We start from the raw sequence: 54,443 nt of genomic DNA, 5'->3' as shown, positions 1-54,443 counted from the left end.
CGTGGCGGCGGCTTTCAAAAGATGCTGGTTGGGCATGGCTGGGGCATTGGCAGGGCCGCGCGCCTGGGCATGGCGCGCCAGGGGGCCGAGGGCGATCGCCTGCGCCGCCAGCCTCGCCAATGCGCTCAAGGCACGGCGGCGTGGGTTGGGCGGCGGCGATTGGCGCACAAGGTGGGACATGCGGGCGATTATGGGCAGGCGCGGGCGCCGTGCGGCGCGGCGGGCTGGCGGGGTGGCTGGCGCTGAGCAGCCGGGATAGACGCTACGCCGGTCGCGACGCCGTGCTCGCCCCCTCCTCCGGTGGCTATTGGCTTGGCCTCGCCCCCGCGCCCTGTGCGGTGCGGGAGCGCTGCCACGCCATAGCCCGCGCCATTCGCGCCCCTTCGGCGCCGTTCGCGCCCCACCAGCGCATTTCGTCGCACCGCGCTGGCGCACAGGCGGCACGCCCGCCACAGTCGCGCCATCGCCCACCTTGCTGCTCACCGAGGCCCACCATGCTGCTGACCACCCTGCTTGCTGAACACCCCTCCGCCATCGTCGACATCGTCCGCCAGACGCCCGCCTGGGTGGCCGCGCTCTTGGGCGGCTTGGTGTACCTGGGCATTTCCGCCTCACGTGACCGCGACGTGCACATCGGCCGCCTGCTGCTGATGCCCGTGGCCATGGGCGCCATGGCGCTGTGGGGCGTGGAATCGGCCTTCAACGGCACGGGCCGCCTGCCCGAGCTGCTGGCCGTCTGGGCCGCTGGCTACGCCGCGCTGCTGGCGCTGGGCCTGCGCCTGCCTGTGCCGGCCGGCGTGCGCTACAGCGCCGCGCTGCGCAGTTTTCACCTGCCCGGCAGCTGGCTGCCGATGGGGCTGATCCTGGCGGTGTTCCTGCTGAAGTACGCCATCGGCGTGCAACTGGCGATGGAGCCCACCATCGCCACCCACCCCGGCTTCGCCTACCCCGTGGCCGCCGTTTACGGCCTGCTGTCGGGCATCTTCGCCGCCCGCACCTTGCGCGTGCTGCGCCTGCTGCGCGGGCCCGCCACCGCAGCCGCCGCCTGATGGCGGGCCGCCCCTCCCCTTCGCTGATGGACCCGGAGCCGACATGAACACCCCCACCCCGCTCACCCCGCAACAAATCGACCGCCTGGCCCGCCGCCGCGCCGGCGCCAAGATGGGCTGGTACGCCCACGCCACGGTGTACGTGCTGGTCAACCTGGGCCTGGCCGCGCTGGCGCTGGCCAACGGGCGCCACTGGTACGCCTACCCCCTGCTCGGCTGGGGCCTGGGCCTGGCCATTCACGGCGCCGCGGTGTGGCTGCTGGCGCCAGGCGCCGGTTGGCGCGAGCGGCTGGTCGAGCGCGAGCGCGAAGCGCTGGTCCGCCAGCCCCGCCGCGGCGCTTGACGACGGCGCCCCGCCGCCCTCTTTCTGCCTGCCCCATGAGCGCCGCATCCCCCGCCCTGGCCGCCGTCACCGCCCTGCTGTACGCCGCCAACCCCCTGCTGCTGGCAGCCATTCAGGCGCGCAATCCGCAGCATGACCCAGTGCGTGACCCCGTCAGCGACTACGGCGTGGGCACCGCGCGCCCGCTGTTCCAGGCTTACGGTACAGCCGGCACGCTGGCAGCCGCCTTGTTGGCGCTGCTGTTCTGGCAGGCGGGCCTGTCCAGCTTTCTGCTGCTGACACTGACGGGTGCCGTGGCCACGCGCGTAGGCGTCGTACTGGTGCCCACCGACCTGGAAGGCGCGCCGCGCACGCGCACCGGGCGCCTGCACATGCTGCTGGCCGTAGCCTCATTCACGCTGTACTACATGGCCATTGATAGCGCCACGCCGCTGCTGGCCGCACAGGCCACCACAGAGCTGGCGGGGGCGCTGCACGCCCTGCGCACCGCCGTGACGGCCGGGCTGGCGGGCCTGGTGGCCTGCCTCGTGCTGCCGCCGCTGCGCTGGGCCTTTGGTTTTGCCGAGCGCGTTTTCCTGATCGCCGTGCCGGTGTGGGGCCTGGGGGCTTGCGTCGTTTTGGCGGCCCCGCGCTAAATTGCGGCCCATCACCTGAATGGATCGACCATGCCACCCACCAGCCCTATCACCGTCCACCACCTCAACAACTCCCGCTCGCAGCGCATCCTGTGGCTGCTGGAAGAGCTGGGCCTGCCCTACGAGGTGGTGCGCTACCAGCGCGACCCGCAAACCATGCTGGCCCCGCCCGAGCTGAAGAAGATTCACCCGCTGGGCAAGTCGCCCGTGGTCACGGTGGACGGGCTGACGCTGGCCGAATCCGGCGCCATCATCGAAACCCTGGTCGAGCGCTATGGCGACGGCCGCCTGGCACCGCCAGCGGGCTCGGCCGAAGCGGTGCGCTACCGCTATTGGCTGCACTACGCCGAAGGCTCGGCCATGCCGCCGCTGCTGCTCAAGCTGGTGTTTGGGCGCATCAAGAAGGCCGACATGCCCTTTTTCGCCAAACCCATCGCCGACGGCATTGCCGACAAGGCCACGGCCAGCTTCATCCAGCCGCAAATCGACCAGCACCTGGCCTTCATGGAGGCTGAGCTGCAACAGCGCGACTGGTTCGCCGGCCCCGAATTCACCGCCGCCGACGTGCAGATGAGCTTCCCGCTGGAGGCCGCGCAATCGCGCGCCGGGCTGACGGCGCAGAGCCACCCCCGCCTGGCCGACTGGCTGGCGCGCATCCACGCCCGCCCGGCGTACCAGCGGGCGGTTGAGCGTGGCGGCGAATACGCGCTGCTTGGCTGATGCGCGACGTGATGCCCGCATCAAGGCCAAAACATGCGCTGGCGCAGGTGCATAGTGCGCTGGCAGCTATGCTTTTTAAAGTAAGCGCTGCTGCCGTGGTTCGCACGGGCTGCCTGCCATCATGAGCCTGCCGCGCCTGCGCTGGCGCCCGCTGCTGCGCCACTGGCTGCAGGTGCAGGCGTTTTGCTGCGTGATCGCCGTGGTCACCACCGCCGTGTGGCCGCGCAACGGGTATGTGAACCAGCTGGTCTACGCCTCGCTGATCGGCCTGGTCACCTGGGCCTTCATCGAAGCCGGGCGCCTGCTGGTGCCAGCCCCTCACTGCCACCCCGACGGCGAAGGCGGCGCCGGCTGGCCCAAGGGCTGGCGCGGCTTTGCGCTGACCGGCGCGGGCATGCTGGTCGGTTTTGTGGTGGGCGATGCGCTGGCGCGCCACCTGCTGGGCCGCCCGCCCGACGGCCAGCGCGACCTGCAAATCAGCGTGATGCTGACGGTGGTGGCCGGCGCGGCCATCACCTACTACTTTCATTCGCGCGGCAAGGCGGCGGCGCTGGCCGCGCAGGTGGCCGCGGCCGAGCGCGACGCCACCGAGGCGCGCCTGCGCCTGCTGCAAAGCCAGCTGGAGCCGCACATGCTCTTCAACACCCTGGCCAACCTGCGCGCGCTGATCGGCCTGGACCCGCCCGCCGCGCAGCAGACGCTGGACCGCCTGAACGCCTACCTGCGCGCCACGCTGAACGCCTCGCGCGCCACGCAGCACCCGCTGTCGGCCGAATTCGCGCGCCTGGCCGACTACCTGGATCTGATGGCCCTGCGCATGGGCCCGCGCCTGCAGGTCACGCTGGACTTGCCCGATGCGCTGGCCGCCGTGCCCGTGCCGCCCCTGCTGCTGCAGCCGCTGGTTGAAAACGCCATCCAGCACGGGCTGGAGCCGCGGGTGCAAGGCGGCGCGCTCACGGTGCGCGCGTGGCGGCAAGGCGAGCAGCTGATGCTGGAAGTGGCCGACACCGGCGTGGGTTTTGACCCCGCCGACGTGCGCCCCGACCGCTTTGGCCTGACGCAGGTGCGCGAGCGCGTGGCCACGGCGTACGGCGGCGCGGGCACGGTCGAATGGCATTCCGCCCCCGGCGCGGGCACGCAGGTGCGGCTGGCGCTGCCGATCGCTCTGAACCTTGCGCAGGGCGGCGCGTTACGCGCGGGCGGGCGCTGCGGGGACGCGCGCGCGCACCTCTCAAGCGATGGATTTCATTGAAGAAAAAAGCCTCTGGCGCTGGTGCATTGTGCGCCGGCAGCTATCACGTTTGCAGCAATGCTTGGTCGCCAATGTGCGCGCTCGCCTGCACGATTCGCCGGTTGACAGCCAGCCGCGCCCCTTCGGTATCCTCCCCGCATGTCTGCACCCTACCCCGACGAACCGCCCCGCAGCGCCGCACCCGACCTGGGGCGTCAGTTGCGCAGCAACACCTTCGCGCTGCTGGCCTTCTGGCTGGTCGTCGGCGGCCTGCTGTGGGCGGGCTTTTCGTGGTGGGAAGCGCGCGGGCGCGAATCGCTGCAACCCTACGAGGCGGGCGGGGGCGAGCTGGTCATCCCCCGCAGCCCGGACGGCCACTTCTACGTGCCCGGTGAAATCAACCACGTGCGCGTCCAATTCCTGGTGGATACCGGCGCCAGCGCTGTCGCCATCAGCGACCAGGTGGCGCGGCAGGCTGGCCTGCCCGAGGGCGCGCCCATCACCGTGCGCACCGCCAACGGCGACCGCGACGCGCGCCGCGTGACGAACGTGCCCGTCAAGGCCGGGCACCTCACGCGCAACGACGTCACCGTGACCACCGGCCTGGCCCTGGGCAGCGCCGACGACGCGCTGCTGGGCCAGTCCTTCCTGCGCCACTTCGACGTGCAGATCGACGGCAGCGGCATGCGACTGCGTCCGCGCTGAAACCCGCTGCACCCCGCTCAACCACGCCGCCCCGCGCCGCCCGCTGAGCGGCCCACCAGGCCCACCACGCAAGCCGAGCACACCATGCCCAACGCCGCTTCCGGCCAACTCACGCCCACCGCCCTGATCGCCGAGGACGAGCCCCTGCTGGCCGCCGCCCTGCGCGCCGAGCTGGCGCAGGCCTGGCCCGAGCTGCGCGTGCTGGCCACCGTGGGCGACGGCCTGAACGCCGTGCGCGAAGCCCTGGCGCTGCGCCCCGACGTGCTGTTTTTCGACATCCGCATGCCCGGCCAAAGCGGGCTGGACGCGGCGGCCGAGCTGGCCGACGCCTGGGACATGGCCGCCCAGCCCTTCCCGGCGCTGGTCTTCGTCACAGCGTACGACCAGTACGCCGTGCAGGCTTTTGAGGCGCAGGCGATGGACTACGTGCTCAAACCCGTGCAGCCCGCGCGGTTGGCAAAAACGGTGCAAAAACTGCGTTCAGCGCTGGTGCAGCCTGCGCCGGCAGCTATGCAATCTGCAGCAAAAGTCAGCCCCCACAGCCCGGCAATTGCCCCCGTCAGCGGCCCCGCCAGTTCGCCCATCGACGCCGCCACCGCCGCCACGCTGGAGCAGCTTCGCCAGCTGCTGGCCGCGCTGCCCGGTGGCGGCGCTGGGCCAGACGCATCGACACCCGCGCCCGAGCCGCTGCGCCAGTTGCCCGTCAGCCAGCCCGGCAGCAACGGCAGCGTGGTGCAGATGGTGCCGGTGCAAGACGTGCTGCTGCTGCAGGCGGCCGACAAGTACGTGCGCGTGGTCACAGCGCAGGGCGAACATCTGGTGCGCACGGCGCTGAAAGAGCTGCTGCCCCAGCTGGACGCCGCGCAGTTCTGGCAGATTCACCGCAGCGCCGCCGTGCGCGCCGACGCCATCGACACCGTGCGCCGCGACGACGCAGGCCGCCTGCACCTCACCCTGCGCGGCACCGACGAAACCCTGAGCGTGAGCCGGCTCTACGCCGGGCGCTTCAAAGGCCTGTGAACGGTGCGCGCCGGCTCAGGCGCCACGGCGCTTGATCACCACCGGCTTACCGGCGCCAAAACGCTTGTGCACCATCCAGTGCGCCAGCGGTGCATCCAGATAGTCGGCGTGGCCCGGAAACCAGCTGGCCAACTCCTGCGCGAAGCGGCGGCAGGTCTGGGTCTCGCCCGCCGCCAGCCGCGCCGGCATGGCCTGGGCGGACGCCAGCACCGCTGCGTGCTCGTTGAGATGGCACTCGGTGGCCGGGTAAGCGGTGCTCTGCATCCAGGCGTTTTCCTGCTCGAAATGCGCCACCAGGTGCTCGGTCACGCGCGCCAGCGCGGCCGGCAGCGCGGCATCGTCCGCGGCCTGCAGCGCGCTCACCACCTCGACGAACTCGCGGTGCATGTCGTCCAGCGGCGCGTGGCCCAGCAGGAAGTCGTCGCGCCAATGCAACTCGTCGGCGATTTCGATGGACGGGGAAGTCATTTCTTTCAACCTTTGGTCAGCAGGATCAGGGCAATCACCACCAGCAGCCCCAGCACTACGCGCCGGAACACCTGTTCATTCAGCCGCTGGCGCACCTGGCGGCCCAGGCGCATGCCCAGGTAAACCGGCAACAGCGCCAGCACCGACAAGCCCAACTCCAGCGGCGCTATCTTGCCAAAACCGACCATCGCGCCATACAGCGGCAGAGAGCCGGCCAGGTACACCAGGCTGATGCTGCTGACGAAGGCGTCGCGCGACAGCCGCAGCGCCATGAAATAGGTGATCAGGATGGGTCCGGTCAGCGACGACACGCCCCCCAGCAGCCCGGAGCCCAGACCGACCGCGATGCCGATCGACTGTTCACGGTTTGGCGGAATCTGCACATTGGGCTGCAGCGCCAGCAGAAACACCGCCAGCAGCACCGCGCCCGCCACCATGGCATTGAGCTGGGCCGGCGACAGGTCCAGGGTCATGCGCACCGTCAGCACCGTCGCCACCAGCTGCGCCAGCACCAGCCAGCGAAAACGCCGCCACGACGCCCGAAGGTGACCGCCCTCCACCGCCTGGATCAGGTTGGACAACACCACCGGCGCCGCCAATAGCCCGATCGCCTGGGCCGGCGGCAACCACAGCGCGAGCAGCGGCACCGCTACCAATGGCAGCCCGACGCCCAGCGCGCCCTTGACCAGCCCGCCGACCACCAGCGCGGCGGCCGACAGCAGCCAGAGGGTGGTGTCACCCATGTCCACCGCGGTGCCGGTTCAAGATGTGATCAATCGGCCTTGAGCTGCGCCACCTTGCCGGCCTTGGCCATGGCTTCGTTCTCGCGCGCGATCACCTTGGCGTACTCGGCAGGACCGGCGCCCACCGGTTCGATCACGGCATCGTGGAAGGTCTTGACCAAATCAGGCTGCTTGACCACCTCGGCAACTTCCTTGCTGATGCGGTCGATAGCCACCTGCGGCGTGCCCTTGGCCGCCAGCACGCCGACCACCACAGCGAAATCGAAGTTCGGGACCGTCTCGGCGATCGCAGGCACATCGGGCGCCTGCTTGGAGCGGTTGAGCGCGTTGCTGGCCAACAGCTTGACTTGACCGGATTTGACAAATCCGCTGATCGAGGGCAGCGCCGCCACCGAGAAGTCCACCTGGCCACCGACCAGCGCCGGCGTGGACTGGCCCGAACCGCGGAACGGAATGTGGCGGATGTCCAGGTTGAGCGCCGCCTTGAGCGCTTCCATCGTCAGGTGGTGTGTGCTGCCGATGCCCGACGAACCATAGGTAAATTCACCGGGCTTGGCCTTGGCCTGAGCGACGAAGTCCTGAAAGCTGTTCACGCCGGTCTTGCTGTGGCCGACGATGAACAGCGGCGAGGTGGCGATCATCGAGACCGGCAGCAATTCCTGGCCGACACGGTAGGTCGCGCTCTTGTTGATCTGCGGCGTGATCGACAGCATGGACCCATCGGAGACGATGAAGGCATGGCCGTCGGACGGCGTGCTGGACAGCAGCGCCTGGTAGGCCACGACACCGTTGCCGCCCGGCTTGTTGTCCACCACCACGCTCTGGCCTATGCGCTCGCCGAGCTTTTGCGACACCCAGCGCGCCACCGTGTCCGGTAGGCCGCCAGGCGCGTAGGGCACGATGAATTTGATCGGCTTGGAGGGATAGGTTTGCGCCGCAGCGCCAAAAGGAACGCAGGCCGCAGCCAGCGCCGCCAGCGCAAAAATGTTTGCTTTCATCGTGGGTCTCCTGGAGTGACGGCCCGTCAGGGTGGTGCGATCCCGGCCCATCCGGCGCATCCACGGCTTGCAAGAAAATACTTAGCCATCTAAGATATGGATTCTCGTGCACTTTTGATAAAAGTCAAGGCGCGAATTCCCTGCCCCACCCACCTACCCGACCGAGGAACCCCACGATGAGCACCCCCGAGACATTCCGGACTCTGCGCGTGGCCAGGGCGGAACGCGCGGCACGCGACGTCCAGTTGTTCGAACTGCGTGACCCCGACGGACAGCTGCTGCCGCCGTTCGCCGCCGGCGCCCATGTCAAGGTCCACACGCCGTCCGGCCACATACGCCAGTACTCGCTCAGCAACGACGCCGAGGAGCGCGACCGTTACGTGATCGCGGTCAAGCGCGAGGCCGACGGCCGTGGCGGCTCGCGCAGCATGGCCGACAATTTGCACGAAGGCGACCTGCTGCCGGTGGGCGAACCGGAGAACCTGTTTCCGCTGGACGCGCGCGCCAAAAGTTTCGTGCTGATTGCCGGCGGCATCGGCATCACCCCCATGCTGGCGATGGCGCGCACCCTGCTGAACGCAGGCGACCGCAAGTTCAAGCTGTACTACCTGACCCGCAGCGCCGAGGACACGCCGTTTCTGGCGGAAATCGCCAACTCGCCGCTCAAGCCGCATGTGGTCATCCACCACGATGAGGGCAACCTGCAGAATTCCTACGACCTGTGGCCGGAGCTGGAAAAGCCGGGAACACCGACGGGGCAGCATGTCTACTGCTGCGGCCCGCGCGGGCTGATGGACGCGGTCAAGGACATGACCGGCCACTGGCCCAGCAGCACCGTGCACTTTGAAAGCTTTGGCGGCGACACCAAGCCTCATGCGGACGACCAGCCATTCACGGTGAAACTCGCGCGCTCCGGTGTGGAGCTGGAAGTCCCCGTCGGCCGCTCCATCCTGGAGGTCGCACGCGACAAGGGCATCGATATGGCCAGCTCCTGCGAAAGCGGGACCTGCGGGACTTGCAAGCAGCGCCTGCTGGGCGGCGAAGCGGACCATCGCGACATGGTGCTGCTGGACGAGGAGAAGGCCGACCACGTCATGATTTGCGTGTCGCGCGCCAAATCCGGTCCGCTGGTGATCGATCTGTGAGCGCAACCGCCGAGCCGATCCGCCTGGGCGTGCTGGGCCTGGGGCGTGCGTTCACGTTGATGTTGCCCACCTTCCTGGGCGACCCGCGTGTGCGGCTGGTCGCCGCCTATGACCCTCACCCTGGCGCGCGTGCCGCGTTCGAAACCACCTTCGGTGGTGTGGCGCTGGGCGACGAGCAGAGCGTGTGCGATCACCCCGACGTGGAATGGGTGTACTTGGCCACGCCGCACCAAATGCACGCACGCCACGTTCAGCTGGCGGCCGAGCGCGGCAAGCACGTGCTGGTTGAAAAGCCCATGGCACTCAGCATGGCCGACGCCGACACGATGGTGGAGGTGTGTGCGCGCGCGGGTACGCGCTTGATCGTCGGCCACAGCCACAGCTTCAACGCGCCCGTTTTATTGGCGCACGAGCTGATCGCCAGCGGACGCTATGGCGCGGTGCGCATGGTGCACGCCCTGCAATACACCGATTTCCTGTACCGCCCCAGGCGGCCCGAAGAGCTGGACACGGCGCGCGGCGGCGGCGTGGTGTTCAGCCAGGCGGCGCACCAAGTCGACATCGTGCGCCTGCTGGCCGGGGGCGAAACGCGGACGGTGCGCGCGCTAATGGGCCGATGGGATGCCAGCCGCCCCACCGAAGGCGCGTACAGCGCGCTGCTGCAGTTCGCCAATGGCGCATTCGCCTCGATCAGCTACAACGGTTACGGCTTCTACGACAGCGACACCCAAATGGACGGTGTGGGCGAAATGGGCACCGCCAAGGCGCGCGACGCGCACCAGGCCACGCGCGCGCGTCTGGCCGCCGCGACCAGTGAAGCGGCCGAAGTCGACTTGAAGGCGGCGCGCAATTTTGGTGGAACCGCCTTCACCATGCCCACCCTGCGCGGGCCGGACGCGGCGCAGCATTTTGGCCCGGTCATCGTCAGCTGCGACCTGGCCGATCTGCGCCTGACGCCGACCGGCGTCGAAGTGGTGTCTCAAGCCGGGATCGAGTTCGTGCCCATCAAGCTGCCGGAAGTACCCCGCGCGGAAGTGATCGACGAGTTGTGGCGGGTGGCGCGGGACGGTGCCCTGCCCGCCCATGGTGGAGAATGGTCGCGTGCGACGCTGGAAGTCTGTCTGGCGATGCTGAAATCTGAAGCCTCAGGCACCGACATTCCTTTGGAAAGGCAGGTTGCCGCCCCCTCATGACGCTATGAACGATCGAATCGGTGCCGAACGCCTTCTTCATCACTGGCGAGAACTTCTTCCCGAAGACCGCCTGGCGCACCTGATCCGCGACGTGGCGCGGATGCAGATGCGCGCCTTGCAGCAACGGCTGTCCGAGCACGATGTGTCGTTTGGCCACTGGACCTTTCTGCGCATCCTGTGGGCAACCGATGGGCTGACGCAGCGCGAGCTGAGCGAATCCGCGGGGGTGATGGAACCCACCACCTTCAGCGCGGTCAAGGCCATGGAAGCCGCCGGTTTGATCGAGCGCCGTCAGTTGGCCGGCAACCGCAAGAATGTCCACATCTTCCTGACCGACAAGGGCCGCGCGCTGGAGCCGCTGCTGGTTCCCCTGGCCGAGGAAGTGAACATGGTCAGCACAAAAGGCATGCCGCCCCGCACCATCGCCACCGTGCGCAAGGCACTGCTGGGCATGATCGAGAACCTCGCCGCCGAAGATCCCTCCCGCCCCGCGCCCGTCAATTGACCGCCTGTCGGCCTGACGCCGACCCGGACCGTGCTCAGATGACGTAGCTTTCGTACGTCGCGGGATGGAAGAGCTCTTCCACCGTGAGGTGGCGCGAGGACAGGCCCTGCGAATGGTGGTGGCGCAGGAAGGTTTCCAGCGTCTGGCGGTTGGGCGCGACGCCGTAGGACCAGTAGTCGTCGCCCATGGCCTCGCGCGCGGCCTTGAGCTGCTCTTCCACAAAAGGCAGGGTGACCTTGGTCGCGGAGGTGTCGGACAAGGCCTCCAACGCCGCTGCCTTGGATTGGGAGAACGCCTTGAACACCGCACCCGGCAGCCACGGATGCTGCTCGGCAAGTGTCTTGCGCACACCCACCACGTGCATGATGGGGAACACGCGGGTGCGCTTGTAATAGTCCTTGGCGGTGGCGGTCGGGTCGTCGAACAGCCAGCCCACATTCGGGTTGGCCAGCACATGGGCGCTGGGGGGTCGCGGCGCCATGAAGCCGTCGATCTCGCCGCGGTCCAGCATGTCGGAAATCGTGGTGTCCTCCGGCGCCGATTCCAGGCGCACGCCGGCCGGCAACTTCAGCGGAATCTTTTCGGGACGTCCGGGCGTCTCGATGCCGCCGCGCACCCAGGTCACGTCTTCGGGGTGCACGCCATAGTCGTCCTGCAGAATGGCGCGCGCCCACACGTTGGCGCTGAGCTGGTATTCCGGCACCCCGATGCGCTTGCCCTTCAGGTCTTCCGGCTTGCGAATGCGGTCCTTGCGTACGTAGATCGAGGTGTGGCGGAAGGCGCGCGACAGGAAGACGGGCACGGCGATGTAGGGACAGTCGCCGTTCGCGGTTTTCACGGTGTAGCTGGAAAACGAGAGCTCGCAGATGTCGAACTCCTGACTGCGCATGGCGCGGAAGAACATCTCCTCCGGGTACAGCGTCATGTAGACCGGGTCCACGCCATCGATCTGGACACGGCCATCCAGCAGAGCGCGCGTGCGATCGTAGTCGCCCATGGCGACGGAAAGTTGCAGCTTGGCCATTGGCTCAGGTTCCCACGGAGTAAGACGGTTCCAGTTCTTCGGCGCGCTCGACTTTGTCGAGCCAGACGTAGTGCACCGCATGCTCGCGCCAATCGGTGGTCTTGGGGATGACCGCCTGGTAGGCGCAGACCTCGGCTGGAATCGCCTTGCTGCCGGTCCCGATCGCCGACTCGCCCTGCTGGACGGCCTTCACGGCTTCGAGCATCTGCTTGCGGAATTCCACGATCGCCAGATCGCTGGCGCCCAGGCGCTCGTCCGCACGGTTGGCGATCGGGCCCATGCTGACCCACATCGCCACGTCCTGGTTGGGGAAGCCGGTGATGCCGGTGAAGTTGCCTGCCTTCATCGCCTCGCGGTTTTGCCAGAAGCGGTTGTCCTCGTTGCGCAGCGGACGGTAGCGGTCGTCCAGATCGATGCCGATTGTCTGGCGCAGGAAGCGCCGCCAGGTCGCCGTTTCAGGCGTCTTGCTGGGATGGCCCCAGGCAATGAAGTAGAACGCCGTGTGGGTGTCGTCCATCGGCACGTTGACGTTGGCCACGTTGTAGAGGTTGTTGGGCGGGATCAGCACCGAGTACGGCGCGACGAACACCGTGGAGCGCACATAGTCGTGCGTCGCCGCATCCTTGATCGGGCGGCGGATCGCGGCGTAGCGAAAACCGTATTCCCCGCGCTGGGCTTGCAGGCGTGGCGATTTGTCGGTGGAGGGGCGCAGCCAGCTGTTTTCGGTTGCCTGGGCACCGTCCACGCGCGCCGGCACCATGTCGGACGAATGCAAGCTGGACGAGTGCGCCGAATCGATCGCCCCTTCCAGAATCTGCGCCCAGTTGCAGGGCAGCAGCACCTTGGCGACCGAGACGCGTGTGTCCTGCGTCGGTGCCCAGGCGGGCGGCGTGAACGGGGGCACCTTGTCGGCCGCACCGAACCAGGCCCAGACGAAACCGCCCCACTCTTGCACTGGAAAAGCCTTGTGCTTGACCTTTTCGACGAAGCCGCTGGCAGCCGGCTCCGACACCATCTCCAGCACGTTGCCCTGCGTGTCCATCTTCCAGCCGTGGTAGAGGCAGCGCAGGCCGCCCTCTTCGTTGCGGCCGTACACCAGGGATACGCGCCGGTGCGGGCATTTTTCGTCCAGCACGCCAACGGTGCCGTCGGAATCACGGAACACCACCAGGTCTTCGCCATAGACGCGCGCCTTGACCGGCGCACCGTCCGGTTCGGCCACTTCTTCGATCAGGCAAACCGGCGTCCAGTGTTGTCGCATCAGCTGCCCCATGGGCGCATCGCCCTCGACGCGGCAAAGCAGATCGTTTTCAGCGGCGGTCATCATGCTGTGTTGTCCTTCATGTCTGTGCGCAGGTCGCGATTATTATTCGATACCTAAGTATTTGCAAGCCCTGTCGCTTGACCGGATCAAACTTTTTTTGGCGCTGCCGGCGGGCCAGGCGCGGCGGTTCAGCCGCGGCCTGCGCCCCGCCCCCCGGCGCTCAGTACACCGGCACTTCCAGCAATTCGATCGGATCGCCATAACGGCTGGCCAGCTCGACCACCGACGGATCGCGCAGCGCACACAGAAACCCCTTGTCGATCAGCAGGTTGTCGCCTGCGTGCACAGTGCCATCCAGCGTGATCAGGTCCATGTGGACCGGTGGCTCCTCCCAATCCGGCATGACGCGCCGGATGTAGTCGCTGGGCTTGGCCAGGTCGATGCCGAAGTGCAGCGCACCCGGCGCGTTGGAGCCCGCAGGGTACACCGTGTGCCTCGGCGCCTTGGGGTTGAAGCCGCAGCCGCCGCCTTCGATCATGCGGCCGCCGACGAGCATCTCGCGCAGCACCTTGGCGTCTTCCGATTCGCCCTCTACGCGCGACACGTATTCGCCCTCGAAATGCACGCCAATGCGTTCGGCAAACGGGCGCTCGAAGCCGATCGCCCACTGCGGGTACAACACGCCCGACATCCCGGTCTTGACCGACATGTCGTTGTTCACCGAGTTGTGGTCCCACAGGTTCGGCCCGTGGGTGGGCAGGTAATGCACATAGGCACCGTTTTCCGCCGCCGTCATCTGGCCGCGCCAGCGGTTGGTGCCCAGCTGGCGCTCGCGCATTTCTGGGGTGAAGTGGATGCGGAAATCGCTGCCGCGCTCGTCGGTGAAACGCAGATCGAACGCCTGCCCGGTCGGATAGCGCGCAGCGGTGGCGCGCGTCAACTCGCCGATCACCTCGAGCGGAAAGCGCGCCTGCGGCGTCTTGAGCAGGTCCAGATTGCGGAAGTAGGTGATCTTCACCCAGCGCTGGCCCTGGCGGCGCAACTGGATGCACAGCGGGTCGATGATCGAGCAGAACCAGGTGGACACGACGAAGGTCGCGTCTTCCAGCAGCGCGCGGATGCCCTCGGGCACCTCGGTCACGCGTGTGCTCGGCTCCATGTAAATGCGCGCGGTGGCGCCACGCGCGCGCGCCAGGCCCAGCACGGCCTGAATGACGCGTGGGTCCAGCAGCGGGTCGGCCAGGAACAGCACGCGGTCGCCGGGGCGGATGGCGAACACCTGGGTGAAGTTGTCCATGGCCTGGAACTGGTCGCGGAGGCCCACGATCTGCGGGTCCTCCGTGGGCGGAAGGCCGACGTAATTGGCGGGTGTGTTCATCGTGCCGCTCCTTTAGTCGATGGTCGCGCCGGACTGTTTGACCGCCTTGCCCCAGCGGTCCACCTCGGTGGCGACAAAGCTGCGCAGCTCGGCCGGTGTGCTGGGCGAAGCAACGGCACCGCGCGAGGCCAGCTGGTTTTGCATCTCCGGGTCCGCCAGCACCTTGCGGATGGCGGCGTTGACCTTGTCCACCACCTCGGCCGGCGTGCCCTTGGGCGCGAAGATCGCGTCCCAGGCGCCCACATCGAAGCCGGCGACGCCGGATTCGGCGATGGTCGGCACGTTGTCGAAGCCCGGCACGCGCTTGGCGGTGGACACCGCCAGGCCCAGCAGCTTGCCGCCGCGCACCTGGGGCGCGGTGTTGGGCATGACGTCGATCATGTAGTCCACCTGGCCACCAATCACATCGGTAATGGCCGGCGCGCCGCCGCGGTACGGCACGTGCACCACGAAGGCGCCCAGCGCCGTCTTCAGCATCTCGCCCGCCATGTGCGAGGTGGTGCCGTTGCCGGCCGAGGCGAAGGTGTATTTGCCCGGGTTGGCCTTGAGCAGCTTGGTCAGCTCGCCCATCGTCTTCACGCCCAAGCCGGGCCGCACGACCACCATGGCAGCGATGGTGGTGAGCCGGCCGACCGGCACAAAGTCGTTGGTGGCCGAAAAGCCCGGCTTGCGGTACAGCGTCTGGTTGATGCCGAAAGTGCCGTTGGTGCCGTACAGCAGCGTGTAGCCATCGGCCGGCGCCTTCACAGCCGCGATGCTGCCCACGTTGCCGCCGGCGCCGGACAGGTTTTCCACCACCAGCGGCTGGCCCAACTCCTGCGCCACGCGGTTCATCACCAGGCGGGCCATGTTGTCGCCGCCGCCACCGGGTGGGAACGGCACGATCAGTTTGATGGGCTTTTCCGGCCAGTTGCCGCTGGCGAAAGCAGCGGCAGGCAGGCAGGCGATCAGAAAGGCGGCCGCAGCCGCTCGGCGGGTCACTGTCATCGGGGTCTCCAAGCTCTTTGTGGCGTGCCACACCGCGTGGCGCGCGTGACCGAATTTTGCATGCATTTTTAGCAATCTAATGATTTTCATCAATTCTTTTTTGCTTGAATGCATGCATTGGCCCGAGCCGGCCCGAACGACAATCGCCGCATGGGTACCCCACAGATCCACTACGTGCTGGACGCGCTGCGCCAGCGCATCCTGTCCCGCGCCGTGCAGCCGGGCCAGCGCCTGGTTGAGCTCGACGTCGCCGCGCAGCTCAACGTTTCCCGCACGCCGGTGCGCCTGGCGTTCGAGCAACTCGTGCGCGAGGGCTATCTGGAGCAGCTGCCCCGCCGCGGCTTTCGCGTGCGCACGCTCACGCCGCGCGACTTTTCCGAAGCGATCGACGTGCGTGGCGTGCTGGAAGGCATGGCCGCGCGCCTGGTGGCCGAACGGGGCGCCAGCCCCGCCTTGCTGACCGCCTTGCACGCCTGCGTGGCCGAAGGCGCCGAGTTGCTGGCGGGTGCCGAGCGCCATTTGGGCGACGCCGCGTTTTCACTCGCGCCCTGGGTGCCCTTGAATGCGCGCTTTCATGGCGAACTGGTGGCCGCAGCCGACAACGCCGCCCTCGCCTCTGCGCTGGAGCACGTGGCACGCGCCCCGATGGCCAGCGCCACCGCCCTGGCGATCGGCCAGCAGCCCACCGCGCTGGAGCTGGCCTTCCTGCAACGCGCCCAGCAAGACCACGAGGACATCGTGCAAGCGCTGTCGGCGCGCGAAGCCGGCCGCGCCGAATCGCTGCTGCGCGAACACGCCTACCGCAGCCGGATCAATAAGCAGCGCTTGTTTGCGACGACCTGAAAAGCCAGCGCGCTCGCCCACTGGCGCGGGCCGCCGTGACTCCAAGCAAAATCGGCCTCTAACGCTACAACCATGCGCGCCAACAGCTATCAAAACAATAGTATTTTGGCAGCGACATGGCACACACCCGCCGCCATTGGGCGCATCGCGAACCAAGGCAGCGCCCGTTGCCGCCAACGTCGCCCAAAGAAAAGCCCGCCGAACTGGGCGGGCTAGAAGGGTGGTCACCTTGGAGTGGCTGGCTTCAAGACACTGACGGCCCTTACCAGAGAGGGAACCCAGGCCGCAGGCGCGGGGCGGCGCAGCCTTGGGCAACCATACTACATGTCTGCCAGCGCGCCGCCCATGGGTTGCAACCCTGCCCTGGGTTTAACGCCAGTCGCGGTAACGGTCATAGCGGTGATGCCGGTAGTAGCCGCCAGGCGGGCCGTAGTAATAACCAGGCGCCGGGCGGTACACCACGCGCGGCGGGCGGTAGTAGCCGGGGGGCGGGCCGTAGTAGGCGGGCGGCGGCGGGGCCACGTACACGGGCCGTGGCTCCACATACACCGGCGGCGGGCTGACGTAGACGGGCTGCGGCGCGTAGTAAGGCGCGGCATTGCCCACGCCCACCGACACGCCCGGCGCGCCCACGCCCACCGACCAATACACATCCCGGGCCTGCGCCAACCCCGCGGCACCCAGCAGGCCGGCAGCGGCGATCAGGCCGCCGGTGACCATGCGTTGAATGAATTTCATAGCGTTCTCCTGTTTGGGCCAGGTACGGGCGGGAAGAAACCCGCTGCATCCCGGACGCCTGTTCAACGAACGAACCGCGCCGCCGGACCACAACCCGATCGTGAAGTGCGTGTCCGTTCGTAACGGCTGCGTTCCAAATCAAGCACTTAGCGCGGCGCACCCGGCATAGTTCACACCCGCGGCCGATTGGCCAGGCCGCCAAGGGCGCCCCGCCCACCTTCATCAAGCACGCCACCGACGCCCACCTAGCCAAGAACCGGGCCGCCGCCAGCCCGCTCCCGCCTGCCGCCGCAGCCCGGCACCGCCGCGCCAGCACGCACCGTGGCGCGCCCGCACTGCCTGCCCCTGCCCGCTTTGCCCGCCCGCCAGCCACCAAGCCTGCGGCGCCTTTCGCCCTGGCGCGCACCTAGAATTCAGCCCATGTCATCGCCCAAGCCCACCAACGCGGCCGCACTCGCCGCCGAAGCCGCCAAACCAAACAATTTCCTGCGTCAGATCATCGAGCAAGACCTGGCCCAAGGCACCTACGCCCAGCGCCACTGGGGCGGCGCGCCCGGCGATGGCGCCAGCCAGCAAACGGGCCCGCTGGACCCAGCCAGGATCCGCACCCGCTTCCCGCCTGAGCCCAACGGCTACCTGCACATCGGCCACGCCAAAAGCATCTGGCTGAACTTCAGCCTGGCCAAGGACTTTGGCGGCGTGTGCCACCTGCGCTTTGACGACACCAACCCCGAAAAAGAAGAGCAGGAATACGTCGACAGCATCCGCGACACCGTGCGCTGGCTGGGCTGGGACCACCACTTCGCCGACGACCCCGCCCGCCCCGGCGTGGCGCAGCCGCACGAATACTTCGCCAGCGACTATTTCGACTTCATGTACCGCGCGGCGGAATACCTGATCGAATCCGGCCACGCCTACGTCGACGAGCAAACGCCCGAGCAAATGCGCGCCACCCGCGGCGACTTTGGCACCCCCGGCACCAACAGCCCCTTCCGCAGCCGCACCCCGGCCGACAACCTGGCGCGGTTCAGGCAAATGCGCGACGGCCAGCTGCCCGACGGCGCCGCCGTGCTGCGCGCCAAGATCGACATGGCGTCGCCCAACATCAACCTGCGCGACCCCACGCTGTACCGCATCCGCCGCGCCACCCACCACAACACCGGCGACAAGTGGTGCATCTACCCCATGTACACCTTCGCGCACCCCATCGAGGACGCGCTGGAGCAAGTCACCCACAGCATCTGCACGCTGGAGTTTGAAGACCAGCGCCCCTTCTACGACTGGCTGATGGCCCGCCTGTGCGAAGGCGGCCTGCTGGTCGCGCCGCCGCCGCACCAGTACGAATTTGCGCGCCTGAACGTCACCCACGTCATCACCAGCAAACGCAAACTGCGCCAGCTGGTGGAAGAAGCCCACGTCACCGGCTGGGACGACCCCCGCATGCCCACCCTGGCCGGCCTGCGCCGCCGCGGCTACACGCCCGACGCCCTGCGCCTGTTCGCCGAACGAAGCGGCGTCACCAAAACCGGCGGCGCCTGGACAGACTACGCCGCCCTGGACGCCGCCCTGCGCGACACCCTAGACCCCGTCGCCCCCCGCGCCATGGCCGTGCTGGAGCCGCTGAAATTGGTCATCACCAACTGGGCCGAAGTGTTTGGCTCAGACGACCACCTGGAACCCTGCACCGCCCCAGTACACCCGCACCACCCCGAAATGGGCCAGCGCCAGTTCAGCATGGGCAAAGAGGTGTGGATCGAGCGGACTGATTACGAAGAAGTGCCGCCCAAGGGCTTCTTCCGCCTGTTCCCCGGCAACAACGTGCGGCTGAAATACGGCTACGTCATCCAATGCACCGGCGCTACAAAAGATGAAGCTGGCCGCGCAAGCCAGGTAAGCGCTGTACTCATAAAAGACACCAAATCCGGCACCCCCGGCGCCGACAGCGTGAAAGTGAAAGGCGTCATCACCTGGGTCGGCGCCGCCGACGGATTGAGCGCCACCGTCCACCTGTACGACCGCCTGTTCACCGAAGAACAACCCGATGCGGGCGGCCGCGACTTTCTGACCGTGCTTAACCCCAATAGCCTGAACACCGTGCAGGCCATCGTCGAGCCGTCACTGGCCGCCGCACAGCCCGAGGACCGCTTTCAGTTCGAGCGGCATGGCTACTTCGTCGCGGATCGGCGGGAGCATCAGGCGGGGGACAAGCTGGTGTTCAACCGCATCGCGGGGTTGAAGGATTCGTGGGGCAAGTGAAGAAGACCCACTTGGACGACGCCCCGCGCGTCGTCGTCTTCGCCGGCCCCAACGGCGCCGGCAAATCCACCCATGCCGACGACATCCTCAAGGCCATGGGCATTCCCACCTTCGTCAACGCCGACTACATCGCTCGCGGCTTGGCCGGAACCAACACCGAGGCTGTGAACATGGCGGCCGGCCGCATCATGCTGCGACGCCTGAGCGAACTCGCCGCAGCGCGGGCAGACTTCGCCTTTGAGTCCACCCTCTCCAGCCGCAGCTTCGCTCCCTTCCTGCAGCGTCTGAAAGCCGCCGGCTACCGCATCGCCATCTATTACTTCTCGCTCGACAGCGCCCAACTGGCCGTGCGCCGCGTCAAGCTGCGCGTCAGCCTGGGCGGCCACGATGTGCCGGCCGACGTCGTGCGCCGCCGTTTTGCCCGCAGCCAGACCAACTTCTTTGCGCTTTATGCCCCGCTGGCCGATGATTGGGCGCTGTTCGACAACTCACAAGCCGGCGACGCCCGCCTGATTGCCGAGCTCAGAAATCAACACCTTCAGATCGAGGATGTGCCGTCATGGACCCGACTCCAGCCCAAAAACAGGCCCCCAACCTGATCCCGCCCAAGCGCCAGCTCAAGGCCGCCTTGCACAAATCAGCAGAGCGTGCGCAGCGCCTGGCCGACGCGTTCGGGCAGCCGGTGCCCACGGCCGCGAGCGCCCCACGCAAGGCCGTCGCCAAAGTGCCCACGAAGCGCTGACGGGGACTTCGCTCCAGTCGCTGAAGATCGATTCACTATGAATACAAGAGCTGCTTGCGCAGCGTTGGCGGGCGCCAGAGGCCAAAATGGTTTGAGGACGGGGACGCCGACAGGAATTTTTACTCTGACCCTAATTAATACTCCACGGCTACTTTGTGGCCGACCGGGCGGACCATGGCGTGGGCGGAAAGGTGGTGTTCAACCGGGTGACTGGGTTGAAGGATTCTTGGGGAAAATGAGGTCATGTTTGTTGACAACAAAGCCATGAAAACTCAAGCATGAAAACAGCCGTCTCGCTTTTTTCCGGTTGCGGTGGTTCTGACGCTGGCGTTTTGGCAGCAGGATTCAACGTTCTATTGGCCAACGACATTCTTCCATTTGCAAAAGATGTCTACGAAGCCAACCATCCAAGCACCGATTACATCCTAGGAAGCGTGGAAAAGATAGTTAACTTCCCAAAAGCAAATCTTTTGGTTGGATGCTATCCATGCCAAGGATTTAGCCAAGGCGGTGTTAGAGACCCCTCCCGGAAAATAAACACACTCTACCTTGAATTTGCTCGGGCATTAAAAGCAATAAATCCCAGAGCATTTATTGTAGAGAATGTTTCAGGAATGGTACGAGCCAACTTCTCACACTTACTAACCGATCAATTAAAAGTCTTCACGGAGGCTGGATACAAAGTCAAGTACCAAGTATTAAATGCTGCCGATTATGGTGTTGCTCAAGAGAGAAAGAGAATCTTTCTTGTCGGAATAAGAAATGATTTTTCAGAAGAGTATCAGTTCCCATATCCGACGCATGGGGAAAACAAATTACTCCCAAGGGTCACCATTAAAGAAGCACTTAAGCACATGCGTCATTGGCCCGACGGAGAATTTTACGAGAGAGAGTTTCACTGGTATTACCTCTCAAGAAATCGGCGTCGCGATTGGCACGAAGTATCCAAAACAATCGTAGCCAACCCTCGGCACATGCCTTTGCACCCGATAAGCCCGAAACTGTACAAGGTTGAGCACAATGTCTGGAAATTCGAATCAGATGGCCCTGCTCGGAGATTTAGCTACCGTGAAGCCGCTGTCTTACAGGGTTTCCCAAAAGACCTTAAGTTCCCGGACACAGCGGCAGGGAGTTTGGACATGCGCTACAAGGTGGCGGGAAATGCAGTGCCACCGCCTTTGTTTGAAGCAGTGACCAAAGCCATTCCCCAATCAATCTGGGAATAAGGTGACCACCCAAACAAAGGGGGTCTACGCCCTGAAGGATCGATATGAGCACCAGAAGAAAAGAAAATAAAGAAATCGAATGGATTGACAGCAATCAAATAGATTTCGACCCTAAAAATCCCCGTTTCTCTCGTCTTAGGGGCGATGTTGGGGACGACAGGGTAATTTCCGAAATGCTCGACGACGAAGGAGTTCAGGATTTAATGAGCTCAATCGGTCAGCAGGGCTACTTCGCGGGAGAACCTCTCCTTGTTGCCCCCACCGATGATGGCCGATACATTGTGGTTGAGGGAAATCGAAGATTAGCAGCAGTCAAACTGCTAAACGGAGAACTTCAGCCGCCTCGTCGAAAATCCCGTTCAGTCGCGATGATAGTTGGAGAGGCAAAGCACAAACCAACCAAACTCCCCTGCATAATTTACGAAAATCGCGAGCTTGTCTTACGATATTTGGGATATCGACACATAACAGGAATCAAGGAATGGGATGCACTATCAAAAGCTCGATACCTTGCTGATTTAAGGGACACCTTTTACTCTGACTTACCGGAGGAGGAGCAGCTCCGCACTATCGCAAGGGAAATAGGTAGTCGTTCGGATGCAGTCGGGAAGTTGCTAAATGGGCTCGCTTTGTTTGACATTGCCGAAGACATAAAATTTTTTCGCTCGCACAACCTTAGCCCAGAAGTTGTTGATTTTTCTTACATCACCACAGCACTTGGATATAAGAACATTGCAGGATGGCTAGGACTAAAAGAGGGGGCTGCAGGCACCACAGATAATCTTGACCATGACAACCTCCAGAAACTCCTTTACTGGATGTACGTTCCTCAAACAACTGGGCGAACTGTTGTTGGCGAAACGCGTAAGCTCAAGGAGTTAGCCGCTGTTGTTAATAGCGAGGATGGACTGCGTGTTCTACTCGATACGGGAAGTCTCACCGACGCGTTTATGTTCACTGACGGCCCACAACAAGCGTTGAGCCAAGCTCTCAAAGCAGCTGATTCAAAGTTACGGCTCGTCTGGGATATGTTACTAAAGAGCACTCCTACTGAAGAACATAAGTACGCAGCGGATGATATAGCGAAGCGTGCCAGGAGAATATACGAACAGATCTGCTCTTCGATGGACACTGCGGAATAAAATGTTTGCCAATATCGAAACACCCCCAGACACTTCCGACGAGTACACTTGGGCTGACTATCTTGAGTTGAGAGCATTAATTCACCCAGATAAATGCTATTCTCGAGGAGAACTAGCAAGCCTTTTCACTAGGATCAGAAGTACTGGTGGCCACACCAAAGATTTCAATGAAGTATGGTCTGATTCTAAAGGCTTCATACGATCCAGAGCCATTGAGTTCGGAGACGCGTATCCTTTTTCACTCAGCGCAGACGAAGATACGGTAGAGCTTGAGGACGGAGGTCTGTCGATCGAGAAAAACTTTTATCTAACGCTCCTCATATGTTCAAGCATGGCGTATTTGCCATCGAAAAATGCTATTGCACGAGTATTTGAGGAGTGCAGCCTAAAAGTTTTTGAGAACCTTATGCCGGCCGGGTCAGAAGTTCATCCTGCTTGGGCTTCAGGAGGTGCTCTTTCGAGATATCAAGGTAACCTGCCAGAGAAATATCGAGATATTGCGCGAGACATTCGAGCGGTTCCGACATTCAAAAATCGCGACTTTAAGGCAGGGGATCATGGTGATGGCGGAATCGATATAGTATCTTGGCACCCGCTTGGGGATACACGCGATGCCATACCGTCAGCATTCGCACAATGCGGCTGTTCTCGAGAGGATTGGAGAAGAAAGCACCTCGAGGCCTCCCCATCTAAACTTCGTGCGAAGCTTAATCCCCATCACCCGTGGTCAACTTACTATTTCATGCCCATTGATCTTAGATGGAGTGACGGCGATTGGGCAAATAAGTCAGACTTCGGAGACGCAATAATGATTGATCGTCTTAGAATGATTAGTCTATCTAGGCAGTTCAACATAGTTAACGACATGCCAATAGGAAATCACGTCAATGAAGCTTATGCCCTCAATGTAATTTGAGATTTAAATCTTCACTCGCCAACCTTCCTAATACGCCGCGCCAGCCCTCTCAATTTTCCGATGTATCAGGTCAGCAAGCGCGCCGCAGAAGCGCAGGCATTAAACGTAAATTGGGGCAGATCAAAATTTACGGAAATTGCGGTCAGATCAAAATTTATAAGCAAGCTCTGTCTCTACATCTCATCGCTACGTCTCTAATAGCTGTTCGCGCTTACCAGTCAAGCGCCACAGCCATTTTTGACTATTCATCCTAACCCACGAGCCGATACCGCGTCCCCCTGCCCTGCCCCGTGCGCGCCAGCAGCCCGCGCTCGGTCAGGTCGGTCAATTCACGGTAGGCCGTGGCGCGCGATACGCCGGTCAGGTGGACGTATTTCTCGGTGCTCATCCCGCCGGCAAAACCATCGGGGCCGGCGTCGAACAGCTTGCCCAGTGACTTGCGTTGCGCGGCGCTGAGGTCGGGGTGAGCGGTGTTCAGGTGTGACCAAAGGGCGGTTTTATCGGCCGCGCTTTGGGTGTGGGCGGCAGCAGCTTCGCCCGCGCGCTGCACGCGGGTGGCGAACCAGCCGACCCAGGGCGTCACGTCCAGTTCAGGCTGGCCGGTGGCGGCTTGCAGTTGCGCGTAGTAGTCGGCGCGGGCGGCCAGCAGTTGAGTGGATACGCTCATCAAGCGCTGCGGGCTTTGCAGGTCTTGCGCCAGCGCCAGTTCGACCACCGCGCGGCCGATGCGGCCGTTGCCGTCTTCAAAAGGGTGAATGGCTTCAAACCACAGGTGCGCCAGCGCGGCGCGGGCTACCCCGTCGATCTGGCCCAGGCTGGCGTTGAACCAGCGCAGCCAGGCGGCCATGTGCGCCGGCACGTCGGCCGACGCGGATCAAAAACCCAATTTGGGCATGAAATGCGGCAATGCCTTTAGTGGCCGATCCGCTCTTCTCGCCACACCGCACCGCCTTATTGGCCGCCGTTCCGCTGGCTGAGGAAAAAGCGCAGCATTTCGCGCGTGGCGTCGGGGCCCTGCGGGTCGGTGTAGCTGCCGGCGCTGCTGCCACCGGACCACGCGTGCGCGGCGCCGTGCACGAGCCAGTGCTCGGCCACCACGCGGCCGTGCGCGTCGCGCTGCTGCTGGCGGGTGTGGGCGCGCGCGCCCGGGCGGGCGATTCGTTCGGTGTGCGCCGTGGCGCCGGGCGGCGTGGCGGCGGCGAAAACCTGCGCGCCGTTGGCGGGGTTCACGGTGGCATCGCGGTCGCCATGGAACACGATGGTGGGCACGGGCCGCGAGGCACGTGGCGCCGGTGCACCCGACTGCATGGCGGCCAGGGCCGACGGCAGGTCGCCGGCCGCGCCGCTGGCCAGGCCCGAATGCACGCCGATGGCGGCAAACAGATCGGGGTAAGCCTGCCCCAGCACGGCCGCCATGGCGCCGCCCGCCGAGAGGCCGGCGACGTAGACACGAGACGGGTCGATGCGTTGATCGGCCACGACCTGCCGCACCAGCGCGGCGAGCAGCGCCGGCTCGCCACGGTCGCGCTGCTGGTGCTGGCGCTTGAACCAGTTCCAGCAGCGCTGCGGGTTCATCTGCACCGACTGCGCCGGGTAAAGCACGACCACGCCTTGCGCGGCGGAGGCTTCGTTCATGCGTGTGCCGGCGGCAAAGTCGTCAGGCGTCTGGGTGCAGCCGTGCAGCATCAGCACCAGCGGGCGAGGCTGCTCGCCCGCACCGGGCGGCAGAAAGAGCTTGTAGTCGCGCGCCCCGGCCGTGGGGTGCTGAAAGCGCCCGGCGACGAAGCGCGCGGGCTCGCGGCCAGGCTGGGCATCAGGCGCGGTGCGTGCGGCGGGGCGTTGCGGGGCGTCTGCGGTTACGCGCGCGCTGTCTGGCGCGGCGCCCGCGCGGGCGAACGGGCCTGCGGGCATGGGCAACACCGGGACTGGCACTGGCGCCTGCGGCGGCGGCACCACGCGCGCCACCACGTCGATGACATCGCTGCCCGCAGCCGATGTGCGCGCGGCGGCCGTAGCGTCGGCCGGCGTGCCGGCCAGTGCCACGCCGCCCAGCGCCGCCTGGATGAGCGCGGTGGCCGCGGCCACATCGCCCAGGCGCGTTAGCCGCGTGGCCTCGGCCATGTGTTGCTGAAACTGTGGGTTCATGGGTACTTCCTAGAAAAGCCGGGTGATGTGGTGCTGGTGCGCCTCAGCGCAAACGGGCGGCCAGCGCCGCCTTGACGGCGGCCGGCGCGTGCAAGGCGCCCAGCACGGTGATGGATTCGATGCTGGCCAAGGCCAGCTCGGGCGTGACGTCGGCCGCGATGGTGGCCAGGCCCAGCACGCGGATCTGCAGGCGCTCGCCCGCGTCGAGCACCGCCGCCAGATCGGCCGCGCTGTAGTGCTGAATGCCCAGCACCAGCGTCTTGCGCTCCACCACCTGGCGCACCACGTCCTGGTGCGTGGCCAGCTGGTTGCGGATGGCGGTGCGGATCAGGTCGGTGCGGTTGGCGTAAAAGCCTTCCTGCACCAGCAGATCGATCTGGCCCAGGTCGACGCAGCCCAGGTTGATGCTGAGCTTTTCGTCCACCGGGCGGGCCGGCCCAGGGTTGGCGGCGGTGGCGATGCGGGATTTGCGTGGCATGAAGCCATCTTAATACCTTCCAAGTGGAATACCGGTGGAATTTTTAGAGGCTTAAGCCCAATCTCACAGGGCCGATCAGCGCCCGCCGGCTGACTGCCAGCGTAGACAAGCGGGTGGGAACGTGGGGTCGGTGCAGAAGGGATCAGCGGGACAACATGGGGCACAGCGGATTTTTCTCGCATGATTAGCTCGCAATCAGCCTCTGTCGGCGCCGCTCGGGGCGATCTCGCTACAAATTTCATATCACCACAGCAGCCGATACCGCGCCCGCTGCCTTGCCCGTGCGCTCGGTGAGCCGCTCCGGAGCAATAACGCCCGCCGCACTCTGGGAAATTGGGAAATGGAAATTGGTAGGAAATTGGAGGAAATTGGGGTCAGATCAAAATTTATAAGCAAGCTCTGTCTCTACATCTCATCGCTACATCTCTAATAGCTGTTCGCGCTTACCAGTCAAGCGCCACAGCCATTTTTGACTATTCATCCTAACCCACGAGCCGATACCGTGTCCCCCTGCCCTGCCCCGTGCGCTCCATCAGCCGCGCTCGGTCAGGTCGGTCAATTCACGGTAGGCCGTGGCGCGCGACACGCCGGTCAGGTTGACGTATTTCTCGGTGCTCAGGCCGCCCGCAATCTCGCCCGGCCTGGCGTCGTACAGGCGGCCCGGGGGTTTACGCTGGGCGGCGCGCAGGTCGGGGTGCGAGCCTGCAATTCGCTGTAGAACCGGGTTTTGGCACGACGCAGCTTGTAGCTGCACGTGTGGTCGGTCTAAAATCTGACCCATCTGGTCAGAATAAGGAGCCTCCCGATGCAAACATGGCAAATGCAAGACGCCAAGGCGCGCATGTCGGAGCTGGTCAAGTCGGCGCAGACGCAGCCGCAAGACATCACGGTGCATGGCAAGTCGGTGGCAGTGGTGGTGTCGCGCAGCACCTTTGACCGCCTGTCGCAGGCGCAGGGCTCGCTGGTGGATTTCATGCGGCGCTCACCGCTCTTTGACGCCGATGACGTGGTGTTTGAACGCGATACCAGCCTCACGCGCCAGCCAGAGGACGAGGGCTTTTGAGCTACCTCATCGACACCAACGCGCTGTCCGAACTGCGCCGCAAGGCACCCGATGCCAACGTGGTCGCCTGGTTTGCCCAGCGGCCGCCGGTGACGCTGTACCTGAGCGTGCTGACGCTGGGCGAAATCCGCAAAGGCGTGGAAGGCGCCGCCGACACAGCGCGCCGGCAGGCGCTCACGGACTGGCTGGAGACCGATTTGCCGCTGTTCTTTACCGGCCGCATCCTGGTTGTGGATGGCGCTGTCGCAGACCGTTGGGGCCGTCTGGTGGCGGCGGCCGGCCGGCCTCTGCCTGCGATTGACAGCCTGCTGGCCGCCACGGCACTGGCGCACGACCTGGTGCTGGTCACGCGCAACACCAAGGACTTTGCGGGGCTGCCCGTGCAGGTGTTCAACCCCTGGTTGAAGAACTGACTCTGAACGGGTGGCCGCAGACTGTCCAGGCGCCGGGCGCGCGTCCAGCGCATCGCACGCCGCAGCCAGCTACCATCGCCACCTTTCGCAACCCCGCAAACCTGCAACCGAAGGAGCCCGCCATGGGTGAACAGCGCAGAGAGAAGATGACGAAGAAGCCGAAGAAGGACACTTCGCCACCCAAGACCGGCAGCACCTCAGACCGTCCGCAGGCGCCGGTGACGGTGACTTTGCCCAAGGGCAAAGAGAAGAAGCGTTGAATCGGGCGACCCGACTGCTCTCAGTTGGATAGCGGCCAGCGCACACGGGGCGGGCGCTGGCGCTGTTTTTCCTGTCTTGATGGCGCAGCGGCCGTCGCGCGGGCGGCTGGTCAATCTGGCCACACATAGCGCGTCGCCCGCCCCTGCCCCGTGCGCACCAGCAGCCTGCGCTCGGCCAAATCGGTCAAATCGCGGTACGCAGTGGCGCGCGATACGCCGGTCAGGTTCACGTATTTATCCGTGCTCAGGCCGCCCACGAACCCGCCGGGCCCGGCATCGTACAGGCGGCCTAGGGCTTTGCGCTGGGCGGCGCTCAGGTCGGGGTGATCGGTCTGCAATTCGCTCCAGAAGCGAGTTTTGCCCAGCACGGTTTGAATGTGGCCGGTGGAGGCGTCGGCGGCGTGTTGCACACGGGTGGCAAACCATTGCACCCAGCTGGTCACATCCAGCACGGGATGGCCGGTAGCGGCTTGCAGTTGGGCGTAGTACTCAGCGCGAGCGGCCAGCAACTGGGCAGACACACTCATCATCCGCTGGGGGCTTTGCAGGTCTTGCGCCAGCGCCAGTTCGGCCAGGGCGCGGCCGATGCGGCCGTTGCCGTCTTCAAAAGGGTGAATGGCTTCAAACCACAGGTGCGCCAGCGCGGCGCGGGCCACGCCATCGATGGTGCCCAGGCTGGTATTGAACCACGCCAGCCACGCAGCCATGTGGGCGGGCACATCGCCCGAGGCGGGCGCCTGGTAGTGCAGCACGTCGGGCTTGCCCAGGCGCGGGGTGACGATCTGCATGGGCTCAGCATGCGTGCGCCAGCCGCCGGTGACGATGGCTTGCAGCCCGCTGCGGCCGGTGGGGAACAACGCGGCGTGCCAGGCAAACAGGTCTTCCTGCGTCAACGGGCGCTGCCATTGCTGTGTGGCAGCTTGCAACACGTCCAGCGTGGCTTCGGTACGGGCGTCACGCGCAGCGTGGGGGGCGGTGTTGGCGCCGGGCAGGCCCAGGCGCCGGGCGACAGAGGCGCGCACCGAATGGACTTGCAGCACCTCGCCCTCGATCTGCGCGGTGGCCACGGCCTCTTGCGTCCATTCGTCGAACTGCAGCGCGGCCAAGTCGGCCATTTGCAGGCTGGCGGCCAGCCCCAGCAGCCGGCCCTGCGCCAGGCGCGCGGCAGAGATGGAGGCCTGCACCGCTTGCGCGTCAAAGTGCAAGACTGGCCAGCCGAGGGCTTGCCAGATCCAGCGGGGTGGAGGCGATAGTGCGGCGACCATGAAGCGTATTTTAGGCAATATCGCTTCACAACTGAAGCGATTAACGGGTTTTTGCGCTTCAAGGTCACGGCTGCCAAGCCGGCACGCCAACCCGCGCCCGTGGGATTGGGCAAGTGCGTGGGCGCTAGATGGGCGTGATTTATGCTTCTCTGTCATTGCGGCGATTGCCAATGGCCAGTGCCGCCAAATCATTCCCCACAGGAGCTTTCAATTGCGCGCTTTCGCTTCAGCCCTATCCACCGCCGCCATGGCACTGGCCTTGACCGCGTGCGCCAGTGGCCCCCAAGCGCCGGGCGACGTGGCCGCGTCGGCACCCAAGGCGGACGTGCCAACGGGTTCGACGAAGGGCAACGCAACCGTGCATTCCGCGCAAAGTTTGAAGGCTGCGGTTGACAACGCGTGGGTGTCGTTGCCCGCGTCGGTTACCGGTGGCGCGGTATTCAACGGGTTGCTCAAAGACGCACCGCGCGCGGTTGGCAAAGCGCCTGTCGTGGTTTTTGTGCACGGTTCGTCCGGGGTGGCGCCCGCCATCAAAGAGTGGCAGAAGTGGTTGGCTACCGATTTGGGCGTTGCCAGCCTGTCGGCAGATTCGATGCAGCTGCCTGACCGCATGACCTACAAGTCGCCGATCGCCAAGGCGCAGTACGAGCTTGTGCACACCATGCGTGCACAAGAGCTGTCGGCCGCCGTCGACGCGCTGGCGACGCTGCCATGGGCCGAGAGTCAGCGCCTGGTGATTGCGGGCACCAGCGAGGGCGCCGTAGCGGTTGCGCGCTACCAAAGGGCTGCGGCAGCGCCACAAGAGCGGGGGCGCATGCTGTTCAGCTGGAGTTGCGAAGACAACTACCACGTGCAAAGCCACCGGTCGAACATCCCCAACACTTTGCCGGTGTTGAACGTGATGAGCAGCACGGACGTGTATTTTTCGCCATCCAACCCCTGGCTGGGCAACAGCCAGGCGCTGGGGCACTGCGGCAAGGTGCTTGCAGGCAACACGGTGTCCAGCATCGTGCTCATCCCAGGCGCGCCGCATACCTTGCTCAACTTGCCGCAGGCGCGGCAGGCTGAAGAAGGCTTCTTGCGCGGCCTGTTGCTGTCGAAGTAGATTGGCGCATTAGCGGCCCTTCACCGCAGAGCAGATCGCTTAAGGGCTTGTTTTGTTTAGGTTTCTGCGCAAAATCGGCATCGACCTGCAGAGCCTCTGCGGCACCGTGTAAAACACCCATTCACCGCTGGCCCAAGCCCTTCAGGCGCCCTACGGCGCCACCCAATAAGTTCTGAGAAAACAACATGCTCGCCAACCTGACCCCCTTCCTCCTCCACTGGGCCATCACCGCCTTCGGCCTGTGGGTGGCCAGCCACGTGTTCAAGGGCCTGCGCTTTGACAGCGTGGGCACGCTGGTGGTGTCGGCCTTGCTGCTGGGGCTGGCCAACGCGGTGGTGCGGCCGCTGCTGGTGTTCTTGACGCTGCCGCTCACGCTGGTCACGTTTGGCCTGTTTTTGCTGGTGATCAACGCACTGGTGCTGATGCTGGTGGCCAAGCTGGTGTCGGGCTTTCACATCAACGGCTTCTGGACGGCGTTCTGGGCCAGCATCTTCATGTCGCTGCTCAGCGTGGCGCTGGCCTTCCTGCTGGGCGGCACGGCGGACTACACCATCCAGATGAGCCCGCCGCCCGGCAGTACGTGGCTTTGAGGCAGCGGCGGGCTGGCGCTGTGGCCGCTTCGGGCGCGCTGCGGTCGGCTTGGCGGGCGCGGTGCAGAGCCGGTTGCGGCGCGGGGCAAGCGGCCCTCGTGGCCGTTCTGCACTAATCCGCTAGCCAATTGATAGCGGCCATCGCCCGCTGCACCTGCGCCAACGGCCGGTTTTGCTTGTAGCCCTCATGCACCGCAAGCTGGCAGCCGCCCCCGCTTCACCCGCAGGCAAGGCATGAACCGCGCGCTGCCGCCATCGGACCCACCGCCCCCGCCCGCCAGCCGAGCAGCGCCGCGCAAGGCAGCGGCCAAGGCTTCGGCCAAGACGGGTGCGCGGGCGGCCGACGTGCTTTCCAAGCCCCGCCGGGGCGGCCGCGCGCACTACCACGTGTACGTGATCGAGCTCTCGTCCGCCGTACTGGCCGAGCCGCGCTTTCTGCGCAGCAACCCCGGCTACCTGACGGGCAAGCCCTGCGTGTACGTGGGCATGACGGGGTTGGACCCGGACGTGCGCTTTGACAAGCACAAGGCGGGCATCCAGCACAACCGCTACGTGCTGCGCTACGGCCTGCGCCTGCTGCCGGATTTGTACGAAGGCTTCAACCCCATGCGCTACGCCGAAGCGGCCGCGCGCGAGGTGGAAATCGGTATCGACCTGCGCGCCAACGGCTGGGGCGTTTGGCAGGCTTGATGGTCGGGGCGCAGCACGGCCCATTACTCTTTTTTTGATAGCTGCTGGCGCTGGTGCACACTGCGCTGGCGGCCAAAATGGTCAGCAAAGCACAATCATCCAACGCTGCCGTTGACATAAACACAACTCGTTGATTTATAAAGTTTTTCCGTATAATTTGATTTTTATATCTTTTGCATGGAAAAGCCCTCCATTCGCTTTCAGGACATTGGCGACGACGCTCGGCGCCAATACGTGGACGCGCGCGCCACTTTCGAAGCGCAGCGAGCAGCGCAGCTCAAGGCCAGCGCCGTGCGGGGCGGCATGTACTGGAAGAACGTGGCGCAAGGTGAATACCTGGTGCGCACGTCGGTGCGCAACGCGCAGAAAAGCCTGGGGCCGCGCAGCGCGGAGACTGAGGCGATGTACGCCAGCTTCACCCAGCGCAAGCAAGAGGCCGAGGCAAGGCTCAAAGACCTGTCTGCAGCCCTCACGCGCCAGCAGCGCCTGAACCGCGCGCTCTTCGTCGGGCGCGTGCCCGCCCTGGTGGTGGCCCTGCTCGACATGCTTGAACAACAGGGTGTGGCCGAGCATTTCACGGTGGTTGGCACCCACGCGTTGTACGCCTATGAGGCGGCGGCGGGTGTGCGCGTGGAAAGCGCCGCCGTCGCCACGCGCGACGTGGATCTGCTGTGGGACACCCGCAAGCGCTTCAAGCTGGCCACCCAGTTGCAACGGCTGGACGCATCCATGCTGGCGCTGCTGCGCAAGGTGGACAAGAGTTTCGCCCTGGTCGAACAGCAGCCCTACACGGCGGTCAACAGCGATGGCTTTGAGGTGGACATCCTGCGCCGCGAAGTGCAGGAAGACGACCCACACCCCGCCCGGCTGAGCCAGCACGAGGAAGACTTCTGGGCTGTGCAGGCGCGCAACGCCGAGCAACTGGTGAGCGCGCCGCGCTTTTCTGCCATGGTGGTCGCGCCCAGCGGGCACATGGCGCGCATGAACACGGTGCACCCCCTGGCGTTTGCGCGCTTCAAGCGCTGGCTGGCGCGCCGCCTTGACCGCGACCCGCTCAAGGTGCAGCGCGACGCCCTGCAGGCGGACACCGTGCAAGCCCTGGTGGCCGAATACCTGCCGCAGTTGCAACAGACGCTCGACCCGTGAGCACGAAGACGCCCGTAGCCGGTCGCCCGGTAAGAAGCGCGTTGGCTGTGCCATGTGCGGATGGGCCAGCAGGTGTGATGCCTAACTGCACTTCAAGGCACGCGCGAAATCGCTAAACCACTGATTGGCAACGGATTTCCATGCCAACATCAGCTCTCTTGGATGGCACGGAAACATCACGCCCGCATTCACCCGAACCTCGCCTTGTCGAATATGTCGCCCTGGTCATCGCTTGAATTTTGATAGCTTCCAGCGCAGGTGCAGCCTGCGCTAGAGCCATTTTTTGCCAACAATGCTCGCATTCAACCCGCCCCCGCTCGTCCTCATCACTTCGACCATCGCGCGGCCGCTTGGCGCACACCGGCGGGTGGCAAGCCGCATGACCGAGCTGGTCTGCGCCGCGTGGCTGACCGGCTGCGTCACCGTGCCGGATGTGGTGGAGCCGCCGCGCATGGAGTCTTTCAGCGTGCCATACCCCGCTGCGGCGCGTCGGCTGGACCAGCAAGGCACGGTGAAGCTGCGGCTGGCCTACGACGCCACCGGCGCGGTGCGGGACGCGCGGGTGGTGCAAAGCTCAGGCAGCCCGGCGCTGGATAAGGCCGCCCTGGCCGCGGTGCCGAGGTTCCGCATCCGCCCCGGCACACGCAACGGCGTGCCGCAATCGGGTGTGGTGGTGCAACCGATTCGCTTCAGCATGCCGCCAGTGGCCGAAGGCGGCGCGCCGGGAGCGGCGCAGCCTGCGGAGGAGCAGGTGCAGCGTTAAAGGTGCGCGGCGGCGTTGGGTACGGTGGGGGCGCGGGCGATGCTGTCGGCGCGGGCGCGGGATACAGCGGCACCAGCACCAGCGCTCAGCACTCAACGATCCGCACTCAACGATCCGCACTCAGCGGTCAACACCAACGATCAGCGCGCAGAGTCAAGCGCCCGCCCCCGCGATCAGCCGGGCGCCGCGCCGTTCACCACGCCCTCGATTTCCACCAGCAGGTCATCGCGGCAGATGTCGGCCTGCAGCCAGACGGCGGTGGCCAGCGCGGGTGCGCCCTCGCCCAGCTGCTCGGCCAGCGCGGCGGCCACAGCGGGCGCGTCTTGCGGGTGGCGCACGTAGATGGTCAGGCAGGCGTCGCGCAGGTCCGCCAGGGTGCGGCCAGCGGCCTGGGCGCGGGCGGCGGCCAGCACGGCTTGCAGGTTGCGGCAGGCTTCGTGCGTTTGCGCGCGCACGTCGCCCACGTGCACGGTGGCGTGGCCAAGGATGGATGCGGTGCCGGATATGGCCAGCAGCGCGCCGCCGTCGGCACGCGGCAGCAGCGCCGCGCGTGAAAAGCTGGGCGCCACCGGGCCATAGGCGCTGGGGTAGTGGTAGGCCGATACCTGGCGGGGGTTTTCCACCGGCAGGCTGGCGCGGCTGGCCGAGGCGATCACGCGCACCTGCAGCGGCGCGCCGGCCGGGCTGCCCACGGCGCTGGCGGCGGGCGAGCCTTCCAGCGCGTTGCGGCGGGCGCGGGCAAAGGCGTCTTGGCGGCCACGGTTGAAGCGGCGGTAGCGCTCCAGCCCCCCCGCGTCTTCGTTGATGCGCGCCAGGTAGTTCCAAAAACGCAGCACATGCGGCGTGCCGCGCGCGTGCAGCAGGGCAAACAGAGCGCCATAAGCCACGTCGGCCAGGGCTTGCAGGCCTTCGCCCTCGTCGGCTTCGGGCAGGTCGATGGCGGCGGCCAGCCAGTCGCCGCGCTGGCACCAGCGCACGGTGGTGCTGGCGATGGCGGGGTGGCGTGCGGCGGGGTGGGTGATGACGGCGCCGATCAGCTCGGCCACGGTGGTTTCGCCGGTGTGCGTGGGCTGGTCGGCATCGCCGCCCAGCCAATGGTCGGATGCCGCGCCCACGCCTTGCCCGGCCAGCAGCGGCAAGGCGCAATCCATAGCGGAGCCGCCCTGCGACGCGGCGCCCTCGCCCGTCGGCTGACCCAGGCGCTGGGCCAGCAGCACGCGCGCAGCGGCGCCGTGGGAAGCCGGGTTGCTGGTTGCTGAAAGGTCGAGGTCGTGCAGGCGAATCATGCAAAGGGCACGCGGCGTAGCGGGCAGATCAAAAGCGGTAGGCAGCCCTGGGGCGAGCGGTGGCGAAGGCAGGCCAGTGGGACGAAAGCACCAAGGAAAGGACCAAGGAATGGGCCAAGGAATGGGCCAAGGCACCGGATTGTCGCAAACGCTTTGAGCCGGTACGGGCAAAGCGGGTTTGGGCGGCCGTCTGCCGGCGGGCAGCTGGCCTGCCCTGGGCTCGCAATCCCTAATGGTCACCATGTAATACATATTGGTACATTTGGGCCACTTCGACGACTTTGGAGGGAGATCGCCATGCCAACGACCCAGCGCAGTGCCCCGAAGATGCGCGCCAAACAGGCGCTCGCGGCCGCGGCGGTGGCTGTAGCGGCCTGGGGCGCCCCCGCCCAGGCGCAGACCATCCCCGCGTGCACGTCCTACGGTTCGGTGGTCACCACGCCGGCCAACCTGTCGGCCTGGGATTTTTCGCAGACCCGCGCCACAGGGCACTACGCGCTGACGCCCAACGCCCTGCGCATCTGGACCGACAGCAACGGCACGACCGACAAATCGGCGGGCTATTACCCCACCAACTTCCCCCTCAGCGCGCTGGGGGCCGAGACGATCGCCCAGGCCGGCGACTACACCACCACCAGCGGCACCATCCCACCCTCGCTGCAGCTGGCGGTGGACTTCGACGGCAACGGCTCGGTCGACGGTTTCCTGGTCGGTGAAACGGCCTACGGCAACACCTGGTGGCTGTCCAGCACGGCCGCTCTGTTCGTCAAATCCGGAGCGCCGCATACCGGCGGCGGCTACGGCTCCAGCTGGTGGGGGCTGGCCACTGAATGGCAGTCGGCGTTTCCGAACGCCCGCGTGCGCGCCATCGGCTATTCGCTGGGCTCGGGCGTACACGGCGACTACCTCATCAACCGCATCACCCTGGGTTGTGTGAACTACACCTTCAGCAATGTGACCGCGCCACCCCAGGCCGTGCCCACGCTGTGGCCAGCCGCACTGGCGCTGACGGGCCTGCTGCTGGCCGGGCTGGCGCGCAGGCGGCTGCGCGAGTAAACGGGGCGTGCAGGCTTGCAGTGTGCGGCTGGCTGGCGTTGCCGCCGGGTGCTCTCGTCGCAGGCAAGACGCGCGGACTGGCACGCGCCCTCGCCATGCCTAGTTGAGCTGGTCACCCAAGGCTCCTTGTGCCCCCTGCGGGTGCGGGCGAAGAATGTCGAACCCGACGGGCTGCCGACTGCGACACACCCGCACCGGCCGGCCAGCGCTTCGCCCGCAGACCGCGCCGCATCCCGCATGACGATGCGCAATGATGGCGGGTTTTGACCGACCATCGGCGCCGTTGCCGTCTAGTCCATACAACATCGTTATCCCCATTGACCGCATGTCCTCGCCTCGCCGCAATCCCTCATCGCCTCGCGCCCGCCGCGCCGGCCGGCCACGCCGTCCCCGCCAATCGCTGGTCTCGGCCGGTGCGGGCCTGTTGTTCTTCGGGGCTGTGTTGCTGATCCTGCCTGCCATGGCCCCGCCCAAGCCGGTGTTTCAAGCCATGCAGGCGGGCTTGCGGATGCCAGGCTGGTTGTTCCTGGGCTTGGGTGCGCTGCTGGTCGCCCTGCACTTCGCGCTGAGGTCGGTCGCCAAGCCGCGCGGGGCCGCGCAGGACGGCGCGGCTGCGCCAGCGAGGGCCGCGCAGGACGGCGCGGCTGCGCCAGCGAGGGCCGCCCAAGCGGCTAGCGCACAAGGTGGCGCGATGGCGCGACGTGGTGTGCCCGCAGCGGTGCCCCCCGAAGTAGGTGGCAACTCTGCAGCAGATCCAGCCGCCGCACACGCGCCGCGCCATGACGACGCGGCGCAGCGACTTCCGCAAGCCTTTGCTGGCAAAGCCATCACGACCGCCGTTGCTCCAGATGAAGACCGCCCCGCGGCGTGGTCGCCCCGGGTGTTCGCCCTGATCGAATGGCGCCGGTTTGAAGCGGTGTGCGAAGCCCTGTTCGCCCAAGCCGGCCTGCAAACGCGCAGCCAGTCGCACGGTGCCGACGGTGGCGTGGACATCTGGCTGCATTCGCGCAATGCCAGCGGCCCGGTCGCGGTGGTTCAATGCAAGCACTGGCAAGGCAAGCCCGTGCCGGTGAGCGCGGTGCGCGAGTTCTTCGGCACCATGGCCGCCCTGGGCCTGAAGCGCGGCACTTACGCGACCAGTTCCACCTTCACCCGCGACGCGCTGGCCTTTGCGCAGGCGAACGGCATCAACGCGCAAGACGGCGCCGGGCTGCTTCAGCTGATCGCCAGCCGCACCCCTGAGCAGCAAGCTGAGCTGCTCGCCATCGCTTTCGAGGGCGACTACTGGCGCCCTACCTGCGCCAGCTGCGGCCTGAAAATGGTGCCGCGCAGCAACAGCACGACGGGCGAGCCTTTCTGGAGCTGCAGCCAATTCCCCCGCTGCCGCGGTAACCAAGCCATGACGGCTGCGGCGAAGGCGCGGCTAGAGGCACGCGGTTGACCGCTGGCGCCGCCAGTTTCTGACGGCAGCGCACGGCTGCTATGAAGACTGGCTGCGCGCATTCGCGGGCGCCATATCCAAGCGAGCGCATCACGCGGTACCCAGGCCACCGCGCACTGGGCCGCAGCCTCATCCACCGTGATCCTTCTTGGGTGCGCACACGGTGGGCGCCAAACCCGAGCTAACAGTGTCACCCGCGGGTCGAGGCCAGCAGCCGATCACTTATATTTTGATAGCTTCCAGCGCCCTACCCACCAGCGCTGGTGGGCGATTTGACTTGCCAACGCCCCCTCGCCCGCCCTATGGCTTGTTGGCGCGCTGCCGGCGCTCGTACTCCTCCAGCTCGCGCTGGGCGACGGCGTGGGCGGCGCGTTCTTCGGCGCGGGCGCGGCGACGGGCGCGGGCGGCTTCGTCGTCGGCTTCGGTCGGCTTGGCGCGGGTCGACTCGCCTGGTTGGGCGCGCAGGCTGCGGGCTGAGCTGCCACTGGCCGAGCGGGTGCGCGGGCGTTGGCTGCTGGGGGGCCGTGTGCTGGCCTCCAGTGAGGCGGGCAGCGTTGGCGGCATGGTGGCGGGCACCGTGGCGGGGGCCGAGACGCGCGCCTTGCTGGTGCTGCGCACCCGTTCGGCGCGGGGCGTCGGCGCGCTGCGGCGGCGGGCCAGATGACGGGCGGTCAGCTCAAACAGCGCTTCGCTGACCAGCGCCAGGGCAGCGGCGGGCAGCGCGCCGGCCAGCAGCAAGGCGCTGTCGTTCAACGCCAGGCCAGTGACGATGCGCTCGCCCAGGCCGCCCGCGCCGATGAAGGCCGCGATGGTCGCGGTGCCGATGGCGATGGCCGTGGCCGTGCGCACGCCGGCCAGCACCGTGGGCAGCGCCAGGGGAAATTCGACATAGCCCAGCCGCTGGTGCCGCGTCATGCCCAGCGCAGCAGCGGCGTTGCGCAGGCCGGGCGGCACTTCGGCCAGGCCGGCGCAGGTGTTGCTGAGGATCGGCAGCACGCTGTAGGCGGTCAGCGCGATCAGGGCGGGCAGCTTGCCGATGACGCCCAGCACCGCGATCAGCACGGCCAACAAGGCCAGCGACGGAATGGTCTGCAGCACGCTGGCGGTGCCCAGCGCGATGGCGCGTGCGCGCGGGTGCGCCATGAGCCCGATGCCCAGCGGCACGGCGATCAGCGTGGCCAGGCCCACCGACACCACCACCAAAAGCAGGTGCTGGCCCAGCAGCGCCCCCAGATCGGGCGCCCACAGGCGCTGCCAGAAGCGTGAGGCGAATCCGCCCTGTGTAGGGGCCGTGCCGGCCGCCGCAGCGGCAGCGGCCGATGCCGCGCCGCCGGGTGTCAGCGCAGCGCCGGGCGCGCTGGCGCCGGAAGCGGCCGCGTCTAAGGGCAAGGTGCCAGTGGCGGCGGCGTTGACCGGGTCGGTCTCGCCCGCGCCAGCGGTGGCACCCGCCGTGGGCCCGACCAGAAAGCGCACGAAGCCCTGCGCCACCTGGGCGAAGGGGCGCGATTCCAGCACCGCCTGGCCGTTCATGGCGATCATGTCGGCTTGGTCGATGCTGCCTTCCAGTTGCTGCAGCGCATGCCATGCGGCGGGCAGGCGCTGGGGCAGATCGCGCCGGTACAGCAGCACGGCGTCGTAGCGCGGGAAGTAGCCCAGGTCGTCCGCCAGCACCACCAGGCCCAGCTTGCCGATTTGGGCGTCGGTGGTGTAGATGTCGGTCACGTCGATCTGGCGCTGCGCCAGCGCCTCGTACGCCAGGCCGTGGTCCAGCCCGCGGGGCGACTGCGGCAGGCCGTAGCGCTTGGCCAGGCCAGCCCAGCCGTCGGCGCGGCCGACGAATTCGTTGGACAGGCCGAACTTCAGCTCAGGCAGGCGGGCCAGGTCGCTCAGCTTGTTCACGCCAAGGGCCGTGGCCTGCTCTGCCCGCATGGCCAGCGCGTAGCCGTTGTTGAAGCCCAGCGGCACGCCCACGCCAAGGCCCATGGGCGCCAGCGCGCGGTCCAGATCGGCCACGCTGGTGTGGCTGGGGTCCTTGACGATTTCCTGGGCGATGGTGCCGGTGTATTCGGGGTACACGTCAATCTGGCCGGCACGCAGCGCCTCATAGACGATGGCGGTGTTGCCCAGGCCCTGGCGCACCTGCGCCGGCTGGCCCGCGGCGCGCACGGTCTGCGCCGCAATCTCTGCCAGGATGTACGACTCGGTAAACCGCTTGGAGCCCACGCGCAACTCGCCCGCCGCCCCCGCAGATTGCGCCAGCGCGGCCACCGCAGCCAAGCCGAGACTCAGAAAAACCAGACAGCGCGCCAGCCAGCCGCGCGCGCAAGGATGTGAAACATGCATGCGCGGGACTATACCGATGCGGTTGGGGCCCGGCGCTGGCGCCAGCGGCCCCCAAGCGCGCGCGGCGGCCGGTCTGTCCGGTTTTCGAGGTATGGCGCCAGCGAACAGTGAGCTGTGGCCGCCCGCCACCGTTTTAGAGTGTGGGCCTGCACGCCCCGGCCCCATCGGGTTGCAGGCCACGGCTTTCCACCCGCTTTCGCCCAACGCCCTCATTCACCCCGCGCCCACCCATGCCCGATACCGCCACTGAACTGATCCAGGCCGCACGCGCCTTGCGCAATGCCGTCGACACGCTGCATTTCGCGCCCCCCATTACCCACGTGTACAACCCGCTGGACTACGCCTGGGACGTGCACCAGCAGTACCTGCAGCGCTACGCCCAGGGCCGCAAGCGCGTGGTGTTCGTCGGCATGAACCCCGGGCCCTTCGGCATGGCGCAGACCGGGGTGCCCTTTGGCGAAGTGGCCGCCGTGCGCGATTGGCTGGGCCTGCACGGCCACATTGGCCAACCGGGCACCACCAACCCCCAACGGCCGGTGCAAGGCTTTGCCTGCACCCGCTCGGAAGTCAGCGGCCAGCGCCTGTGGGGCCTGTTTGCGGCGCGCTTCGGCACGCCTGCCGCCTTCTTTGCCGAGCATTTCGTCGCCAATTACTGCCCGCTGGTGTTTTTGGAAGGCGGCCGCAACATCACGCCCGACAAACTGCCCGCCGCCGAACAGCGCCCGCTGCTGGCCGCGTGCGATACCCACCTGCAGACGCTGGTGCGCGCGCTACGGCCGGATTGGGTGATCGGCGTGGGGGTGTGGGCGGAAAAACGCGCACGCAGCGCGCTGCAGGGCCAAGCCGACGGCCTGCGCTTTGGCCGCGTGCTGCACCCCAGCCCGGCCAGCCCGCTGGCCAACCGCGGCTGGGCCGACGCGGCCACGCAAGCGCTGGTGGCGCAAGGCGTGTGGCAGGCGGGCTGAGTCGGCGAGAGTGGCCTCGCTATTGACAGCGCCAATGCGGGCCGTGTGCCCCGTTGAGCCAAGGCGCGGCTCGCCCCACCGCAGGCGGCCCAAGGCAATGCTCCACAGCCGGTGGCCAACCCTGAATACTATGATTTATATAGCTGTCAGCGCCGGATGCGCCTGCGCCAGCGGCACCTTTGGTTCGGAATGGCTGGGTTGCCCTTCAGGCTTTTTGTTAGCGCAACTGCCGCACGGCAAACCGCCGCTGCGGGTTGACGTAGGCCTCTTGCGCCTGCACCAGTTGCAGCTCGCGCTGGCCGGATTGGTGGGTGCGCTCCAGCAGCTCGAACACGCTGGCGGTGGTGATCGCCAGCGCGTCGGCGGCCGAGCCGGTGCTGAGGTAGTGCGCGGTGAACAGCGCGGCCGTCACATCGCCCGAGCCATTGGCCTTGAAGGGCAGGTGCGGCGTAGTGACGATCCAGGCGCCGCCGGCGTCGGCGGCCAGCATCTCGATGGTGCCCGCCTCGCGGCCGGGGCATTCCACGCTGGTGACCAGCACGGTGCGCGGGCCCATGGCCATGGTGGCGTCGACGGCGGCCAGGGTTTCGTCCAGCGTGCGCACTTCGCGCTGCGTCAGAAAGCCCAGCTCGAACTGGTTGGGCGTGACGATGTCGGCCGCCGGCACCACGCGGTCGCGCAGCAGCACGGGAATATCCGGGTGCACGAAGCAGCCCGACTTGGCGTTGCCCATGACCGGGTCGCACGCGTACACCGCCTTGGGGTTGAGCGCCTTGATGCGCGCCACGGTAGACAGGATCACATCGGCGATCTCGGCGCTGCCCTGGTAGCCGCTGAGCACCGCGTCCACCCGCGCCAGCGCACCGCGCGCGTCCATCGCGTCGATGATGGCGGCCACCTCGGTGGCGGCAATGGCCGAGCCGCCCCACTGCCCGTAGCCGGTGTGGTTGGAGAAGTTGACGGTGTAGACCGGCCACACCTCATGCCCCAGGCGCTGCAGGGGAAACACGGCGGCCGAATTGCCCACATGGCCGTAGGAAACGTGGGACTGGATGGAAAGAATGTTCACGCGCGGTATTGTCCGCCTTTCGCGGCGCGCCCTGGCCGTTGCCCGCGCCCTGGCCGCGCCCTGGCCGCGCCTTGCCAGCACCTCGCCGGCCGACCAGCGTGGCCAGCCCAGGGCTAGGCGGGAGGCGGCGCGCGCAAGCCTTCCGCCAGCGCCCGGAACACCGCGAGGTGCGCGGCGCTGTGGCGCAAGTCTTCGTGCATGCACAGCCACACGGGCAGGCTGAGTTCGACCTGGGGCAGCACGCGCTGCAGATCGGGCAGCTCGGCCGCCAGCGCGACATGCCCGGCGCCGATGCCCGCACCCGCGCGCACCAGCGCCCATTGCGCAGCCTCGTCGTCGCAGCGCAGGGCGAAGCGCGCGTGCTGCCAGATAGCCGCGTGCTCTGGCGTCAGCGCGGGCGGTCCTTCGCGGTCGTGGCCGATCAGGCGGTGCTCCAGCAGATCGGCCTCGGTGTGCGGCACCCCGTGGGCCACCAGGTAGCGGCGGTGGGCGAACAGGCCCACGGGCCGGTCGGCCACGCGCTGGGCCAGCAGCGCGGGCTGGTGCGGCTGATGCATGCGCACGGCCACGTCCACCTCGCGCCCGATCAGGTCTTGCACGCGGTTGCTCAAACTCAGCTCGATGCGGATGCCGGGGTGCTCGCCCTGCAACCGGGCCAGCAGCGGCGGCAAGACGGCGTGGCCCATCACGTCGCTGGCCGTCAGGCGCACGGTGGCGTGCAGTTGCGGGCTGCGCCACCCTTCTGCCACCCGCCCCATCGCCAGAGCCTGCGCGGCCATGGCGTCGGCCAGCGGCGCCAGCGCCAGGGCCGCCTCGGTCGGCTTAAGGCCGGTCTTCGATCGGCTGAACAGCGCAACGCCCCAGCGCTGCTCCAGCGCCGCGATGTGCCGCCCCAGCGTGGGCTGGCTGCTGGCCAAGGCCCGCGCCGCGCCCGACAGGCTGCCGTGGGCCAGCACGGCTTGCACGGCACGCAGCTCGTCCCAGCCTGGCGCGTCGGCGTTGCGATCGGCTTGCGCTGGCTGCGCCGGGGTGCCTGAGGCGGCAAGCGCTGGGGACAAGGCCACGCTGCCCGACCCGCCGGGCGCGCCAGGGTCGGTGGCCGCGCCGGCGCTGGCAGGCAGCCCGGTGGCATCCGTTGAAGCAGCGCGGGGTGACGTTGATGACATGCGGCGCATCGTAGCGCGGCGCGCCGGCTGCTTATTCATTACTGAATGGTCAAACCGACATTCTTGGCCTTCCATAGCGCCATGTGAATCTCAACAATCCATACAGATTCATCCACTGCTGCCACCCTTCACCATGTCCACCCACACCGATCGCGCCCTGCCCACGCACCGCACCGCCGACCACGCCCTCATACTGGGCGGCACGGGCGCCGCCGGCGCGGCCATCGCCAGCCGCTTGGCCCGCAGCGGCGTGCGCGTCACCCTGGCAGGCCGGGGCAGCGCGGCGCCGCGGCTGAACGCTTACCCCGACCTGGCCACCCTGCCCTGGCGCCAGGTCGATCTGCGGCAACCTGGCGCGTTGCGGCAGGCGGCGCGCGATTGCGACGTGATCGTTCATGCCGCCAATCCGGCCACCTACGTGGATTGGCCGCGCGAAGTGCTGCCCATGATGGACGCGGTGCTGGACGCGGTCGCCCACCCCGAGGTGACGGTGATGCTGCCGGGCAACGTCTACGCGCTGGCGCCCAGCCCGTCGCCGATCAGCGAGGGTGCGCCTGCGCGCGATGGCACTGAAAACGCCGCTAATGCCAAAGGCCGCTTGCGTCACACGCTGGAAGCGCGCCTGCAAGCGGCGGCGCAAGCGGGCCAATGCCGCGCGCTGGTCGTGCGCGCGGGGGATTTCTTTGGCGCCCACGCCCCGCGCGGCTGGATCGCGCAGGCCATGCTGCCCGCGCTGAACCGACCCGAATGGCCCTCGGTGCCCGGCGCGGGCGTCCCGCCCACCGTGCGCCGCATCTGGCAGCCGGGTGCGGCGGGTGTTGGGCACCAATGGAACTATCTGGACGACTACGCGCACACGGTTGCGCTGCTGCTGGCCGAGCGCGCGCGCCTGCAGCGCTGGGAGGCGTTTCACACGGCGGGCCATTGGGATGCCGACGGCCAGACCCTGGTCGCGCGCACTGCCGATTTGCTGGGGCAGGCCACCGTGCACCGCCCGCGCACGCAAGCGTTTCCGTGGGGGGCGATGCGTGTGGTCGCGCCGTTTCACGCCATGAGCCGCGAAGTGCTGGACATGCGCTGGCTATGGCAGCAGCCGGTACGCCTGTCGAACGCCAAGCTGCGGGCCTTTTTGCAGCAGGATGAACCGCACACGCCGTGGGATGAGGCGCTGCGTGCCAGCCTGCGCATCGGCTGACGCAGTGGTTTAACGCCGAAGCGCAGAAGCACTACAGAATACATAGCTGCCAGCGCTGGTGGCACCTGCGCCAGAGGCTGATTTGACCAGGCATGGCCGCTCTGGGCGTCAACGCATCGCGCGAGCCGAGAGACCAAGCGATCGCACCCGGCCTGCCAGCGCTGTAGCGCCCTCGCGACTGGACTGTCCCGCGCGGTTCAGTGAGCGCGTCTCAATCGGCGCGTCCCTATCGGCGCGTCTCAACCACGCTCACGCTCCCACGCCGAGCGGCCGGCGGCCTTGGCTTGATCCCAGCTCAGGCGCGACTGGCCCTTGAGCGCTTCCCAGTCGCGCTGCAGGTCCGCCTCGGCGTCTTGCCAGGTTTTGCCGGCGTAGCGCGTGCGGCCCTGGTAGCCCAGGCGGTAGGCGGGCGAGTAGTCGTCCTCGAAGTTGTAGTCGCCCACGAAGCCGGGCTGGGTGCGGAAGTTGTCGCGCCAGTAGCTGTAGTCGGGGTCGGTGGCGTCCACGGCGGCGTAGCCGCCCAGTGCGCCGACGATGGCACCGGCCGTGCCGCCCACCACGGCGCCTAAGGGGCCGCCCACCAGCGTGCCCACGGCGGCACCCGCGGCCACGCCAGCGACCACGCCGCCGCCCACGCCCACGCTTTTCACCTCGCGCGAGGCGGTGTCAGCATCCATCGGCACCTGCGCCACCAGGCGCGGGTCTTGCGACGGCTGTTGCAGGGGCGCAGGGGCTTCGGGTGCGGCGGGGGTGGTTTTCGGGTCGGTCATGAAAGGGTCTCCTTGAGGTGTCTGGCGGCAGGCTGCAGGCTTTCGGCCTTGGCGTGCCGCCGTTGCGAAAAGGCTGGCTTTCAGTCTCGCCGCCGATGCAGCGCCGCGCTGGAAGGCATGGCCTGCGCCGGCTGTCGGCCCAGCCCGCCCGGCCGTGTAGGAGATCGGTCCGCCGCGCCCGGCTGCTGCTACCGCGCGCGGCTCACGCTGCGGGAGCTGAGGCCGATGCGGGCTGGCCGGCTGCGCACACCGCCACGCCGGGTACGGCCTGTGGCAGCCCAGCGGTTGCATTGGCCGTAGGTTTTCAGGTTGCCCTCACCCATGCCACAGGGGTACATGTTGGCGTTGAGCATGGCCAGCTCGTCCAGGATCTGCGCTTCGGCCCAGCCCGCCGCTTCGCGCTGGGCGATGCGCGCGAAGATGTCCACCGGCGTGGCGCCAAAGTCGCTGTCGTTTTCGATCAGCAGCACCTGCGCCGCCGGGGGCGCGCCGCCTTGCCAGGCTTGGTTCAAGCGGTATTGGTTCAGCCAGGCGTGCGCTTCACCCAGCTCGCGCGCGTGGGCGTAGGCCTGGGCGCTGTCGAAATGCGCCGCAGGCTGCCACTGCGCAGGGCATTGCAGCGCGTGGCCCAGCTCGTGCGCCAGGGCGTCGTAGGTGCTGTGCGCGCAGGCGGCCGGTGGCGGTGGGCAAAAGAAGCGGATCTGCTGGGGCGCGCCGGTGGCACCAGAGAAAGCGGCGTCCACCCGCTCCACGCTGCCGCCTTGCGCGTAGAACTGCGAGAGCTGCGCCCACATGGCGGGCGTGTCGCGCACGGCTTGCCGCTCCGCCTTGGCAAAGCCGGCGTGCTTCAAATCGCGCAGGATGCGCCCGTCCAGCCAGCCCATGCGCGCACTGTAGCGTGCCCGGCTCATCGCAACACGCGCACGGTGGGTGCCAGCGCTGGGCCACCGATGGCGGCAAACGCGCACCAGGGCCGCCCCTGCTGCACCGCCGCCCCGCGCATCACCACGTGCGCCGCGTTGCGCGCGCTGTAGCCCTCAGAAAATCGACAGCCCCGTACGCCGCGTGAACAGCTCCAGCGCCTTCTGCCCCAGCACCGAGTTGCCCGATGCGTCCAGCGCGGGCGACCACACCACCAGCGAAAGCCGGTCCGGCACCACGGCCAGAATACCGCCGCCCACGCCGCTCTTGCATGGCAGGCCGATGCGGTAGGCGAATTCGCCCGCCGCGTCGTAGGTGCCGCAGGTCAGCATCAGCGCGTTGATGCGGCGGGTTTGCCGCTCGGTCATCACCGCCTGGCCGGCAGCCAGCGGGTGCGCGCCGTCGCTGCACAGGTAGCCAGCGGCGCGCGCCAGCTGCAGGCAGCTCATCGACAGCGCGCACTGGTGAAAGTACAAGTCCAGCACCTGCGCCACGGCATGGTCGATGCGGCCAAAGCTTTTCATGAAATTGGCCAGCGCCTGGTTGCGGTATCCGGTAGAGGCTTCGGATTCGGCCACCTCGGTGTCGTAGCCGATCGGCTCGCCCGCCAGATCGCTCATGAACGCGGTCAGCGCGGCACAGGCCGTGTCGCCAAACAGGCCGATCAGCCGATCGGCCACGGCGATGGCGCCCGCGTTGATGAAAGGGTTGCGCGGCGTGCCGTGCTCAAACTCCAGCTGCACCAGCGAATTGAAGGCCGTGCCCGACGGCTCGCGCCCGATGCGCGACCACAGCGCCTCTTCGCTCAGCTTCTGCATGGCCAGCGTGAGCGTGAAGACCTTGGAGATGCTCTGGATCGAAAACGGCTGCGCGCCCGCCCCGGCCACCGCCTCTTGCCCGTCGCGCGTGCGCAGCGCCATGCCGATCTGCCCCGCCGGCACGCGCGCCAGCGCCGGGATGTAGCTGGCCACCTGGCCGCCGGGGCCGTGCTGCTGCAGGTCCTGCTGCAAGATGGCGGTGATTTCATCCAGGATGGGTTGGAATTGCATGGCGGTGAAGCGAGCGGGCAGACAAGCGGTTGGAGGGCCCCGGCGCGGCGCGTGCAGTGGCAGAGATGGCGCAGCGCTTTTTGACGTGACAGGGGCTGCGCCGCGACCGCGATGGTGCCAGACCGAGCGCCGCAGCGCGCTTTGGCAACGCCCACTGCGCGCACCACACCCGCTGGCTGCAACCCGTTCACTTTCAAATTGATAGCTGCCAGCGCTGGCCGCACCTGCGCCAGAGGCTGATTTGGCTAGAAGATTCAGTGACGGCGACCACGCCGCGCGCGTCCTCACCCTGCCCCACGCGCCACCGCATTCGCGCGCGCCGCAAGCGGCCCGCCCGCGGCATCAACCCCTGCGCCTGCCCGCGCGGCGCACCAAGACAGTGCCGCGCCCAGCGCGCTGAAGCAGCAAAGACGACAATGGCCGCCCATGAACCCCGCCACCAACGCGCCTGTCGCGCCTGCCGATGCGCCCGCATCGCCCGCATCGCGCCCAGCGCCCACCGCGCCCGCCCCGGTGGCACCCGCTGCGCACAGCGGCGCGCTACCCGCGCGCCACCTGCTGCTGGCCGTGGCGGTGGTGGCTGTGTGGGGCAGCAATTTCCCCGTCATCAAAATCGCGCTGGACCACCTGCCGCCGCTGCTGCTGGCCACGCTGCGCTTCGCGCTGGCCGCCCTGCCCGCGCTGTGGCTGATTCGCCGCCCCAAGGCGCGCTGGCGCAATCTGGCGGCGTACGGCCTGCTGATCGGCGTGGGGCAGTTCGGGCTGCTGTTCATCGCGATGACGCGCTTTATCTCGCCCGGCCTGGCGTCGCTGGTCATCCAGATCCAGGTGTTCTTCACCGTCGGGCTGGCCATGGCAACGGCGGGTGAACGCGTGCGCGCCTACCAGGTGCTGGCCATGCTGCTGGCCGTGGCGGGCATTGCGCTGATCGGCTGGCACGCGGTGACGGATGGCGCGTCGATCACGCCCGTGGGCCTGGTGCTGATCCTGCTGGCGGCGCTGTCTTGGGCGGCGGGCAACATCGTCAGCCGCAGCGCGGGCCGGGTGGACGCAGTGGGCTACATGGTGTGGTCCAGCCTGTTTGCCGTGCCGCCCTTGCTGATGCTGTCGCTGTGGCTGGAAGGCTGGCCCGCCATCCGCGCGGGCGTGGCGTCGGCCGACTGGGCCACCTGGGCCGCCGTGCTGTGGCAGGCGGTGGGCAACACCTTGTTTGGCTACGCGGCCTGGGCCTGGCTGCTGGCGCGCCACCCCGCCGCCAGCGTCACGCCCATGGCGCTGCTGGTGCCGATCTTCGGCATGGGCACGTCGGCGCTGTGGCTGGGCGAATCGCTGCCGGGCTGGAAGATCGTGGCGGCGCTGCTGGTGATGGGCGGGCTGACGGTCAACGTCCTGTGGCCGCGCTTGCAAGCGCGCTGGCGCGCAGCGCGCGACTGAGCGGGGCGGGCCGCGCATGGCGCGCGGTACGGCTTGACGCGCCAAGGCGATACACAAAGACCGATTCCGGCGGTGCATGGCTGCCCAATGCGCCCACACAGCACGTCGGTTTTGCTACGTTTTAAGTAGCTGCCAGCGCCCTTCCCGCCTGCGCCAGCGGCCTATTTGGCTTAGAGTGGTCTATTGGACCAGCGGGCCCAGCGCAGCCCGCGCACTCACAGCTTGCCGGCGGCCACGCCTTCCACGGGCGGCGGCGGCGTGACCAGCTCCTCGATCACCAGTGCGCGGTACGAATACGCCAACAACGCCCCTTCCGACGCCAGCACCGTGGCCACGTCGTCCGGCGCAGCGTCGGCCATGTCGATCAGCACGCCCGCGCAGCCGCGCTGCGCCAGCCCGACATAGCGCAGCATGAACTGATCCTCGCGCCCCGGCGACGGCACGCCGCCCACCGACTTGGCGCGATCGGCGAACGCCTGCGTGATCTCGCCCGGCGACACGGTCTGCACCTGCCCGATCTGCGGCAGGTCCGCCAGCCGAGGGACAGCCGCCTGCGCCGTGGCGGCGTCTTTGAACATCGCGAAGGCGTGGCCCTTGGGGTAGTAGGCGCCGGACATGGAAAACTGACCGGGGTCGGTGGCAAAGCCGCTCATCTGTCGCTCCTGGTGATGGTGGATGCCCCATTCTTGGCCCCCCGTGCCCGGTCGGGCGTAGGCCAAGGGGCGCTCTGCGCGTCGGCAACGGGCCAGGTGGATGACCTCATTGCGCGGGCGCGCACAGGCGCGCGCAGGGTGTCCACACGCGCGCGGCGCCTTTGACCGGCACCTTGGTCGGGCCGATATTTACTATGGATTCAGTAGCTGCCAGCGCCCGCCACACGGGCGTCAGAAGGCTACTCAGGCCTCAACCGGCACTTCTTCCAGATGCGCCTTGGCGATCGCCCAGACCTCGTGCGCCGGCAGGGTTTTGAGCTTGTGGTCGCTCCACACCTGGCGCCACAGGCGCGCACCGCGCCGGCCGTGGTGCAGGCCCAGCATGTGCCGCGCGATGGCGTACCAGGGCGTGCCGTGCGCGGCGGCTTCGCGCGCCATGTAGTCGACCATGGCCGCCTCCACCTCGTCCGGCGTGGTGTGCAGCGCTGAAGCCGCGCCCAGAAAGCGCGTGTCCCACTCGCGCATCAGCCAGGGGCGGTGGTAGGCCTCGCGCCCCACCATCACGCCATCGACGTGCTGCAGGTGCGTGGCGATCTGCTCGTCAGTGGTCACCCCACCGTTCAACGCGATGGTCAGCTGCGGAAAGTCGCGCTTGAGCTGGTAGACCACCTCATAGCGCAGCGGCGGAATCTCGCGGTTTTCCTTGGGCGACAAGCCCTTGAGCCATGCGTTGCGGGCGTGCACGATGAACACGCGGCAGCCCGCATCGGCCACCGTGCCCAAAAAGTCGCGCACAAAGGCGTAGCTTTCTTCCTTGTCGATGCCGATGCGGTGCTTGACGGTGACCGGTACGCTCACCACGTCCAGCATGGCCTTCACGCCATCGGCCACCAGTTGCGGCTCGGCCATCAGGCACGCGCCAAACGCGCCGCGCTGCACGCGCTCGCTGGGGCAGCCGCAGTTCAGGTTGATCTCGTCGTAGCCCCATTGCTCGCCCAGGCGCGCGGCCTGGGCCAGGCGCTCTGGCTCACTGCCGCCCAGCTGCAGGGCCACCGGGTGCTCTTCCGCGTTGAAGCGCAGGTGGCGTTCGGTGCCACCGTACACGATGGCGCCCGCGTTCACCATTTCGGTGTACAGCAGCGCGCGCTGGGTGATCAGGCGATGAAAGAACCGGCAGTGCCTGTCCGTCCAATCGATCATCGGCGCGACCGACAGGCGCCATGGGCTCATCGGTGGGTCTGTGGGAGGGGTTGGGTGCATGGATTGTTGATGACGCTGGACGCCTGCGCGGGTGCCTTCATGCGCCGGCAAGCGCTAGGCCAACCGCGTCGCTCGCGCTATGGGCCTATTGTGCTCACCGGGACGCGTTTTGTTGGCGTGCCTACCAGCTCACGCCCCGCCGGTTGAGCCCGGCACCATCGCCAGGACAAACCTGGCCCGGCCAGTCGGTCAAGCTCGACGGCGGCGCGCGGCCAGGGTGGCCAGCAAGGCGATCAGGCCCGTCAGCGTGCCCAAGGCCCAGGGCGCATCGGCGGGCACTGCGGCCACCGGTGTCGCGCGACAGGTACCGGTGATGGTCAGGCTCATCGCCACGCCGTAGCCCCCGCCGCTGTTGTTGACCAAGGCCACTAAGGGATAGTCGCCCGCACTCGGAAGCGACACGGTTCCAGATGCGTTGGTCGGCGCGCCGGTGTAGGTGCCGCCGCTGATGCCAGTGGAAAGGCCACCGATCGTCAAGCCCGTCAGCGAGTCGTCCACCAGAAAGCTGGAACTCACCGTCAGCGGAACTGACGTATCCACACCGCTGCCGAGTCGCAAAGTGCGCAGGAACTGCTGCGCGCTGGCCGGCTGGCCGCCTGCCCCGTTGCCAATCCAGCTGGACCCCGTGGGGGCGGTGCTCCAGCTGCCGTTGACGTCGAACGTGATCGCTGCAGGAGCCCACGTGCTGCCCCCGTCGCTGCTCCTCGACCAACTCGCATCTGTCCCGATAGTCACCGACGCGGTCGATTGGCCGGTGCCGCAGTCCAGCAGCACGGCGTTGCTTTGCGCCTGCGCGGCGGACGCCCACACCAGCGCAGCAAGGCCGAAGCCAATGCATTTCAGACCGATCGCAGGAGCAGAATTTACGGTCAACATGAGCCTTACCCGATAAAAGCCGTGATGCTACAAGAAGAAGATGCAGAAATCACGCGCGCATGACCTGAGACACCGAGGCCAAGCGCGCTCCGCGCGAGGCACGCGCCGGTCGAAAGTGCGCGACAAGCAGTCGCCAGCTCATCACGGCCAGGCACGTTCGATCCTGCCCAACAACCTAGGGTTGTGTTCAGCCGCACGCCACCGGGGCAGCCCGCCTCGTTCCACGCGCACGCTACCGTGCAGGCGCAACGCACCAGCCACCGAAGAACCTGAGAAAAAGCCCCAGCAAGCGGGGCTTCGAGCAACAGCCTATCGACCGGGCGCTTGCGCGTCAGCTCATGTGCAGGCCGCCGTTCACCGAGAAGTTGGCGCCGGTGGTGAAGCCCGCGTCGTCGCTGGCCAGCCAAGCCACGATGGAGCCGATTTCTTCCGGCTGGCCCAGGCGCTTGACCGGGATGGTGGCCACGATCTTCTCGAGCACGTCGGGGCGAATCGCCTTGACCATGTCGGTGCCGATGTAGCCGGGGCTGACGGTGTTCACGGTGACGCCCTTGCCTGCCAGCTCTTGCGCCAGCGCCATGGCAAAGCCGTGCATGCCGGCCTTGGCGGCGGAATAGTTGGTTTGGCCGGCCTGGCCTTTTTCGCCGTTGACGGAGCTGATCTGGATGACGCGGCCAAAGCCCCGCTCGACCATGTCAGGCACCACCTGCTTGGTCACGTTGAACATGCTGTTCAGGTTGGTGTCGACCACGGCGTCCCAGTCTTCGCGCGTCATCTTCAGGAACATGCGGTCGCGCGTGATGCCGGCGTTGTTGACCAGCACGTCAATCGGGCCGTGCTCGGCCTTGGCCTTGGCGAAGGCGTCGACCGTGGATTGCCAGTCGGCCACGTTGCCGACGCTGGCGTAGAAGGTGTAGCCAAGCGCTTTTTGCTCATCCAGCCACTTCTGATAGTCGCGCGTGGGGCCGCAGCCGGCGATGACCGTGAAGCCTTCTTTATGCAGGCGCTGGCAGATGGCGGTTCCGATGCCACCCATGCCACCGGTGACGTACGCTACTTTTTGACTCATTGACTGTCTCCTCTTTGAACTACAAAAACCATAGCTGGCGGCGCAACTGGGGCGCCGACATGCGCCCAATTTACCTTAAGCGCGGGTCACCGCGCCCAAGGGTTTACGCCAGCCATATGTGCTGAAAACGCGGCGCGATCAGGGTTGCTCAAGCGCCAGGGCCACGCCCATGCCGCCGCCGATACACAGGCCGGCCAGGCCGCGCTTGGCGCCGCTGCGCTTCATCTCATGCAGCAGCGTGACCAGAATGCGGCAACCTGACGCACCAATGGGGTGGCCGATGGCGATGGCGCCACCGTTCACGTTGACCTTGGCCGGGTCGATGTCCAGCAGCTTGTTGACGGCGCAGGCTTGCGCGGCGAAGGCCTCGTTCAGCTCGAACAGGTCGACGTCGCCCACCTTCCAGCCCGCGCGCTGCAGCGCCTTTTGCGTGGCGCCCACCGGGCCCAGGCCCATGGTGGCCGGGTCCAGCCCCACGGTGGCGTAGCTGACGATGCGCGCCAGCGGCGTCAGGCCCAGGTCGGCCGCCCTCTTGGCGCTCATGACCACCACCGCGGCCGCGCCGTCGTTGATGCCCGAGGCGTTGCCCGCGGTGACGGTGCCTGCCTTGTCGAAAGCCGGGCGCAGGCCCGCCAACGCTTCGGCGCTGGTTTTCTTGTTGATGAACTCGTCGGTGTCGAACACCACTGGGTCGCCCTTGCGCTGCGGAATGCTGACCGGCGTGATCTCTTCCTTGAACTTGCCTGCGTCTTGCGCGGCAGAAGCCTTCTGCTGGCTGGCCAGCGCCAGCGCGTCCTGCTGCTCGCGCGTGATGCCTTCCTGCTTGGCCACGTTCTCGGCGGTGATGCCCATGTGGTACTGGTTGTACACGTCCCACAGGCCGTCGACGATCATCGAATCGATCATCTTCCAGTCGCCCATGCGCTGGCCGTCGCGGCTGCCCAGCAGCACGTGGGGACTGGCGCTCATGTTTTCCTGGCCGCCCGCCACGACGATGTCGCTGTCGCCCGCCAGAATGGCCTGCTGCGCCAGCATCACCGACTTCAGGCCTGAGCCGCAGACGACGTTGATCGTCATGCCCGGAATCGACTTGGGCAGGCCCGCCTTGATCAGCGCCTGGCGCGCAGGGTTTTGCCCGGCGCCAGCGGCCAGCACCTGGCCCATGATGACCTGGCCAGAGGCCTCGGCCAGCAGCTCGCCGGTGACCTTGGCGCGCTCCAGCGCGGCCTGGATGGCGATGCTGCCCAATTGCGTTGCCGGCACTTTGGCCAGCGAGCCGCCGAACTTGCCCACAGCAGTGCGCGCCGCTGAAACGATAACGATGTCTTCCACTTTCTGCTCTCCTAATGATAGCTGCCAGCGATGGTGGGATGTGCGCTGGCGGCCTTTCTGACTTGAAACAGGTTAAAAGTGCCCGGCGCTCAGGCCTTGGCCTTGGCCTTGACGTAGCTGCCCGGCGCGGGCTCGATCGGTTCGTAGGCGGTGCCGCGGCCGTAGCGCTTGGGCGCAGCCACCTGCTTGCCGCCTTGGGCGCCCAGCCAGTCCGACCAGTCCGACCACCAGCTGCCTGGCGTTTCGGTGGCGCCGGCAATCCATTCGCTCACGTCGGCCGGAAATTGACCGTCGTCGCGCACCCAGTGCGAGCGCTTTTTGGCCGCCGGGGGGTTGATCACGCCCGCGATGTGGCCTGAGGCGCCCATCATGAAACGCTTCTTGCCTGGGAAAACCTGCGTACTGGCGTACGAGCCGCCAATGGGCACGATGTGGTCTTCGCGCGAGCCGTAGACGTAGATGGGTATGTCGATCTTGCGCAGGTCGATCTTCTCGCCGCACACCTCGGCCGCGCCGGGCTGCACGAGCTTGTTCTCGAGGTAGGTGTTGCGCAGGTACCAGGCGTAGAACGGGCCCGGCAGGTTGGTGGAATCGCTGTTCCAGTACAGCAGATCGAATGGCGGCGGCGTTTCGCCTTTCAGGTAGTTGCCGACGACGTAGTTCCACACCAGGTCGTTGGGGCGCAAGAAGCTGAAGGTGGAGGCAAGATCGTTGCCCTTGAGCATGCCGCCCGCGCCCATCTGCATTTCGCGAAAGCGCACCATGTTCTCGTCGATGAACACGTCGAGGATGCCCGTGTCGCGAAAGTCGATCAGGGTGGTCAGCAGCGTCATCGACGCCACGGGCTTCTCGCCGCGCGCCGCCAGCACGGCCAGGGCCGATGTCAGGATGGTGCCGCCCACGCAAAAGCCCAGCGCGTTGATGGTTTTGGCGCCGGTCAGCGCCTGCACCACGTGGATGGCCTCGATGGCGGCGTTTTCGATGTAGTCGTCCCAGGTGGCCTTTTCCATCGAGGCATCGGGGTTGCGCCAGCTGACGACGAAGGTGCGGTGCCCCTGGCTGACCGCGTAGCGAATCAAAGAGTTTTCAGGCTGCAGGTCGAGGATGTAGAACTTGTTGATGCAGGGCGGCACCATCAGGAACGGCTTTTCATACACCTTGGCCGTCAGCGGCTTGTATTCGATCAGCTGGAAATAATCGTTCTCGAACACCACGGCGCCTTCGGTAGTGGCCACGTTCTTGCCGACCTCGAACAGGCTTTCGTCCGTCATCGACACGTGGCCCTGACGCATGTCGTGCAGGATGTTGGCCAGGCCCTTGGCCAGGCTTTCGCCCTGCGTTTCGATGGCTTTTTGCTGCGCGTCGGCGT

The 54,443-nt window shown here is 66.8% G+C and carries 57 protein-coding genes (2 of these 57 only partly in view); 30 read left to right on the top strand and 27 right to left on the bottom strand.

Annotation, left to right across the window (positions count from 1 at the left end):
* A protein-coding gene (locus tag C6570_RS10670; RefSeq protein WP_245896163.1) for an ankyrin repeat domain-containing protein crosses the window boundary here: on the bottom strand, positions 1–180 show its 5' portion. It extends 612 nt beyond the left edge of the window; only the first 180 of its 792 coding nucleotides appear in the window; the start codon lies at positions 178–180; its stop codon lies beyond the left edge, outside the window.
* Between the two features lie 314 nt (positions 181–494).
* Here C6570_RS10670 and C6570_RS10665 point away from each other — a divergent pair, with 314 nt between their 5' ends.
* The 7 genes from C6570_RS10665 (at position 495) to C6570_RS10635 (ending at position 5,703) form a co-directional block, all read left to right on the top strand.
* Positions 495–1,049 carry a DUF6622 family protein gene (locus C6570_RS10665; protein WP_106703186.1) on the top strand — a complete coding sequence of 185 codons (555 nt, stop codon included), beginning with the start codon at positions 495–497 and terminating at the stop codon, positions 1,047–1,049.
* 43 nt (positions 1,050–1,092) lie between these two features.
* Positions 1,093–1,392 (top strand): 2TM domain-containing protein, encoded by a 300-nt coding sequence (locus C6570_RS10660; protein ID WP_106703185.1) that lies wholly within the window; start codon positions 1,093–1,095, stop codon positions 1,390–1,392.
* 35 nt (positions 1,393–1,427) lie between these two features.
* Complete coding sequence (locus C6570_RS10655) at positions 1,428–2,027, top strand: DUF998 domain-containing protein (RefSeq protein ID WP_106703184.1); 600 nt, start codon at positions 1,428–1,430, stop codon at positions 2,025–2,027.
* Positions 2,028–2,057: 30 nt separating this feature from the next.
* Positions 2,058–2,747, top strand: a complete 690-nt coding sequence (locus C6570_RS10650; RefSeq protein WP_106703183.1) for a glutathione S-transferase family protein — start codon at positions 2,058–2,060, stop codon at positions 2,745–2,747.
* A 121-nt stretch (positions 2,748–2,868) separates the two neighbouring features.
* Positions 2,869–3,999 carry a sensor histidine kinase gene (locus tag C6570_RS10645; RefSeq protein ID WP_106703182.1) on the top strand — a complete coding sequence of 377 codons (1,131 nt, stop codon included), beginning with the start codon at positions 2,869–2,871 and terminating at the stop codon, positions 3,997–3,999.
* A 138-nt stretch (positions 4,000–4,137) separates the two neighbouring features.
* On the top strand, positions 4,138–4,683 hold the full coding sequence (locus C6570_RS10640; RefSeq protein WP_106703181.1) for a retropepsin-like aspartic protease family protein: 546 nt from the start codon (positions 4,138–4,140) through the stop codon (positions 4,681–4,683).
* An 84-nt stretch (positions 4,684–4,767) separates the two neighbouring features.
* Positions 4,768–5,703 (top strand): LytR/AlgR family response regulator transcription factor, encoded by a 936-nt coding sequence (locus tag C6570_RS10635; RefSeq protein ID WP_106703180.1) that lies wholly within the window; start codon positions 4,768–4,770, stop codon positions 5,701–5,703.
* A gap of 15 nt (positions 5,704–5,718) precedes the next feature.
* On the opposite strand, the gene C6570_RS10630 is transcribed toward C6570_RS10635, so the two are convergent.
* Genes C6570_RS10630 through C6570_RS10620 form a run of 3 tightly spaced genes read right to left on the bottom strand, consistent with a single transcriptional unit; the run spans position 5,719 to position 7,912 of the window.
* Positions 5,719–6,171 carry a bacteriohemerythrin gene (locus tag C6570_RS10630; protein ID WP_106703179.1) on the bottom strand — a complete coding sequence of 151 codons (453 nt, stop codon included), beginning with the start codon at positions 6,169–6,171 and terminating at the stop codon, positions 5,719–5,721.
* Positions 6,172–6,176: 5 nt separating this feature from the next.
* A complete protein-coding gene (locus C6570_RS10625; RefSeq protein ID WP_106703178.1) occupies positions 6,177–6,914 on the bottom strand; it encodes a sulfite exporter TauE/SafE family protein in 738 nt (245 codons plus the stop codon).
* Positions 6,915–6,943: 29 nt separating this feature from the next.
* The gene (locus tag C6570_RS10620) at positions 6,944–7,912 is read right to left on the bottom strand and encodes a Bug family tripartite tricarboxylate transporter substrate binding protein (protein ID WP_106703177.1); all 969 of its coding nucleotides are present in this window, start codon (positions 7,910–7,912) and stop codon (positions 6,944–6,946) included.
* A 176-nt stretch (positions 7,913–8,088) separates the two neighbouring features.
* Between C6570_RS10620 and C6570_RS10615 the strand changes: the two genes are divergently transcribed.
* From C6570_RS10615 to C6570_RS10605, 3 genes are read left to right on the top strand one after another with little or no spacing between them, the layout of a single operon-like run.
* The gene (locus tag C6570_RS10615; protein ID WP_106703176.1) at positions 8,089–9,057 is read left to right on the top strand and encodes a PDR/VanB family oxidoreductase; all 969 of its coding nucleotides are present in this window, start codon (positions 8,089–8,091) and stop codon (positions 9,055–9,057) included.
* Positions 9,054–10,250 carry a Gfo/Idh/MocA family protein gene (locus tag C6570_RS10610; protein ID WP_106703175.1) on the top strand — a complete coding sequence of 399 codons (1,197 nt, stop codon included), beginning with the start codon at positions 9,054–9,056 and terminating at the stop codon, positions 10,248–10,250. The genes C6570_RS10615 and C6570_RS10610 overlap by 4 nt, the downstream gene beginning before the upstream one ends.
* Positions 10,251–10,254: 4 nt before the next feature.
* Positions 10,255–10,755 (top strand): MarR family winged helix-turn-helix transcriptional regulator, encoded by a 501-nt coding sequence (locus C6570_RS10605; RefSeq protein ID WP_106703174.1) that lies wholly within the window; start codon positions 10,255–10,257, stop codon positions 10,753–10,755.
* Positions 10,756–10,789: 34 nt separating this feature from the next.
* On the opposite strand, the gene C6570_RS10600 is transcribed toward C6570_RS10605, so the two are convergent.
* The 4 genes from C6570_RS10600 to C6570_RS10585 form a co-directional block, all read right to left on the bottom strand.
* Positions 10,790–11,779, bottom strand: coding sequence for a PhnD/SsuA/transferrin family substrate-binding protein (locus tag C6570_RS10600; protein ID WP_106703173.1), 990 nt, complete (start codon positions 11,777–11,779; stop codon positions 10,790–10,792).
* Between the two features lie 4 nt (positions 11,780–11,783).
* Complete coding sequence (locus tag C6570_RS10595) at positions 11,784–13,106, bottom strand: Rieske 2Fe-2S domain-containing protein (RefSeq protein WP_106703172.1); 1,323 nt, start codon at positions 13,104–13,106, stop codon at positions 11,784–11,786.
* Positions 13,107–13,263: 157 nt separating this feature from the next.
* Positions 13,264–14,421, bottom strand: a complete 1,158-nt coding sequence (locus C6570_RS10590) for a hypothetical protein (RefSeq protein WP_106703171.1) — start codon at positions 14,419–14,421, stop codon at positions 13,264–13,266.
* Between the two features lie 12 nt (positions 14,422–14,433).
* Positions 14,434–15,408: a Bug family tripartite tricarboxylate transporter substrate binding protein gene (locus C6570_RS10585; protein ID WP_106703170.1), complete on the bottom strand. Its 975-nt coding sequence runs from the start codon at positions 15,406–15,408 to the stop codon at positions 14,434–14,436.
* Between the two features lie 150 nt (positions 15,409–15,558).
* On the opposite strand from C6570_RS10585, the gene C6570_RS10580 reads away from it, so the two are divergent.
* Positions 15,559–16,251 carry a GntR family transcriptional regulator gene (locus C6570_RS10580; protein ID WP_106703169.1) on the top strand — a complete coding sequence of 231 codons (693 nt, stop codon included), beginning with the start codon at positions 15,559–15,561 and terminating at the stop codon, positions 16,249–16,251.
* 369 nt (positions 16,252–16,620) lie between these two features.
* On the opposite strand, the gene C6570_RS10575 is transcribed toward C6570_RS10580, so the two are convergent.
* Entirely contained in the window at positions 16,621–16,989 is a 369-nt protein-coding gene (locus C6570_RS10575) for a hypothetical protein (protein ID WP_211297585.1), read from the bottom strand.
* Between the two features lie 420 nt (positions 16,990–17,409).
* On the opposite strand from C6570_RS10575, the gene C6570_RS10570 reads away from it, so the two are divergent.
* The 6 genes from C6570_RS10570 (at position 17,410) to C6570_RS18000 (ending at position 23,271) form a co-directional block, all read left to right on the top strand.
* Positions 17,410–19,245, top strand: a complete 1,836-nt coding sequence (locus C6570_RS10570; RefSeq protein WP_106703168.1) for a glutamine--tRNA ligase/YqeY domain fusion protein — start codon at positions 17,410–17,412, stop codon at positions 19,243–19,245.
* An 11-nt stretch (positions 19,246–19,256) separates the two neighbouring features.
* Positions 19,257–19,844: an ATPase gene (locus C6570_RS10565; RefSeq protein ID WP_164675530.1), complete on the top strand. Its 588-nt coding sequence runs from the start codon at positions 19,257–19,259 to the stop codon at positions 19,842–19,844.
* Positions 19,805–19,987, top strand: coding sequence for a hypothetical protein (locus tag C6570_RS10560; protein ID WP_106703166.1), 183 nt, complete (start codon positions 19,805–19,807; stop codon positions 19,985–19,987). Before C6570_RS10565 ends, C6570_RS10560 begins: the two co-directional genes overlap by 40 nt.
* A 278-nt stretch (positions 19,988–20,265) precedes the next feature.
* On the top strand, positions 20,266–21,213 hold the full coding sequence (locus tag C6570_RS10555; RefSeq protein ID WP_106703165.1) for a DNA cytosine methyltransferase: 948 nt from the start codon (positions 20,266–20,268) through the stop codon (positions 21,211–21,213).
* A 44-nt stretch (positions 21,214–21,257) separates the two neighbouring features.
* A complete protein-coding gene (locus C6570_RS10550) occupies positions 21,258–22,355 on the top strand; it encodes a ParB/RepB/Spo0J family partition protein (protein ID WP_106703164.1) in 1,098 nt (365 codons plus the stop codon).
* Position 22,356: 1 nt separating this feature from the next.
* Positions 22,357–23,271 (top strand): hypothetical protein, encoded by a 915-nt coding sequence (locus C6570_RS18000; protein ID WP_123812249.1) that lies wholly within the window; start codon positions 22,357–22,359, stop codon positions 23,269–23,271.
* 250 nt (positions 23,272–23,521) lie between these two features.
* Here C6570_RS18000 and C6570_RS10540 read toward each other — a convergent pair whose 3' ends face one another.
* The 4 genes from C6570_RS10540 to C6570_RS10525 all read right to left on the bottom strand — a co-directional run bounded on the left by C6570_RS10540 (position 23,522) and on the right by C6570_RS10525 (position 26,675).
* On the bottom strand, positions 23,522–24,118 hold the full coding sequence (locus tag C6570_RS10540) for a Fic family protein (protein ID WP_106703162.1): 597 nt from the start codon (positions 24,116–24,118) through the stop codon (positions 23,522–23,524).
* Between the two features lie 104 nt (positions 24,119–24,222).
* Positions 24,223–25,416 carry an extracellular catalytic domain type 1 short-chain-length polyhydroxyalkanoate depolymerase gene (locus tag C6570_RS10535; protein WP_106703161.1) on the bottom strand — a complete coding sequence of 398 codons (1,194 nt, stop codon included), beginning with the start codon at positions 25,414–25,416 and terminating at the stop codon, positions 24,223–24,225.
* A gap of 43 nt (positions 25,417–25,459) precedes the next feature.
* Positions 25,460–25,894 carry a CopG family transcriptional regulator gene (locus tag C6570_RS10530; RefSeq protein ID WP_106703160.1) on the bottom strand — a complete coding sequence of 145 codons (435 nt, stop codon included), beginning with the start codon at positions 25,892–25,894 and terminating at the stop codon, positions 25,460–25,462.
* Between the two features lie 532 nt (positions 25,895–26,426).
* Complete coding sequence (locus C6570_RS10525) at positions 26,427–26,675, bottom strand: hypothetical protein (protein ID WP_123812248.1); 249 nt, start codon at positions 26,673–26,675, stop codon at positions 26,427–26,429.
* Between the two features lie 24 nt (positions 26,676–26,699).
* Here C6570_RS10525 and C6570_RS10520 point away from each other — a divergent pair, with 24 nt between their 5' ends.
* From C6570_RS10520 to C6570_RS18155, 3 genes are all read left to right on the top strand, one after another.
* The gene (locus C6570_RS10520) at positions 26,700–26,957 is read left to right on the top strand and encodes a type II toxin-antitoxin system Phd/YefM family antitoxin (protein ID WP_106703158.1); all 258 of its coding nucleotides are present in this window, start codon (positions 26,700–26,702) and stop codon (positions 26,955–26,957) included.
* Positions 26,954–27,370 (top strand): type II toxin-antitoxin system VapC family toxin, encoded by a 417-nt coding sequence (locus C6570_RS10515; RefSeq protein ID WP_106703157.1) that lies wholly within the window; start codon positions 26,954–26,956, stop codon positions 27,368–27,370. The genes C6570_RS10520 and C6570_RS10515 overlap by 4 nt, the downstream gene beginning before the upstream one ends.
* Positions 27,371–27,492: 122 nt before the next feature.
* Positions 27,493–27,630 carry a hypothetical protein gene (locus C6570_RS18155; protein ID WP_164675529.1) on the top strand — a complete coding sequence of 46 codons (138 nt, stop codon included), beginning with the start codon at positions 27,493–27,495 and terminating at the stop codon, positions 27,628–27,630.
* A gap of 110 nt (positions 27,631–27,740) precedes the next feature.
* Here the strand turns inward: C6570_RS18155 and C6570_RS10510 are convergent, their stop codons facing one another.
* On the bottom strand, positions 27,741–28,895 hold the full coding sequence (locus C6570_RS10510; RefSeq protein ID WP_164675528.1) for a Fic family protein: 1,155 nt from the start codon (positions 28,893–28,895) through the stop codon (positions 27,741–27,743).
* On the opposite strand from C6570_RS10510, the gene C6570_RS10505 reads away from it, so the two are divergent.
* The 5 genes from C6570_RS10505 (at position 28,894) to C6570_RS10485 (ending at position 33,189) form a co-directional block, all read left to right on the top strand.
* Positions 28,894–30,000, top strand: a complete 1,107-nt coding sequence (locus C6570_RS10505; protein WP_245896162.1) for a dienelactone hydrolase family protein — start codon at positions 28,894–28,896, stop codon at positions 29,998–30,000. The genes C6570_RS10510 and C6570_RS10505 overlap by 2 nt on opposite strands.
* A gap of 185 nt (positions 30,001–30,185) precedes the next feature.
* Complete coding sequence (locus C6570_RS10500; protein ID WP_106703155.1) at positions 30,186–30,590, top strand: phage holin family protein; 405 nt, start codon at positions 30,186–30,188, stop codon at positions 30,588–30,590.
* 345 nt (positions 30,591–30,935) lie between these two features.
* Entirely contained in the window at positions 30,936–31,280 is a 345-nt protein-coding gene (locus C6570_RS10495; protein ID WP_106704643.1) for a hypothetical protein, read from the top strand.
* Between the two features lie 177 nt (positions 31,281–31,457).
* A complete protein-coding gene (locus C6570_RS10490) occupies positions 31,458–32,426 on the top strand; it encodes a GSU2403 family nucleotidyltransferase fold protein (protein ID WP_106703154.1) in 969 nt (322 codons plus the stop codon).
* Positions 32,427–32,805: 379 nt separating this feature from the next.
* On the top strand, positions 32,806–33,189 hold the full coding sequence (locus C6570_RS10485) for an energy transducer TonB (protein WP_245896161.1): 384 nt from the start codon (positions 32,806–32,808) through the stop codon (positions 33,187–33,189).
* 173 nt (positions 33,190–33,362) lie between these two features.
* Here the strand turns inward: C6570_RS10485 and C6570_RS10480 are convergent, their stop codons facing one another.
* Positions 33,363–34,475 carry a chorismate transformation FkbO/Hyg5 family protein gene (locus C6570_RS10480; RefSeq protein WP_106703152.1) on the bottom strand — a complete coding sequence of 371 codons (1,113 nt, stop codon included), beginning with the start codon at positions 34,473–34,475 and terminating at the stop codon, positions 33,363–33,365.
* Positions 34,476–34,772: 297 nt separating this feature from the next.
* On the opposite strand from C6570_RS10480, the gene C6570_RS10475 reads away from it, so the two are divergent.
* Entirely contained in the window at positions 34,773–35,531 is a 759-nt protein-coding gene (locus C6570_RS10475; protein ID WP_123812247.1) for a hypothetical protein, read from the top strand.
* 253 nt (positions 35,532–35,784) lie between these two features.
* Entirely contained in the window at positions 35,785–36,972 is a 1,188-nt protein-coding gene (locus C6570_RS10470; protein WP_245896160.1) for a restriction endonuclease, read from the top strand.
* 300 nt (positions 36,973–37,272) lie between these two features.
* Here C6570_RS10470 and C6570_RS18425 read toward each other — a convergent pair whose 3' ends face one another.
* A complete protein-coding gene (locus tag C6570_RS18425) occupies positions 37,273–39,315 on the bottom strand; it encodes an ABC transporter permease/substrate-binding protein (protein ID WP_425437868.1) in 2,043 nt (680 codons plus the stop codon).
* A gap of 230 nt (positions 39,316–39,545) precedes the next feature.
* Here C6570_RS18425 and C6570_RS10455 point away from each other — a divergent pair, with 230 nt between their 5' ends.
* Entirely contained in the window at positions 39,546–40,280 is a 735-nt protein-coding gene (locus C6570_RS10455; RefSeq protein WP_106703150.1) for a uracil-DNA glycosylase family protein, read from the top strand.
* Positions 40,281–40,497: 217 nt separating this feature from the next.
* Here the strand turns inward: C6570_RS10455 and pdxY are convergent, their stop codons facing one another.
* Positions 40,498–41,349, bottom strand: coding sequence for a pyridoxal kinase PdxY (gene pdxY / locus C6570_RS10450; RefSeq protein WP_106703149.1), 852 nt, complete (start codon positions 41,347–41,349; stop codon positions 40,498–40,500).
* 113 nt (positions 41,350–41,462) lie between these two features.
* Positions 41,463–42,515, bottom strand: coding sequence for a LysR family transcriptional regulator (locus C6570_RS10445; RefSeq protein WP_106704641.1), 1,053 nt, complete (start codon positions 42,513–42,515; stop codon positions 41,463–41,465).
* A gap of 133 nt (positions 42,516–42,648) precedes the next feature.
* On the opposite strand from C6570_RS10445, the gene C6570_RS10440 reads away from it, so the two are divergent.
* Positions 42,649–43,710, top strand: coding sequence for an NAD-dependent epimerase/dehydratase family protein (locus C6570_RS10440; protein WP_164675527.1), 1,062 nt, complete (start codon positions 42,649–42,651; stop codon positions 43,708–43,710).
* Between the two features lie 239 nt (positions 43,711–43,949).
* On the opposite strand, the gene C6570_RS10435 is transcribed toward C6570_RS10440, so the two are convergent.
* The 3 genes from C6570_RS10435 to C6570_RS10425 all read right to left on the bottom strand — a co-directional run bounded on the left by C6570_RS10435 (position 43,950) and on the right by C6570_RS10425 (position 46,450).
* Positions 43,950–44,480 carry a hypothetical protein gene (locus C6570_RS10435; RefSeq protein ID WP_106703147.1) on the bottom strand — a complete coding sequence of 177 codons (531 nt, stop codon included), beginning with the start codon at positions 44,478–44,480 and terminating at the stop codon, positions 43,950–43,952.
* A 188-nt stretch (positions 44,481–44,668) separates the two neighbouring features.
* Positions 44,669–45,391, bottom strand: a complete 723-nt coding sequence (locus C6570_RS10430) for a hypothetical protein (RefSeq protein WP_123812246.1) — start codon at positions 45,389–45,391, stop codon at positions 44,669–44,671.
* A gap of 126 nt (positions 45,392–45,517) precedes the next feature.
* Complete coding sequence (locus tag C6570_RS10425; RefSeq protein ID WP_106703145.1) at positions 45,518–46,450, bottom strand: glutaminase; 933 nt, start codon at positions 46,448–46,450, stop codon at positions 45,518–45,520.
* A gap of 426 nt (positions 46,451–46,876) precedes the next feature.
* On the opposite strand from C6570_RS10425, the gene C6570_RS10420 reads away from it, so the two are divergent.
* Positions 46,877–47,884 (top strand): EamA family transporter, encoded by a 1,008-nt coding sequence (locus tag C6570_RS10420; RefSeq protein WP_106703144.1) that lies wholly within the window; start codon positions 46,877–46,879, stop codon positions 47,882–47,884.
* Between the two features lie 215 nt (positions 47,885–48,099).
* Here C6570_RS10420 and C6570_RS10415 read toward each other — a convergent pair whose 3' ends face one another.
* From C6570_RS10415 to C6570_RS10390, 6 genes are all read right to left on the bottom strand, one after another.
* Positions 48,100–48,537, bottom strand: a complete 438-nt coding sequence (locus C6570_RS10415; protein ID WP_106703143.1) for a hypothetical protein — start codon at positions 48,535–48,537, stop codon at positions 48,100–48,102.
* A gap of 243 nt (positions 48,538–48,780) precedes the next feature.
* Positions 48,781–49,767 carry a tRNA dihydrouridine(20/20a) synthase DusA gene (dusA, locus tag C6570_RS10410; protein ID WP_106703142.1) on the bottom strand — a complete coding sequence of 329 codons (987 nt, stop codon included), beginning with the start codon at positions 49,765–49,767 and terminating at the stop codon, positions 48,781–48,783.
* Between the two features lie 219 nt (positions 49,768–49,986).
* Complete coding sequence (locus C6570_RS10405; protein WP_106703141.1) at positions 49,987–50,673, bottom strand: hypothetical protein; 687 nt, start codon at positions 50,671–50,673, stop codon at positions 49,987–49,989.
* Between the two features lie 331 nt (positions 50,674–51,004).
* Positions 51,005–51,742, bottom strand: coding sequence for an acetoacetyl-CoA reductase (gene phbB, locus C6570_RS10400; protein ID WP_106703140.1), 738 nt, complete (start codon positions 51,740–51,742; stop codon positions 51,005–51,007).
* Positions 51,743–51,880: 138 nt separating this feature from the next.
* A complete protein-coding gene (locus C6570_RS10395) occupies positions 51,881–53,074 on the bottom strand; it encodes an acetyl-CoA C-acetyltransferase (protein WP_106703139.1) in 1,194 nt (397 codons plus the stop codon).
* A gap of 89 nt (positions 53,075–53,163) precedes the next feature.
* Positions 53,164–54,443, bottom strand: partial view of a PHA/PHB synthase family protein gene (locus tag C6570_RS10390; RefSeq protein WP_106704640.1) — the 3' portion only. The gene runs 424 nt beyond the window's last position; only the last 1,280 of its 1,704 coding nucleotides appear in the window; its start codon lies beyond the right edge, outside the window; its stop codon occupies positions 53,164–53,166.

Source organism: Ottowia oryzae, from assembly GCF_003008535.1.
GTDB classification, from domain to species: Bacteria; Pseudomonadota; Gammaproteobacteria; order Burkholderiales; family Burkholderiaceae_C; genus Ottowia; species Ottowia oryzae.
Note: the sequence above shows the minus strand (reverse complement) of the source record. Positions and strands in the feature narration are given on the sequence as shown.

Excerpts from the sequence above, each read along its gene's own strand:
- C6570_RS10665 (WP_106703186.1), top strand. The coding sequence starts at position 495 with ATGCTGCTGACCACCCTGCTTGCTGAACACCCCTCCGCCATCGTCGAC.
- C6570_RS10660 (WP_106703185.1), top strand. The coding sequence starts at position 1,093 with ATGAACACCCCCACCCCGCTCACCCCGCAACAAATCGACCGCCTGGCC.
- C6570_RS10655 (WP_106703184.1), top strand. The coding sequence starts at position 1,428 with ATGAGCGCCGCATCCCCCGCCCTGGCCGCCGTCACCGCCCTGCTGTAC.
- C6570_RS10650 (WP_106703183.1), top strand. The coding sequence starts at position 2,058 with ATGCCACCCACCAGCCCTATCACCGTCCACCACCTCAACAACTCCCGC.
- C6570_RS10645 (WP_106703182.1), top strand. The coding sequence starts at position 2,869 with ATGAGCCTGCCGCGCCTGCGCTGGCGCCCGCTGCTGCGCCACTGGCTG.
- C6570_RS10640 (WP_106703181.1), top strand. The coding sequence starts at position 4,138 with ATGTCTGCACCCTACCCCGACGAACCGCCCCGCAGCGCCGCACCCGAC.
- C6570_RS10635 (WP_106703180.1), top strand. The coding sequence starts at position 4,768 with ATGCCCAACGCCGCTTCCGGCCAACTCACGCCCACCGCCCTGATCGCC.
- C6570_RS10630 (WP_106703179.1), bottom strand. The coding sequence starts at position 6,171 with ATGACTTCCCCGTCCATCGAAATCGCCGACGAGTTGCATTGGCGCGAC.
- C6570_RS10625 (WP_106703178.1), bottom strand. The coding sequence starts at position 6,914 with ATGGGTGACACCACCCTCTGGCTGCTGTCGGCCGCCGCGCTGGTGGTC.
- C6570_RS10620 (WP_106703177.1), bottom strand. The coding sequence starts at position 7,912 with ATGAAAGCAAACATTTTTGCGCTGGCGGCGCTGGCTGCGGCCTGCGTT.
- C6570_RS10615 (WP_106703176.1), top strand. The coding sequence starts at position 8,089 with ATGAGCACCCCCGAGACATTCCGGACTCTGCGCGTGGCCAGGGCGGAA.
- C6570_RS10605 (WP_106703174.1), top strand. The coding sequence starts at position 10,255 with ATGAACGATCGAATCGGTGCCGAACGCCTTCTTCATCACTGGCGAGAA.
- C6570_RS10600 (WP_106703173.1), bottom strand. The coding sequence starts at position 11,779 with ATGGCCAAGCTGCAACTTTCCGTCGCCATGGGCGACTACGATCGCACG.
- C6570_RS10595 (WP_106703172.1), bottom strand. The coding sequence starts at position 13,106 with ATGATGACCGCCGCTGAAAACGATCTGCTTTGCCGCGTCGAGGGCGAT.
- C6570_RS10590 (WP_106703171.1), bottom strand. The coding sequence starts at position 14,421 with ATGAACACACCCGCCAATTACGTCGGCCTTCCGCCCACGGAGGACCCG.
- C6570_RS10585 (WP_106703170.1), bottom strand. The coding sequence starts at position 15,408 with ATGACAGTGACCCGCCGAGCGGCTGCGGCCGCCTTTCTGATCGCCTGC.
- C6570_RS10580 (WP_106703169.1), top strand. The coding sequence starts at position 15,559 with ATGGGTACCCCACAGATCCACTACGTGCTGGACGCGCTGCGCCAGCGC.
- C6570_RS10575 (WP_211297585.1), bottom strand. The coding sequence starts at position 16,989 with ATGAAATTCATTCAACGCATGGTCACCGGCGGCCTGATCGCCGCTGCC.
- C6570_RS10570 (WP_106703168.1), top strand. The coding sequence starts at position 17,410 with ATGTCATCGCCCAAGCCCACCAACGCGGCCGCACTCGCCGCCGAAGCC.
- C6570_RS10560 (WP_106703166.1), top strand. The coding sequence starts at position 19,805 with ATGGACCCGACTCCAGCCCAAAAACAGGCCCCCAACCTGATCCCGCCC.
- C6570_RS10555 (WP_106703165.1), top strand. The coding sequence starts at position 20,266 with ATGAAAACAGCCGTCTCGCTTTTTTCCGGTTGCGGTGGTTCTGACGCT.
- C6570_RS10550 (WP_106703164.1), top strand. The coding sequence starts at position 21,258 with ATGAGCACCAGAAGAAAAGAAAATAAAGAAATCGAATGGATTGACAGC.
- C6570_RS18000 (WP_123812249.1), top strand. The coding sequence starts at position 22,357 with ATGTTTGCCAATATCGAAACACCCCCAGACACTTCCGACGAGTACACT.
- C6570_RS10540 (WP_106703162.1), bottom strand. The coding sequence starts at position 24,118 with ATGGCCGCCTGGCTGCGCTGGTTCAACGCCAGCCTGGGCCAGATCGAC.
- C6570_RS10535 (WP_106703161.1), bottom strand. The coding sequence starts at position 25,416 with ATGAACCCACAGTTTCAGCAACACATGGCCGAGGCCACGCGGCTAACG.
- C6570_RS10530 (WP_106703160.1), bottom strand. The coding sequence starts at position 25,894 with ATGCCACGCAAATCCCGCATCGCCACCGCCGCCAACCCTGGGCCGGCC.
- C6570_RS10525 (WP_123812248.1), bottom strand. The coding sequence starts at position 26,675 with ATGGGTCAGATTTTAGACCGACCACACGTGCAGCTACAAGCTGCGTCG.
- C6570_RS10520 (WP_106703158.1), top strand. The coding sequence starts at position 26,700 with ATGCAAACATGGCAAATGCAAGACGCCAAGGCGCGCATGTCGGAGCTG.
- C6570_RS18155 (WP_164675529.1), top strand. The coding sequence starts at position 27,493 with ATGGGTGAACAGCGCAGAGAGAAGATGACGAAGAAGCCGAAGAAGGAC.
- C6570_RS10505 (WP_245896162.1), top strand. The coding sequence starts at position 28,894 with ATGAAGCGTATTTTAGGCAATATCGCTTCACAACTGAAGCGATTAACG.
- C6570_RS10510 (WP_164675528.1), bottom strand. The coding sequence starts at position 28,895 with ATGGTCGCCGCACTATCGCCTCCACCCCGCTGGATCTGGCAAGCCCTC.
- C6570_RS10500 (WP_106703155.1), top strand. The coding sequence starts at position 30,186 with ATGCTCGCCAACCTGACCCCCTTCCTCCTCCACTGGGCCATCACCGCC.
- C6570_RS10490 (WP_106703154.1), top strand. The coding sequence starts at position 31,458 with ATGGAAAAGCCCTCCATTCGCTTTCAGGACATTGGCGACGACGCTCGG.
- C6570_RS10485 (WP_245896161.1), top strand. The coding sequence starts at position 32,806 with ATGACCGAGCTGGTCTGCGCCGCGTGGCTGACCGGCTGCGTCACCGTG.
- C6570_RS10480 (WP_106703152.1), bottom strand. The coding sequence starts at position 34,475 with ATGATTCGCCTGCACGACCTCGACCTTTCAGCAACCAGCAACCCGGCT.
- C6570_RS10475 (WP_123812247.1), top strand. The coding sequence starts at position 34,773 with ATGCCAACGACCCAGCGCAGTGCCCCGAAGATGCGCGCCAAACAGGCG.
- C6570_RS10470 (WP_245896160.1), top strand. The coding sequence starts at position 35,785 with ATGGCGGGTTTTGACCGACCATCGGCGCCGTTGCCGTCTAGTCCATAC.
- C6570_RS18425 (WP_425437868.1), bottom strand. The coding sequence starts at position 39,315 with ATGCATGTTTCACATCCTTGCGCGCGCGGCTGGCTGGCGCGCTGTCTG.
- C6570_RS10455 (WP_106703150.1), top strand. The coding sequence starts at position 39,546 with ATGCCCGATACCGCCACTGAACTGATCCAGGCCGCACGCGCCTTGCGC.
- C6570_RS10445 (WP_106704641.1), bottom strand. The coding sequence starts at position 42,515 with ATGTCATCAACGTCACCCCGCGCTGCTTCAACGGATGCCACCGGGCTG.
- C6570_RS10440 (WP_164675527.1), top strand. The coding sequence starts at position 42,649 with ATGTCCACCCACACCGATCGCGCCCTGCCCACGCACCGCACCGCCGAC.
- C6570_RS10435 (WP_106703147.1), bottom strand. The coding sequence starts at position 44,480 with ATGACCGACCCGAAAACCACCCCCGCCGCACCCGAAGCCCCTGCGCCC.
- C6570_RS10430 (WP_123812246.1), bottom strand. The coding sequence starts at position 45,391 with ATGAGCCGGGCACGCTACAGTGCGCGCATGGGCTGGCTGGACGGGCGC.
- C6570_RS10425 (WP_106703145.1), bottom strand. The coding sequence starts at position 46,450 with ATGCAATTCCAACCCATCCTGGATGAAATCACCGCCATCTTGCAGCAG.
- C6570_RS10420 (WP_106703144.1), top strand. The coding sequence starts at position 46,877 with ATGAACCCCGCCACCAACGCGCCTGTCGCGCCTGCCGATGCGCCCGCA.
- C6570_RS10415 (WP_106703143.1), bottom strand. The coding sequence starts at position 48,537 with ATGAGCGGCTTTGCCACCGACCCCGGTCAGTTTTCCATGTCCGGCGCC.
- dusA (WP_106703142.1), bottom strand. The coding sequence starts at position 49,767 with ATGAGCCCATGGCGCCTGTCGGTCGCGCCGATGATCGATTGGACGGAC.
- C6570_RS10405 (WP_106703141.1), bottom strand. The coding sequence starts at position 50,673 with ATGTTGACCGTAAATTCTGCTCCTGCGATCGGTCTGAAATGCATTGGC.
- phbB (WP_106703140.1), bottom strand. The coding sequence starts at position 51,742 with ATGAGTCAAAAAGTAGCGTACGTCACCGGTGGCATGGGTGGCATCGGA.